The sequence below is a fragment of the Azospirillum sp. SYSU D00513 genome (assembly GCF_017356015.1).
GTDB lineage: Bacteria > Pseudomonadota > Alphaproteobacteria > Azospirillales > Azospirillaceae > Azospirillum.
Genome location: NZ_JAFIQV010000037.1, coordinates 1 through 56,978, shown reverse-complemented (window position 1 = coordinate 56,978; position 56,978 = coordinate 1). Strand labels below are relative to the sequence as shown.

The window sequence follows — 56,978 nt, the reverse complement described above, 5'->3', positions numbered from 1 at the left end:
TCGACCAGATGCGGAGCGGTTCGGCTTTCTCCTCGATCTCCCGGATCAAGGTCTTCTCCCAAGGCTGGGCCGTAGGAAACGCGGACATCGGATAGGCCGTTTCGTCGCCTCGGTTCACCGCGCGATCCATTCGACGACGTTTTCCCTTTGGACCGAAAAACTCGAAGCGGACCCACTTCAAGGTCACACCAACCCGCCGCTTCTCGATCTTGAACCCGTATCGACCACGCTGCGACAGCGGCAGGTTTGCCTTGGAGTATTCGTATTCGGCCATGAACTCAGCATGGACAGCGATGGATGCTTCCCAGAGGCGGTCTTGTTCCAGCTCAAGCACCGCTCGGATCATCTCCTCGGACGTCATGCCGCTAGCCGAAGCCTGTTTAAGCATCGATTTTAGATCCACCGAATAACCCCCCCTCTGTGTCAATATCTACCTGATGACACACACCCTCCTCCTGTGTGTCAATACGGGATTTCAAGGTGCTAAACGCAAAAACATATTCCCTCTGTGTCAAACAACTGTTTGGCACAGAGGGGGGTGCCATGGGTCAACACTGCGAGTGACCCTGACCGCGAATGCCTAACCATCAAGATAAACGCCCTCTGTGTCAAACAACTGTTTGACACAGAGGGGGGTGCCATGGGTCAACAGCAGGTATCCGGGTCTGGCTCATTTGAATGATAGAAACAGGGAGCCCTCTGTGTCAAACAGTTGTTTGACACAGAGGGGGGCGCTCTGTGACAAATGGAACGGCTGTGCCCAGCGCCGTACCACGGTACCGACGTAAGGCTATAAAAACTCCCGAGCCAGGCTCCAGACGATTGAAATCAGTATTCTGTTCCCCCTCTGTGACAAACAGTTGTTTGACACAGAGGGGGGTGCCATGGGTCAACAGCACGGCAGTGAGACTTCCCAAGATCCGCCTTCCTTCAGCTATGGAGGGAGGGAGGGTCAGTCACAGCGGATTGCGGCCACGATTACCGCGGGCCACGCTCCGGATTTGCGTCGTTTCGCCGCTTGTATACCGCCAGTGTGCGCCCAGTGTACGTCCAGTCGACTTTGTATGGATTTCCTCAAGAATTGCGCCCTAATCGACCGCGCTTGTGTACGCCCAGTGTTCGTCCAGTGGCATTCCTGCAGAATGATGCGGGTGGAGTGAACTTATCTCCGGCGCGGTGACCGGGCTGATCCGCCTAGGCTTGCGCATCAGGTCCAGCTTGAACCACGGACCGCAGCAAGAGGATTGGCCCTGCCATGTTCGTCATCGGCCTGGATATCGGATACAGCAACCTGAAGCTCGCCTTTGGTGACGTAGACGAGGGCGGCACCGCGCGCCCGACCGTCACCCGTGTCCTGCCAGGCGGTGCCGGCCGCCTCTCGGACCTTCCCATCCGCCTCGGCAAGGGTGAAGGCGATGCGGATGCCATTGTCGTGAACGTGAATGGGGAGAAGTGGGTGGCCGGTGTCGATCAGGCCCGGCTGGAGACCTCCATGCGCGAGCTGCACGCCGACTATCCCGCCTCCGACGCCTACCGGGCTCTGTTCCATGCGGCCCTGTTGCTGGGCGGCAAGGATAAGGTCGATCACCTCATCACCGGCCTGCCGGTCAGCCAGTTCCTCGACCAGCCCTTCCGCGAGAGCCTGAAGACGCGGCTCACGGGCGAGCACCAGGTCACGGCAGGCCGGAGCATCACGGTGGAGAACGTGCTGGTGGTTCCCCAGCCCTTCGGCGCGTATCTGGATTTGGTGAACAGCTACGAGGATGCCGAGGCGCTCATGGAGTCCCGGATCATGGTCATCGATCCCGGCTTCTTCTCGGTGGACTGGATCGCCATCGAGGAGGGTGAGATCCGCAAGGCCAGCTCCGGCACCTCCAAGCGCGCCATGTCAGTTCTGATCGAGACCATGAACGGACTCATCCAAGAGGAGCATGGCGGCAGCGCCGGCGTGGATCGCCTCGAGCAAGCGGTCCGGCAAGGCAAGACCTCGGTTCCGGTGTTCGGGCAGTCGGTCGAGCTGACGGGCTACATGGAGAAAGCCAGCCAGCGGGTCGCGGTCGAGGCCTTGAAGGAGATGAAGCAGCAGCTCCGGTCCAACGATCGCGCCGTGGACATCGTGCTGATCGTTGGCGGTGGCGCCAAGGCTTACGAAACAGCGTCCCGAGAGGTGTTCCCCAAGAGCAAAATCGTGCTGCCCGACACACCCGTACTAGCGAATGCCCGCGGCTTCTGGAGCGCGGTCGCGGCATGAAGGTTTTGACCTTTGTAACTGCCGCCTATCCAACCCTGCTCGCAGAGTTGGACCGGACACCTACACGGGATCGAGCGGAACGGATACGCGTGCTGGCCCAGCTCGGTCTGGCCTATGAACGCCAGGTGCAATCAGGCGCCTTCCTTGGTGCACAGGCGGGCGCGGTCCCTGCCATGGCGTTGACTCCGCCCCCGCCTCCACCTCCGTCGGCCGAGGAGAAACGGAAGAAGCTCCGGTCCAAGGGGCTGGCCAGCCTCATGGGAACGGAGTGATCGTTGGTCTGTGTCTGACGAGGCTCCTGCCGCTGCGGCGTCTTTCCACCTCTCTGGTTAGGAAACGCTGCGGCAGGAGCCACTAGGCGGACGGAGAGAACCGCTGAATGCCCTGAAAGGCTCCCGGATGACCCTGGCATCCGGCGGATCTAGCTCTGGTCCATACGGCTTTAAGCCTGCGAGTTCAGAAAACCGGTACGCCCGCTGTCCAGAATGGACAGACGCTTGGACGGTCGCCGCTGCCCAGCACATGGAGACAGAGCATGAGAGAACCTGCTACGCCGCAACATAGGATCAGCATCACAGGGCTCGTACTGAGCGGCGTTTACGTCGCCGCGTCATTGGCCTGCATCGCCCTCGGGCTGTCGGCGGGAGATCCGAAGGCCACCTTCGTCATGCTCCAGCTCCCAATCGCCCTGCAGATGAGCGCGATGCACGATCTCGGTATGACGAGGGCGCTGGAGACCCTCGACTGGTTCACCGCCTATGCGATGATCGGTGGAGGCACCGTAGTGCTCCTGTACGGTGCGGGCGCGCTCACCGGCCAGACGGTCCGATACGTCCTGGGACGGGTCGATTGAGCCTGCCTGCAAGGTGAGCGGTGTCCCTGCAGTCCGCACCCCCTTCCCAGTGTCTGAACGTCCGCTCGCGCAGATGAGCGCCATTCTGGCGGCAAGATCGACCATCTCAATGTCCTCAGGTGCCAAGTGAGCAAGTGCCGATCCCGTGGAGTAGCGGTATTGCCCAATCCACCTTCTGTCGGCAGTGCGCCATGCAATGACCAGAGCCGGAACCTCGCCTCTGTTCCCGGTCACCTCGAAGCGAACAGGGCGGTCCTGGCCATCAAAGCCGATCTGGTACAGCCAGTGTGTGTTTGAGGCTCGACGGCCCCAGCTGAGAGTTCTGGTAACGGGCAAAGGCGTGTTGGCCGCTTCGAGAGATCCCGGCTCCATGATCGTCTCGCTCGTTTCGCCCGATCCGCTCGCGGCGTGGTCCCTACGTGGACATGGACCCTGCGTTGCCTGACGGAGGGCCAGAGGCGCCGGTTGCCGTCGACGTAAAGGGCGGCGGCTCGGGATCTCGCCTGGACGGGAAGTCCCGGTAGCGGCTGGAGGTACGAACGCTGTCCATTGTTCGGTCGCGGAACAGAACAGCGCCGACAGCCAGCAAACCCGCGCCGAGTGCCACTCCAACGCCGAGCCCGGCCAAGGTAGCCGTTGTGGCGATCGCGCCCGAGACGACGCCCAACGGGTTCATTGGGTTGGGTGGTAGGGGCAGCATGAGCATGGTTCCCTCCCGCAGTGTCTAACGCCTAACAGGACGAGGCTGGGGCGGCCCCATGAGCGCGAGCTCGCATCGACCCAACGGCACGCCCCAACCTAACTGCGCAGGCCTGGTTCAGGTACGGTTGATCGATACGCCGCCGTCGGCCAGGAGCGCAGCTCCGGTAGTGAAGCTAGATGCGCTGGATGCGAGGTAAAGGGCCGAGTGCGCAATCTCCTCCGGCACCGCCCGCCGCTTAAGCGCATGCAGGCCTTCGACAAAAGCGAGCGCTTCGGGTGTCTGAACCCAAGCCGCGGCCAAGGGAGTATCGGTCCCGCCCGGCAGGAGTGCGTTTACACGAATCCCTTTCGGCCCGAACTCAACAGCAAGCGCCTGGGTGAGCCCGATAAGCCCGGCTTTGCTCGCCGCATAGGCCGCCGCCCCGGGCATGCCGGCGGTGTAGCCGACGAAGGACGAGGTGAAGATCACAGAGCCACCGCCCCGCTCCGCCATGGCCGGCAACTGGTACTTCGCGCCCAGAAACGCAGCGGTGAGATTGGTTGCCAGTGTCTCCTCCCAGCCGGCAAGGGAGACGCCCGGTGTCGGTCCCATCTCCCCGTTGGTTCCGGCGTTGTTGAAGGCGATATCGAGGCCTCCGAAGCGATCCACCGCGGTCTCGACGAGGGCGCGTGCAAGGCTCTCCTCACGAATGTCCCCTACAACGGCGACGGCACGGCCGCCAGACTTCTCAATCTCGGAGACCAGGCTGTTCAGCGCCTCAGGACGACGAGCGGTGACAACAACGCTTGCTCCCTCTGTCGCAAACAGCCTTGCCGTGGCATAGCCGATCCCGGAACTGGCTCCCGTTATGATCGCTGTCTTGTTCTTCAGTGCGGACATGGCTGCGGTCCTCCGGACAGGTTTTTGTGTCCGGCATGGTTCCCCAAGCCGTGGCCGCTCTGCGACCCGGTTCTTGCTACCGTAGGATTGAGTTAACTGGTGTAAGCCAACACCACTCCCAGCGCCGCCCAGCGCTGATGAGACGTGCAAACGAGACGAGGTGTCGAACAGGCACGCAAACCGTCCCCGATTGCTTGCGCAAATCGCGGGTGTTGTAAGCTCAGATCATCAGAATAGATCGTTCGAGCCGACACACGACTGCGGCCGCTGAATAAGTGCGGTGTTGAGCGTACGGACGACAGGATTGGACCGGCCGAACCACGCTATCCAGTCAAACGGATAGACAAAGTGTCCAGCGGAAGTGCTCTTCGATCCATTCGGGACGGCGTGATCGGAAACGGTCGGGGCACAGCCCGCGCCGGGTACGTCACACATGCTTTGGACTGCCAGGGGTTGCCTCGGCCATCACCCCAGGAAGCAGTACCGTCCACAGCTCGCCAGTTCAGCGGCGCCACTAGGCTGGAACATCGCGAGGCAATCGGGACAGAGGTTGGATTATGGTCGGCTGCTGAGCAGCGTGTCACCGTGTTCCAGGACCCAGGATGTGCGTTGCCAAGCATCCGGTGACCAAATAGCGGCGACGACCGGGCGCTTGTAAGGTACCGTGTGGCCGCGGGTAGCTCCGGTGAGCGGGGTGTTGTAACGATGGGCTGATGCCCGACCTCAAAAGCACGCGCTGGGTTCCGGATCTGACGACGCTGAACACTGCATCGTGAGACAGCAAGCCGTGAAAAGCCGAACCGCTGGCGGCTAGGATGTCGTGTAGATCCGCCGGCAATCATTTGACGAGCAAAGTTGGATGCGCTTTTGGCAGCGACTATTGCCGGCGCGTCAACCGGTTCGATGCCAACTGCGGCATTGGCTGGGTTTAGCGCAGCCACCACGCGCTGCGTAAAGCTTTCGCCTTGAACGTTATCGTTGGCTGGGCGTGCGAACCCAACAGCTTGACTGACTTCGGAAGCCGTCGATGCCTCTGCCGCCGTCTCGGTGTTCAAATCCGCAGCCACGGTACCGACAGTGCCCGGTGTGAATTCGATGTTTGTTGAGATTACAGCGTCAACAGGCTCCGCTTCAGCAGTCGGATCTTCGACGGGTTCGGTCGAAGAGGTATCCAAATCAACAGATGCGCAACATCCAGCGACATTGTCCTCAGCGACCTGGTTCAAATCAGCGGTTTCTCGTTGCGTGAGAGCCTTGGTCCTGCGGTTCTTGGTCCCACCCTGACCAGTGCAGAACGGACAGAAGGGCTTCAGCAACTGGCCCTCAACAACAAGGAAATGCTGACCGCAACCGCACAAATGCATTTTTGCGGACTCCATGCGCATTTCACGGGCAAGGATCAACGCGTCATTGATATCGAGGCAGGTGTTCGGGGAAACATCATACTCGGTGCGAACAATGAGATAAGCATCGAAGGCCCTGATCAGCGCGGCGACATCATACGTGGTTTCGGTGTCCACTGCTGCTTCGTTACGGTACAGGCTCATAAGCAGCGATGCCTCACGAACATCTTTGCGAGTACGAACGATGCCGGTGGGTTCGGGAAGAAGACCAGACGGAGGAGAGCACCCGTCGTGGAGGTCTTTGTAAAGCTTCCTCACTGTTGCCTTCGAATATCCCGTGATGGAAGCGACAACCGTAGAACGACCGCGACGACGGATAAGGTTGACCATCAGTTCGAAGGTCTCGCATTCCTTCAACTTCTCACGGACAATCGCCTCAACCATGATCCACTCTCCCCTGACCATCGGCCCGGCCGATGCCAAATACTTGATGTTGGTGATGACGCTCTTTTCCGGAAGCGGGCGGTCCTATCCGGCCCTCAATTCCATAGAGAGGCGACGGATAGGCCGTCTCGCCCCGAGAGGCGTTTCAATTTCTGGTAAACTTTGAGGACCCGGCGTCCGTACTTTCGCGCGACGGGCTCGTTCTCGACCTGCCATGCGTTGTATCGACCGATACCCCACTCAAGATCGCCGGGTTTGGAGGCGATCCCTTCGCGAAGGATGCTCGCTCCCAGTCTCAGGTTCGTTGCAGGATCGAGCAGGTCGGAAAGATTGGTGACGCGGTGTGCGTGGGCAGACACATAGATCTGCATCATGCCGACCGCAGTACGCTTGCGCTCCGCGACAGGCAGCGAAGCCAAACGCTGCTCGGCCTCAGTACGGTTGCGCCCATAGAAATTGCCACTTGGCGAGTTCAATGCGAATGGCCACGGACGGGCATACCGTTGTTCGAATTTGCCGCTCTCGACCAGGGCGACGGAAAAGAGCAGATAAGGGTCGATCCCCTGCCCCACTGCCGCCGTCTCCCAGGCCGTCCCAGCAAGATCCAGGGACCAAGCCTCACCTGGTTGAAGCGAAGCTGCCGCTAAGCTGGTCGCCACCACAGCCTTCGCGAAGCAACGCTTGGCAACCGAGAAGGGGGAGCGGTCGCCCTGGTATAAAATCCGGAAGTGGGTCATGGCGGCCGCGCCTTGCTGTAGTGAACTTGTCTTGCGGATGGGTATACCCCTTAGGAAGCTAACCGATCAAGCATAAAAAACCAAAAGAGGTAGAAAAAAACCGGTCGCAAAGGCGATACGACAACAAAAAAGCCGCCCTGCATTGCAGAAGGGCAGCCTAAGCCTATAAAATCAGGGATCTTTCTCTGATGGATACTTTTGGACGACTTTCTAACTGGGTCGTTAAAACGCAGCCTGCGGATCACCTGAGCAAATAGCTCAAATTTGTCCTAGCCAAAAAATGCCACAATCCCCTCCTAAAATAAAGAACGTATTTCTGCATCAATAGGCCGCAAAACTGCATAAACTAAAATTTTATGGATAGGGATAAGAATTCGTTTGTGGCATCGTGGCGCTGCGGCTGAATGGGGGTTGGGGAGCCATCGTGAGCGACTTGGAATTCGATTGGAACGACCTCCGCTACCTGCTGGCGGTCATAAGAACCGGGAGCTTTCGGGGCGCCGGCGGGGTACTTGGAAAGGATCAGGCGACGGTAAGCCGTCGCATCGTTACGTTGGAAAAAGACCTGGGACGTCCATTGCTGGAGCGATCCAGCGGCCCGGGCGCGAACGTACGCATTCTGGATGAGGCCGCGGACCTCCTGGACATCCTCGTTCAGATCGAGACGCAAACCCAGAAGGTCCAAGCCTGGGCATCTGACGCTGACAACGCCAACCCAGTTCGCATCCGAGCAAACGACTTGCTCATCTCCACCCTCCTCACTCCAATTGTAAACTCGCACCGCATGGGGCCTTTCAAGCGGTCCATCGACCGTATCGCTAGGATTGACCTCAGTGATGTGGAACTGCTGTCTGAGGAGAGCGGGGAGAAGGACGATATTCTCCTCCAGCTCGTACCATCAGCAAGCGTTCCGAAGGGCGCTGATGAGCTGGTGAGAAAGCTGGCGAGTATCCGTTTCGTGCCGCTTATGACCGACCAGTACGCTGCTCGCCACGGTGAGCCACGCAAGTTCGAGGATCTTGCCGATTATCGTTTGGCCACGCTCACTATATATGAGCGTCTGGACCTACCCACCGCCATGGGACCATGGAACCAGCTGGCCAGGGTGAATAAGACGAAGCTGTTTCGCTCCCCGTCGGTGAGCTCGATCGAACGCGTGGTTGCGGCCGGCGAGGCTATTGCCTTGTTACCATCCTACATGCCGTCCTTCCTCGAAACGCTGCGACCCGTGAAATGCGCCAGCCCTGTAATGGCAGCAGACCTATGGGGTGTTTCGACGAAGGAGGCGCAGGCTCGATCGAAGGTTCGGGCTGTCTATGAAGCGATCTCCGACGCACTCCGGCTGGCAGACTGGGGCTCCAGTCCTACACCGACCAGCGGCCGGTGAACGATCTACTCGCTGGTCAGGAATGGACTTGGCTACGGTAAGTGCGACTGGACGTTCACTGGCCGTACACTGGCGGTACACAGGGCTCGGCTGCGGTATGAATCGACGGGGCAAGTGCGACTGGCCGTACACTGGCGGTACACAGCGGAGATTGGGCCTTGAAATGGCCGAAGCAGGACTCGTTCTCACATCCTCGCAACCTAGGATGACGTTCCTGCGCTGCTGATAAGCAGACCAGAGCGGCAGAGTGGCTTTGTTCAAGGAGGGCGGTGCTGCGAGGTGGTGCGCCGATGCAGACGCGCCAGCACAGTACCCGCCCGATCTGCAGGCAGCGTTTTGCAGAGAAAAAACGGGTGACGGGGAATGTGCTCGAAATGTCAATGCCGTCGGGCTCATCGAGCTTTGAGCCCGACGGCGTAAGCTAGGTAAATCAATCAGAAAATGTCGAGGTTCTGGCGCTGTTCACCGCTGAGTTTGGGTTCATCATCTGATACTCGGCGCTGCTCGGCTCGAAATGCATCTTATGCATCATGTCAAGAGGCACGAAGACATCGGTCGGATGTGCATCCACATACGTCCTTACTTCTTTGTTCAGTGCCCAGCTAATTGCCTCTTTCAAGAGACGAAAGCAGATCAGCAACGCTGCAACCATGCCTCCAGCCATGCCGAGGGCCCCGAGCAGCGCTACAAACATGAAGCCGATGTCCATAATAGAAATCTCGTTCAGCGGGCCTAACTTTCCGTCATGGTACGACACCTTTATCGGAATGCAACAGCTGGCAAGATCCGTATCTGACATAGCGTGGCGAAAAGCGTCAGATCACGACACGCGTGAGACCGTCCCTGGTCCGGATCTGACAAAGATATGACTGTCTTACCCCAACACCCGCATACGAAAGCGGCTCGGTCACGAACGTGACCGAGCCGTTGTTGATCGATATGGCCTATTAATTAGGAGCTGACCTTTGGCTTAAAGGGCCGGGATGACTGCCACTGGAACCTGCGGGCTCCTGGTCCGGTTGAGGATCTGTATCGGGTACGGTGCTCGTGCCTTGCGCCCTCATGGACGGCTTTGCTGTTGGAGCGTTTACTGGCGCGGAAAGATTCGGAGAGGTCGGTTGGAGTGCGGGGCTTGATGGCGTTCCGCCCCAAAGCGAGCTTGGCTCGACCGGCGTTACCTCATTTGTGACAGCGTCCCTATGTGCCTGCACGTGAGCAGCCAAAGGAGCTGCAAGCCGAGCGTGCTCCGCTTCATTCTCCAGCTTATAATTATCTGACCGTTCTTTTATCTCCTGATTGGATGGTTTTGAGGCCTGCGCGTTTGCTGCAAGCCCCTGTTCGACGTTGCTTTGGACCTGAGGAGCTGAAGGAACGCTTATATTTCCCGTCGAGTTAGTCACCCGGCTCTGAACGGCTCCCGTCGGCTCCAATTCGTTAGCAGTTCTCTCTTGAACTCCGCGGTTAGACGCAGACATACCTGCAACACTGCTGCCGTTCGGGGCGGATTGTTCCAGACCGCGTGCTTGGCTAAGTACTTTGTCTAAATCGTCGTGCCGTTCGGACCGCTCCTGCGAGTCTCGAGTGCTTGCATTCGGGTTCTGACCGTCCAGTGTAACAAGCGCGGCGTAGGCCCACGCCTTGTTCGTATCACCTCCAAACGCTTTAGCGATGTCGGGGCGTTGAACCATAAAGCTGTTGACCGCACCAAGCATCCCGGGACGGCGCTCGATTGCTGCGTACAACGTGGACATAGCGCCGGATTCAGCCACCCGTGTAGCGGCTTGGGCTCCATCCATGACCTGAGCGGTGCCGCTTCCCCGAGACAGAGATGACTGTTGAGCATACTTCTCCTGATAGGCTATTGCTTCGTCCGCTTGCTGATCCAGTTTGCTGCCGGTCTCAACACTCACACCCTTAGCAAAGCTAGTCTCATAGTTGTTGCTGATTTCCTTCATTGCAGAGGTTTTGAACGCGCTCTGGAAGGCTTGATCGGAGCCAATTGAGTTTCGAATGTCACTTTCGACGGCGGCAGCCGTGCTGTTGTTCCAGAGGCCTGTCAGGCTTCCGCTTCCCCCCAACTCGGCCTTGGCGCCAGTCCCGCCAACATCAGTCGGCGTGGCAGCGGGTCCCGATCCTTTCGGAGCCTTCCCAAACCGTTTCAGACTATAGTTCGCGCCAAGAGCGGCACTTGCGACGGCGTTTGCCATTAGCTGCAAGTCTTCTTTATCCGTAATGTTATGCTTCTCTGCCAAGCCTTGTACTCGCTGCATCACCATTTGGTGCACCTCAGACTGTTCGGCTCCGGTGCCCGCTTTGAACATGCTCATTTGCCCGCCGCGCTGACCCTGTGACAGGCTGTTTGTGACGGCTTGAGAGAGGGACTCTGAGAATCGCTTGGACGATGATTGCGAAGATTCCCAGGCGGAGGTTTCGGCATCGGATCTGCTGCTGTTGAATGAGAAACTCTGGAGCATACCAGCGGCGCCGGTCGCTCCAACGCCGCGGGTCGGATCGTGCGACAACTGGGCCGTTTTCATGATCATCGGAGATGCATTAACCCGGTCCGGCGCAATCCGCTTCTCGTCGACATGATCGCCACCCTGGAGACGACCAGCCAGATGAGTTGCCGTCACCGACGACCCGTAGATCAGCATAAGGGTCAGTGCCGGCGTGGAACTCGCCAACATCTGAGCCGTGGAGAGCCACCGCTGGATCTCGTTACCGGACTGGTACAGGCCTACGATCGACGTCAGGTCCATGCCCGTGGCGGACAGGGTGGCCAGCTTTCCAGCCAGGATGAAGTGAGCGTAGAAGTTGGTGATCGCCAGCACGGGCATCCAGAGCTGGATCCAGATCAGCATCAGGATGTACTTGCCTGCGACCGCCAGGCCCATCGGCCCGAGGACGATCAGGAACCCCATAAGTGGCGTCACGGCGTAGACGAAGCCTTCCAGAAAGGTCAGCATCGGGTGGACGATAGATTGGAAGAGCGAGGCTTCTGCCATCCACGACATCTCCCTCTGCTTCATTGCGTCCCGGATGGCGGAGGCATAATTGAAGTCCATGTCGTCTTCAGCGCGGAACGACATGCCTTCATTGAAAATGGGTTCAAGAACCGACGAGAGGATGAGATCGTTTTGGTCGATCGCCAGACCCAATCCGTCGAGCGCATCCTGGACCTTGATCGTGACGGCAGCCTCGTTGGCAGCGACGCCGAGCACGCGCGATAGGATGATGGTTTTGAAGGCGGGCAAGAATGTTGTGAGGGTATAGGTGTTCAGCTTGATATAAGCGCCGGCGCACGACAGCGTTTCAGGGGTCGGCGATACCTGAATCATCGTCGTGAAATTGACGTCTGAAAACTCTAGAGCCGCGAGAACGCTCGGGTTATTAACAATGCTGTTGAGAGTCTTTCCAGAAGCGTCCAGAGTTACTTTGGTGCTCGTGCATTCGCGGACATAGTTGGTCCAAGACTGCCAGAAGTTGCCTCCGCCAATGTTGTTGGCAGCCCCTAAGCTCGACATGTTCAGGGAATTGTAGCGGATAGCCTTTACCGTCTCCATCCCACTGCCAAAGCCCTGTGTCGTCATGGCGGGGCTAGAGAACCCGGTCTCAAAGGATGAGGTGATCTGGTAGCCGATCTCCGAGATCAGCGATCCGGAGGCCGCCACGCCGAGGGGTACGTTGTCGACGACATGCGTCTGTCCGGTATAGGCATCCTCAATGATGACCGTTTCTCCGGAGCCGAACACGACTTGGAAGACGATCCAAGCCGCCAATGCCTTCTGCCATTCGATCTTTTGTGCTCCTGCAAAGACCGATTGAATGAAGATATAAAGAACGCCCAGAAAGAGGCCAATCTGGGCAACGGCACCAAACTCGCCGGTTCCGACGATCATTGCGACGGCGTTCAGGATTTCCGCAAGAAACCCGGCGTCACCGATCGAGTGAATTGTCCAATCCATGATCTTAGTTCCGTGCAGAGCTGTTAACGATGGCCAGCCTGGCTTTGCGCGCCACGCTCATCAGGTTCGTGTAGTACTGTATGACTTCGGTTCGGCTGCCCATCTCGGTCCGGAAGCGGATCTTCTCGGCCTCAATCTGGCGCTTCGCTTCCGAAACCTTCGTTTGGACATCCTTGGCGTAGGTGTCGTCGCTGGTTCCGACAGTAGCGGCGACAGAGGTTGCCAGCCCGTCGATCACGACTTCTGCAAGCTCAAGAGCAAGGTGCGGGGCTGCAGCGCGGGCGAACTCCGTAGCGACCTCCTCGCCGTGCTTGGATAGCTGAATAACCATGGACGCCAAGCCGTCCTTACGGGGGCTGAGGAAGGCTGCGTCCGCGGCGGTCAGCGGGCCAGCCTGCCGCGCAAGCTTCTGAATGATCCCAACCTGCCCACTGTTCCCGATCAGGCGCTCAAGCACGAGATGCCGGAAGCCTTTCACATCGTTCAGGTTCTTCTCACCGAGTTTCTTACACTCGTCCTCATCGTATCCGTCCTGGCACCCCATGATAGTGATGTTGCCACCGTCCATTAGGTCGCGGATGGTAACGCGGTTTGTGTTGAGGGGGACGGCTTCGGGCGCCATTTCTGCAGCGTTGTCCTTCGTCGGCTTGTCCTCACCGACGATCACGGTGCCAGTGATGTTCATGGCGATTTCGAGCAGCTCGTTGTCGCCGTAGGCAAACCAGCCGCTCACCCCGTTCCGCTTCATTGCCCTCCACACGAGGTTGCCGCGGATCTTCTCATTGACCTTGCCAGGCGCCACTTCGGTCGCATTGGTGTTCGGGGTCTTACCGTTCGAGCTGGTCCAGCTGGTGAAGATATCGCCCACACCCTCCATAGAGCCAATCACGCTCGCCTTGGACTTTCCCTTCAGATCAAACGAGCTGGTCACATCGTTGACCAAGCCCTGGGCGAGCTGGCAGGAGTTGCCGAAATACTGGTTCAGCTCCTGAACCTTCTTCTGCATCATTTCGATGGTCTGGGCCACGTCCGGCGCCATCGTGCTGAGCGCCAGGTGGAAGGCATAGCCTGCAGCGTTCGCCGCCACCCCGCGCATAAGCTGCACGAACTGGTCGGCGTTGATGAAGCTGAAGGACCCGCCGAACAGGTCGATGCCACCGCACCCGGCCTCGAAGGACGGAGGCACGACTGAGATCAGGTTCTCATTGATGATGCGGTTGCGGGCTGAGACGGAGCCGCCGGAGAACACACCGCGCCTCTGGGTTTCCCATACCCCGGGTGCCGTGACGTTGCTCATGGAGTTGAACAGGCTGTCCATCTCGTTTTTGAGGCCACCGGCGTGCGACGGCTGGGCCATGCCGACCACCAGTCCCAAAGCGCAGGATCCGGCGAGGAGGCTGGACCGAAGAAAGCGATGCAGTGATGTCACGGGCTAGTTCCTCACCTTGGACCGGAGATAATCGACGAGGGCGTTGGGGTCAGTGATGCCGGCCGCCTCGGGGTCCAGCTTGGCTGGCAGCTGCTGGACGACATCGACGGGACGGGTGCGATCGAAGCTCTTCTCGTCGATCCAGCCCGCAGTGACGGCGCCGAGCAGGATGCGACGGCGCAGGTCCTCCATGGACAGGACACCGTTAGCCAGCGCCACGAAGCCGTCGGGAGCCTTGACCAGGAACATGGTCGGCGTGCGCTCGACCTTGAGCTTCGAGGCTTGGCCGGTGTCAGGCCGCCAATCCGGGAAGTGCCCACCTGGAAGGGGCTTCCCATCCAGGGAGATGGCGACGACCTCGAAGCCGTAGTTCCGCGCCATCGCCTCGAGCACGGGTGCCTGGCGGTCGCAGTACTGGCAGTCGGAGCGGTAGAAGAAGAAGATCCCGGCGGTCTGGGCGATGGCTTTGAGCTGCTCGTCCGTGGCGGCGCCGGCGACCTGGTTCTGAAGGTTCGCGCCGTAGGTCGCGGTCGGACGGCGGCCGACTTCGTCGAGCATGGGATCACCCATGACGACGCGTTGCTGCATGTCGGTGAAGGCCTGCGCCTTATCGACTGCGATTTTCTGGAGATAGAAGTAAGCGCGCACATTCTCGGCGGTGGGCTCGTCCAGTGCCCGGTCCCGGAATTTCGGAAGGTTCTGGCGCATCCACTCGGCCGTCCCAAAAGGCGGCGGCTCCGGCTGCGCGGGGGCTGCCGGAGGCGTCATCATGGCGACGGGTGTTGGGGCGGGTTCCGGAGGTGCCGGCGGGGGCTCCTCCTTCTTGGGCGGCGGAGGCTCGGGTTCAGGCTCTGGCTCGGGCTCGACCTCGTACCAGAACCAACCTCGTTCACTGTCGCCGAAGAAGGCGGATGGGAAGACCCCCTGCTGTTGGGCGGACGCAGGCATCGCCATCGACCCAGCCAGGAGAGCGGCCGTCAGGGACTGACACAGGAGTTTGCGCGAGTTCATCATGGGGATAGGGTACGAAGAGAGGGGATGTCACCGCGCCGTGGAAAGACGACGCCTATGGCGATCATTCTGACGGTTTTTTCCATTTGGCGGCTTAGGATGGGGCAAGCGCCCGATGTCCGTAATGGCCACCGGGCGCTTGCTTAGGCGTTTAGCTGCACTTTCCCGTTCCGCACGCGAGACAACGCTCGCACCCGTTGTCTCTAATGCAGGACATCTCTCCGCAGCTGGCGCAGCGTGTGGCCCCCGCGAGAGTGGAGGCCTTGCTCCTAGCTGCCTTTGCTGGCTCCTCCGCGGATTGGGAGGAGTGGCACTTGCAGCCAGGTTCGCAGGACGCCGTGCTTTCCAAGGAGAGGATGTAGGTTTCGAGCGTGTGAGCGATGAGGCTCACGAGTCCCCTGAACATCCTTCCCCCAACCCATGCCACGTCCGTTCCTGACACGGACTTCAGCTTGGCGAGAGCGCCAAGTGGGTCCGCGTCGAAGCGCAGGATGTGGCTGAGCAGCTTTGCCATGGCCGTCGCGAGTTCGCTTTCTGCCAGGCTGTCGGTCGATACGAACACCTCGACCGCTCGCAGCCGCCCAGACGGTTCCTGAAAGCGCGATACGTTCAGGTAGAAGGTCTGGTCGTTGAACCGAACCTTCAGCCTCTTGCTCTCCAGCTCGTCCGGCAGCTTTGTGGTGATGGACGGTGCCGGCGGGATCACCTCGGCCACAGCGGGCGTCGGCTCTTCCTTCTTCTCCGTCGGCATCACCTGGAGGACGCTCCCCGTAACCGGGTTGGGCCGGTACGTGGTGCATCCTTTGCAGCCAGTCGCGAACGCAAGGTCGTAGACGTCCTTGAAGGCCTCGAAGCTGGTGTCCTCAGGGAGGTTCACCGTCTTCGAGATCGAGGAGTCGACGTACCGTTGGCACACCGCCTGGGTCAGCACGTGATCGCGTGCTGTTAGTGTCTGCGCGTCCACGAAAAAGGACGGCAGCTTTTCCAGCGTGTCCGGCGCGGCAGGATCGAGACCGTGCAGGTCGCAGTACAGGACATATCCGGCGTCGTAGACCTCTTCCGGGACAACGTCTTCGCCAACCCGTCGGTTGCGGATGTACCGGAACGCAAAGACCGGTTCAATTCCGCTGCTCAGGTTCCCGACATACAGGCCGGTGGTGCCGGTGGGTGCTTCCGACAGAAGGACACCGTTGCGGATACCATGGAGGGCGATGCCCTCACGGATGTCCTCTGGCAGGCGCTTGACGAATGGGCGGGATAGGAACTCTTCCGCCTGGAACATGGGAAACGGCCCACGCTCCTTCGCCAGGTTCACGCTCGCCCGATAGACCGCATCTCGATGGGCCCGTTTGATCCGGGCGAGCATCTTCAGTGCGTCCTTCGAGCCATAGCGCAGGCCCAGCATCATCAAGCAGTTCGCGACGCCCGGCGTACCGATGCCAATGCGACGCTTGTTTTGCGCTTCCTGCCGCTGTTCGGGCCAAGGGAACGGGCTCCGGTCAATAACGTTGTCCAGAACACGAACCATCAACCCGGCCGCCTCAGACATGGCGTCAAAGTCAAATGATGCCTGAGGCGTAAAGGCGTTCCTCACAAATATAGGGAGCCAGTTCTGCCCAAGAACGCATGCACCGTTCTCGGGTAACATTTGCTCTCCGCATGGGTTGGCGGAGATAATGCTCTCGATGTACGAGAGATTGTTAAGCCTGTTGACGCGATCAATGAAGATCACGCCCGGTTCGGCATAGGCGTAGGTTGCCCGTAGGATGCGATCCCAGAGATCCCGCGCCTTGACCCGCTTGTAGACGTACCAGGGCTGGCCGTCCCGGGTTTGCACCTCGACGATGCTTGCCTCGTTGAAGGGCCGGACCGGGTGTCCCAGGTCGAAGTCGGCGTCCGCGTTGATGGCCGCCATGAAAGCGTCCGTGACAAGGACCGAGAGATTGAGCCCTCGGAGCTGCCCAGGGACGCGTTTGGCGTCGATGAAGTCGAAAATGTCCGGGTGATCGGCGCGGAGGGTGCCCATCTGGGCGCCGCGACGCTCACCCGCACTCTCGACCGTCTTGCCGGCCTGGTCGAAGACCAGCGCGAAGCTGATCACGCCCGAGGCCGGTGTTCCGGTGCCTGCCACATACGCGCCCTTGGGACGGATCGGACTGAAGTCCGTACCCATCCCGCCGCCGCGCTGCAGCGTCACGCTCATCCGGAGCAGTCCGTCGCCCATGATTCCGACCATGGAATCCTCGAGGCGACGGTTCACGAAGCAATTAATCCAGGTGACCTGGCGCTCTGACCCAGCGCCAGCCAAAATGCGGCCAGCGGGGAGGAGTTCGAACGAGTTCATGCGCTCCAGGACCGGATCGTAGAACTCATCAGCCCGGGGATCGCCGTCGAGGACAGCGGATACCACACGGCGGTGGATGTCCTGCGTGGAGTGCTCGCCCGGCTGGGCGTACTTTCCAAGCTGAATCTCCGTTGAAATCCGCTGCCGGCGAAAGGCGGGGAGCCAAATCTGGCGCGGCAGAGCGGTGTCGAGCATGTCCATGGTGAACCTCATATCTTCGGGGGATAGAGGCGCGTCATGGCCCAATGGGGCACAGACGCGCCCCGTTGGGGATGGTTTTGGCTCAGATCAGCGGGTGGTGTCTTTCGGGATCAGGGCGCCCGTGGAGGGCTCCAGGCCGAAATGCATCGCCAGCTCGCGGATCGGTTGGTTGGCACAGGTGACTTCAACGTCGGTGTGCTTGATCAGGCAGGAGAACCAGAAGCTGTCTGCCGAGACGTTCAGGCAGTCGCATTCGGTTCGTTCCTCCTGGTCGGAACGTTCGTCGTCGGTTGGCTCTCCGTCCTCGCCGTCCTCGGCCAGGCAGTCATCCTGGTCGGGGTCGGACGGATCGGTTTTGAGCCACCGGGGCGAGTAGTCGAACTTCTCGACCTTGTGCAGATTGTGCGCCGTCACGACCGCAGCCAACTTGAGGATCTCCGCGGCCTTGGCAGCGTCGATCTCGAAGGCGGCAACTGCCGGGATGCTAGCGTGCTCGTTGGAACCGCTGCATTCGGCAAGATAGGTCTTAGGTGCGTTCACGGTGTGCGCCTTTCTGAATGATGGGGGCACACCTTTCCCGGCGGGGCCGGTGGTGCCCCAAGGGGTTGTTGGATTGCGCAGGAGGCGGTTAGCCCGCGAGCCTGCGCTGGTTACGCTGGAACTGGTCTGCAAGAGAGCGGCCAAGCTCCAACGCTTGTGCATACTCCCTAGCCGCCGGACCAGCTTCGGATGCCGTGATGATGATCCCCAAGTCGCCGATTGGCACAATCTTGTGCGCCCCAGTGACATCGAGGCCGATCACGCGACCTTCCGTGTCGAAGTCCAGCACGACGCCGGCCTGGATCTCCTCCGACCCGTCATAGGCGGTGGAGTCCTCGAAACGGATGTACATGCCATCCACTTCCGCATCGTAACTGACCTTCATGCTCGCCTCCTTGGACCGTTGCGTTGCAAGCGATCCGGAAATGCGTTTGCCTGGCATTCCCGACCAAAGCGCATTCAGCGTGAACAGCCATGCTGGAGGGAGTTCCCTGCCAGCACGGCCGTGTGTCACGCCAAGCCCGGATGGGCCATGCGCATGATGCGAGAGATGCTCTCTTTAGCGTCCTCGCGCTTGGTCCGGGGACCGATCCACGGACGCTTGTTTCCGGACGGCCGGACGATCACCCGATAGCAGCCACCAAGCCGTGCGGTTTGGCGGAGGAGCTGGATGATATCACCGTTTTCGAGCTCGCGCTCGGCCACCACGACGTCGGATGGCAGCTTCTTTGTCAGCTTGAGGCCGTATTCTTCGAATGCGAAGTGGGCGAGCAGGCCAACGGTCTTTTGCAGCTTCAACATGGTGCACCTCTGTTTGAAGGCGCAGCACCCCCTCGGGGCGACCTGCGCCCCGGTTGGGGAAAGCTGTTCAACGGTGCCGGAATCCGGGCCGCTGGTTCGAGAGGCAGACGCCTCTCGGTCGGTGATCAGGAGATGGAGCGGAAGTGATCGATCCAGGCACTCAGCGCGGTAAAGCTGAGGCCCTGGACGTTGTACTCCGAGCCAGTGGCCGTCATTGCGACAACGCGGCCATCCTCCTCCTCACGCACGGCTTGGACGGGGGATGTGGTGACCAAGCTTCCCGGTTCAAACCGAGGATGGTTGGCAACCGTGCCCACGAGCCGAAGCCCACGTGTATCCTGAACGTCGATGTCGATCATGGTCTCCTTCCGTCTGGAAAGGACAGACCACTCCCCCTGCAGGGGACGTGGTCCCCTGAGTGGGTTTGGCGATGGGTCTCGGTGAGATCCCTATCGCGGGTGCTGCCGCGCGATGGCGACTAGCTTCAACGCTATTTTTGGACCCTAGCTAGGCCAGCTTTAGCACCTCATGGCACCGCAGCTCACTTTAATCAGTGGCATCAAGCACACAGATCGAAAGTGGGCATAGGCTACACAAGTCGGCGAAGGGTGAAAAGGGGAAAACTGAAGGCTGCGCCGTCGAATGCTCGCAACGAAGCCGCGTGAGGCGTAAATCACTATCCGACGCCGAACGCTCCGTCCACGTTCCCGCGTCACGCATCAGCGCCCCCGAAGGACGCTGCAACCGCGTTATGCAGAGCCTGTTGCAACAATATTATCGCGGTCGGGATCGTACTGGCATGCGGGACAGTAGGTAAATCTTGCCTATCGTCTAGGAAAATTCTGTATGCCACATCCTCTCGACTCCATGTCTGCCATCGCTTGTGTCGGAGTGAGCGGTGTTGGGCAATGCGAGCGAGCATCACTGTTATCAAGCAGGCCACGCCAACTCTTGATGAGAATCATTATCAGCGAGAGGCGGTATAGAAAACTGAAGAATCCTCTTCCCTGAACTTTTGGATAGGGTATAAAGGCGGCGCGACCTGCGTCGGTGGGTTGTGGAAGCGCAATGCTCTTGTGACTGGTATCGACCGGTGTTCCGGCATGTCCTGAAATGCCGCGGATGGTCGGGCTGAGTCGCTGATGCAGACAGCGCTTTTGACGAAGTATCGGGTGTATAACCTTCACTGGCCACGTGGCCGCTGGAACTGGATAGAAAATGCAGCTTCTTCTCGCGGATGACCATGGCATTCTCCGGGATATGATGAAGATGCTCTTTCAAACGAAAGAGCCCAGTTGGGATGTTTTGACTGCCAGCACGCTTGAAGAAGCCCAGAGTATCGCCGCGAAGCATAGCGAAATTGAAATCATCATTCTCGATTTGTTGATGCCTGGGATGAATGGCGTCGAGGGTATCAGTAAAATTCGTGACGTCCGTCCATCTGCTCGCGTCATTCTCATGACTGGAGCGGAAGCGAGCTTAAAATTAGTGTCCGATGCGTTTGAGGCTGGAGCGTCCGGCTTTATCCCAAAGTCGGCTGGAGCGCCAAGCATTATGGCCGCTGTTAGCTTGGTCGTCGCTGGGGAACGATATATTCCCGCCGAATTGCTCCTAGCTGCGTCGGCTCCATCCATTCAGAGTTCTTCGGCAGGCGCCACCAAGCCGGCGAGCGCTTCTTCTCAGGCAGAGTTGAAGCTCGACACGAAGGCGGGCGCTTTGGACGCTCAAGCGTCGCACCAGAAGCCGGTGAGCGTTGCTCCACCGCCGGCTCCTGTGTCGCCGCAAGCTGGGACCAACCAGCGCACCGTCATTGCGAGTGGCAAGAAACCGACAAAGAAATCCATGATGGTGCGAGGGAATTTCCCTGGCCGAAACGATGTGCAGTTGCTCCCTCGTGATGTTGAAATGATCGACTACATCATGGCGGGGTATGCAAACAATTTCATTGCGAAGAAGATCGATAAGGCTGAGGTTACGGTCAAATATCACATGCGCCAGCTTTGCGAAAAACTAGGTGTTTCGAACAAAGCCGAAGCCAAGACGCTCATCGAGCAAAGCGAATTCTGGCGGTTCAGGCAGAGCGTCACTCAATGAAGTAAAGTGCCCATGCGGTGCGTTGCCGTATGGGCGCATACCCGACACTCTATTTTCGAGCATCGACTCAGGTGTGGCTAAGCAGGCCGTGGTCCGCGGAGGAGCGCTCTGTCAGTTGGAGCAATTCGCTTACGGTTTCGATCCGGGCGAAGAGGTGCTCTGGTGAAGCTGCCTCTGGGCTAGCATGCTCCAGATCCTTTGCGGCCTCGAACAGAGCGTGTGCACCGAACATACGCGCAGTGCTCTTCACGGTGTGGGCCAGCCGCTCGATCTCCCGTGTGTCGGTTGCTTGGTTGATGAGCGCTACTTGTCCCCTCGCCTCTTCGAAGAAGCCGCCCAGAAGCGCCGCAAAGTTCTCTCGGCCGTAGTTCTGGACAAGGGCGGTGAGCGCAAAACCATCCAGGTACGAGTGGTCCGGTGAGACCATTGGCTCCCAGCTGTGCAAGGTCTCTATCACGCTCTCGATGGCGAAAGGCTCTGTCATCACCGCGGTTACCCCGGCTGCCTGATGCCGGGCCACCTCACTTGCCTCGCTTTTCGACAGCAGGGCCATGAATGGCACATTGCCCAATGGAAGCGGCAGACGACGAACACTCGCCACGAGCGGAACCATATCCATCTCACCGGAGCGTAGATCCGCGACGATAGCTGCGGTTTTGGGCTCTTCCGAAGTGCGGATCAAGGCCTCGGGCTCCACCACGACAGCCTCGTACCCATGCTGAATGAGCTGCGACCGGAGATCCTCCAACTGTCCCTTATTGCTGCCAATGAGGAGGAGCCGGTTCGTGACAGGGGCTTTCGACGTGCTGGTCGGCATTGCGGGCACCGCGATTAAGGTCAGGACAGGCTCGGCCCGTGGCCGAGGAAAAAGGAACCTATCCCAGGAAGGCATTGGTTTCCACCCCGATAACAATAGTGGAAAATCACCCAAACAGGTCTGGTTCGGCGCCAGGCTCGACGAGATCGGAGCATCCCACTCCGATCAGACGGAACTCCCGCCCATCGCATTCCCGCTCCAGCAACGGCATAACCATATCGACGATCTGTTCGGCCGAGCGCGTTGCGGGATCGACCCGGCGGGACCGGGTGAGCAGCTGGAAATCCGCGGTTTTCAGCTTCAGGGTCACGGATCGGCCAAGCACCCATTCTCTGGACATACGCTGCTCGACCCGAACAGCGAGCCGGCGTGCTTCGGCCGCCAGCGTTGCAAAGTCGGCGGTCGGCCAATCCAGGGTGTCTTCGGCACTGACCGACTTGCTGGGCGATTCCGGCTCCACCCGCCGGTCATCCCGCCCATGCGCATAGCGGAACAGGGTTCGGCCCATCGCTCCGTAGCGGCGAACCAGGGTTATCTCCTCAAGCTCCATGATGTCGGCAACTGTGCGGATGCCGTCGTCGTGCAGGCGGCGCTCCATTGCGGGCCCAACGCCCCACAGGATGGTTGGCCGCTTCGGAGCCAGGAAGGCCAGAGCCTCAGCGCGGCCGATCACGGCCATCCCGCGTGGCTTGTCCAGATCCGACGAGACCTTGGCGAGGAACTTATTGTAGCTGAGTCCGATGCTGGCTGTAATCGACAGCTCGGTCTCGAAACGCCGGGTGATCTCGACCATCGCCTGCGCCGGCGAGATATGGAGCTGCTGGCGGACGTCGTTCAGGTCCACGTAGGCCTCGTCCAAGGACAACGGCTCCACGAGCGGCGTGTAGGCCCGCATGATCTCACGCGCTCGATAGCCGACCTCCTTGTACTTCGCCATGTCCGGCGGAATCACGACGGCTTCCGGGCACCGGGCGAGCGCCTCGTGCGTCGGCATGGCCGAGCGGACACCAGACATGCGGGCGATGTAGCAGCAGGACGCCACAACACCTCGTGCCCCGCCACCAACGATCACTGGCTTGTCGACCAGCTCCGGCCGGTCACGCTTCTCGACGGACGGATAGAACGAGTCGAAGTCCAGATGCCCTATGTTCAGGGCGTGCAGCTCGGGGTGCGACTTGACACGCCGGCTGCCGCACTTTGGACAGCGCTGAACCGTGGAGGAGTAGCCCGCGGCACAATCCCGGCACACGGAACCGCCGCCCGATGGCAGAGCCATGTCAGACACGGACAGGGGAGTGCTTTCCATGCCGCTCATGTGGTGCCCTTCCTCCCGACAGTCCAACATAGCCGCCATTCCCCTCGCCCGCTGGCCAGCGCGTTTGCTGGCGTAGCCTGCTGCTGACCGATGTTCTTGGTTTGTGCTATTCTCGCCGAGAACCGCACCGAGGAGCAAGCATGCTGCGCGTCACCGTCACCCGGGAAAGCTCTACCTCCAGCGTCGCCATCGCCGAGGTCGTGATCGGCAAGTTCGCAGGCTCCGAACAGCGCGGCGGCTACGCTGCCCGCGTTTACGAGCCCGCCAGCCCGTTTTCCGAAGGCGTGGATGCGTGCTTCACCGTCCGAGGCCATGAGCGCTTCCAGCCCGCCTTCGCGCTCGTGGCGTCGGTTCTGCGGGCATGGCATGACGGCCAGGTGGAGCAGGTCAGCGATGGCATGCGGCAGATGCTGAGCAACGCTTCCGCGCTCCGTCAGACACAGACCAGCGGCGCTCGCACCATGTCAGACACGGACAGGGGAGTGGTGACGCACCAGGGTACTCATGCTGGAATGGACGATGACTCCCTCCTCGCCCTGCAGGCAGCCGTTCAGAGCCTCTCCCACGCTGGTAACGGGCGGGTACCCAGTGCGGCGGCAATCCAAGCCGCCACTGCCCTCCTCACCGGCGACAGCGTAGCCCTACAGGCTCTGGCGACCGCGGTGAACGCCGTGGCAGCTCCAGGAGGTCGCTGAGCATGACGCTTCGGGTTCGTGTCCTATCCAGGGAGCAGATCCTCGCCGGCGGCGCTGAGGGCGCGGACGGGATCATCAGCGTTCGGGGCACTGGCACCGTGCGAGGCCAGGCGGAACTGGATCTCGCTTTAACCCAGGCCGTGATGGGCGAGGTTGGCGCCGTGCTGCCCCTACGCTTCGATGATATCGGGATCGCAGAGTATGGACCGCAGCGTGGCCCGACCGATGAACACGTCGCCGAGGCGCTCGCATTCGTCCGAGCGCTCCGGGACCGGCAGGCAGACGCGCTCTTGTGCATCCACTGTGAGATGGGCCGATCGAGATCCAGCGCCCTTGGGCTGATGGCTCTGGCAGAGGATCTGGGGCCGGGACAGGAAGCTGAGGCCGTTGCCGCCCTGTCCAGAATGGACATGGAGGAGATCATGATCCCCAACCCGCTGCTGGTACGGCTGGCCGATGACCAGCTCTGGCGCTACGGAGCCTTGGAGGCGGCACTGGCCGAGGCGAGCCCCCGCTATGCCCAGGTTCGGGAACACTGGCGGGTGGTCGGTGCCGATCCCGAGGCCGCTTGGAAGGAGAGCCTTGCCAAGCGGCGCAAACGGAAGAAGGACGACACGCTCGATCCTGTCTGGGACTAACTAGCGGAGGGCATCGATACTTCCTAGGCGCTCGCCCGCCTGCGCTCAGCAAGAACCACCCGGACCGTGGCGACGATAGTTCCGTCCTTGTCGGCGTCGTCGAGCTTCTGTGCGATCGCCTCAATGTCTTTCGGCGGTAGGGTGCGCCGAACCATTCGCACCGTCTGGGACAAGGCTCGCTCGGCTCCACGGCAGCGCGTTCCGAAATCTTCCAAAGCAATGAAGCTACGGCGACGGGCGAGGATATCACGACCCACACTGGCTTGGGCGGCAATCGCGGAAGCTGCGGTTAGGGCGGATTTAGCGTCACTGTACTCTACGATGGCCGCGATCAGCTGATGGCGCGCTTGGGCAACGGCGTCGGAAGTCATTCGGCTTTGCCTCCGTGGTTCCTGCAAATGCACTGTCCCTTGCTGCCCGGCTTCGTAGAGCGCCGATAGCTCCGCCACTTACATGCTATTGTAGTGACACAAGGGCGGGAAAGAAGGGCCGCAGCTTTTCAGTGCGGCCCAAGTCTAGGGAGGAAACGCAACCTTGCGTGCCCTCATTAAGCCTGGGCAGGATTAACCAATGATGAACGCCAGGCCATTACCTACCATCTACTACTTATGCGCTTAAGATGCTTTGTTGGACGTTGGGGAGGTCAGAGCCGTCCATTCCGGAAAAGGACCGTCCGGATGATGGTCAACGCACTGTCGTCACTCTCTTTCCCATCATGCCGCAGGGCGATAGCCTCGATAGCTTCTGGCGTCAGCACGCGACGGGCGGCCAGTGCCGTCTGCCGTAAGCTACGTTCCGATTGTGCTCTTTGCTGGCCGATTTCCCTGAGTTGCTGGAACGCCTCCCGGCGGGAAAGGGAAGCCTGCTTCAGACTGATGGAACTGGCGTGCCCCGAGGCTTCTTCCAACAAGAAGCGAACGTTGCGGTAGGTGAGAATTGATGCTTCAACGGCGTTGGTCGCCTCCGAGATCGTGCTGTACACCATGGTCGAGAGCTGCCCTGTGGGTGCCTGGGTCCATGATCATAGGCTTTGGCAAGCATGCCTTCCAGTCGGCGCAGTTCGCCCTGTCCGGCCAACTCGCATGCGTTGCGGGTGTGCTCCTTAGACCCTGGCGTTCCAGCACCCTCCCCGTTCAGGAGAATGGGTTGTCGACGGTGTCTGACCCTTCCGGCTCAACGGGCGGCACCTGGTTGGGCAGATCCTTGTCAGCTTCCAGTTCGCGGACCACGCTGTCCAGAATGGACCTGAGGGCACGGGCGTTCCTGAGCCCGGCCTTGTCCCTGGTCAGGTCCAGCTCTCCGAACACAGAGACGCGGTCGGTGTGGTTCTCGATGCTCATCTCGCCGATCGTCACCGCCTCACTCTCATTGGCGAAGGGCTTGATCGTCGGGGTCTTGCTCATGATGTGATCCTATCGCAGCAGCTGCTTGAGAGTGTCGGTCCAGGTCCCCTCGCCTTCCGGGGCTTGGTCGGCTGTCTTACTACGCCGTTGGCCCGGCAGGCGTGGTGCCGGCAGCGCCATGGGGCTTGCCTTCACCGAGGCCGGGAGCGTCGGAAACGGATCGACGCCGCTCCGCCGTTCCAGCTCGGCAACGGAGATCACCTCCCAGCGGTCCGTGTCTTCGTTCTGGGTGACGTAAGCCGCCGCTTCCTTGCGCTTCGGATCGTAGATCGCCTTGAACAGGTGGGTCGGCACGAACACCCTGCCCTTCAGCCGCTGCAAGCGCTCGCCCTGGAATATGGCGCCGGTGACGACGTAGACCTCGCCGCGCTTGCGGGCCAGGTCCCGAGCGACACCCTCAATCCCAGCCCACAGGCCGCGGTTCAGCGCCGCATTCTGCGGGACGATGTTGGCCAGTGAGAAGGTCTCTTGCTGGGCCGCCTGGTCGACGGCAGAGGCTGCTGGAACGAGGTGCCCTCGGTCCATTCCTGACCGGACGTAATCATCCAGCCGCGCCCGCTCCTCAGCTGGGAGCCGCGTCTCTTCATAGAAGTTGCCCTTGCGCGGGGTATCGGCCGCTGCCTTCAGCCCGTCCCTGGTGATCCGCTCCGCTGCATAGAGAGGGGTGCGGGTAAGGCCGGAATGAAGCACGGCGAAACCTCGGAAGCAGACCTCACGAGTTCGCGGTGCCAGCTTGGTGTTGGTCAGGTCGGGTGCCTGCCCACCGGCGAAATTCTCGGGGCATGCGGTTGCGCCAGCCAGCACGGGTGTTGGCAATGTTAGGAGGACCACGAGGGTCGCGGCGAGGCGGTTCATCATGGGGCCGTATCAGACGGTATCGACCTTATGAGGCGCAAGCCATTTGCCGCTCCGCGGCGTTCCTTAGGTTCGCGCCTTCGATGAGGTAGGGGTTTGCGCAATCATATTCGAACGACCTCGCCCGAGGAAGGGCGCCTAGCGTGCTTGGGCCGTTGGAGATCCCGCCTGGTGAACACCCCCCCTCGTCTGATCGAGCGTAAATGCCGGTGGTATGCTGAAAACAACGTTCGTTGAGTTTCAATAAGTTAGTACGGATCATGATACTAAACGCGAGGAACACTGCCGCGACTGAGTGCTCAAATGGCACAAAATGCTGGCTGCCGGGAGGGGCTTGCCGGGCAGCGCCGCCCAGGCTAAGCTCTGTGTCCGATAACCCGGATTCTCGGACAGACGGCGAGCAGGGAAAGGGCGGGCGTTGGACGGGACGGACACAGACGTGTTGGTGGGCGGGGAACTCGTGCCGATCGCGACGGATGAGGGCTCCGGAGCCCCTCTTCCGGTCCTGCACATCGAGGAGATCGAACGGGCTCAGGGCTACGCCGACGCCTCCCGCGCCGCGAGCACGCGCCGCGCCTACGCCAGCGACTGGCGCCTCTTCACCGCCTGGTGCGCGGAGCGGGCCATCGATCCCCTGCCCGCTGACCCGCGGTTGGTCGCCGTGTTCCTGTCCGCGGAAGCGGCAGCCGGCAAATCCTCCCGCACTCTCGGCCGCCGCCTCGCCGCCATCGGCTACCATCACCGGCGCGCCGGGCACCCGCCTCCGCAAAAGGCACCAGGTGGTGTGGCGCTGCTGGAGGTGATGGGCGGCATCAAGCGCGAGCACGGCGCACCGCCCGGCCGCAAAGCCGCCGCCGACGCCGACGTGCTGCGCGACCTTCTCCGCGCCATAGAAGGTGAGGACCTGCGCGCCGTCCGCGACCGCGCCCTGCTGGCCATCGGCATGGCCGGGGCGTTGCGTCGGTCGGAGATTGTCGCCTTGCGCGTTGAGCATGTCGCCCGTGTCCCGGAAGGCCTACGCGTCACCATTGCCCGCTCCAAGACGGATCAAGAGGCGGAGGGAGCCGTTCTGGCAATCCCGGATGGCCGAAGGCTGAGGCCAGTTGGGCTGCTCGAAGCTTGGATCACGGTCTCCGGTATCACCGAAGGGTTTCTGTTCCGCCGCATCGACCGGGCCGGGAGGGTGACCGCTGATCCGATGAGCGACCGGGCCGTGGCACGGGTGGTGAAGGCCCGGGCGGAGGCCGCTGGCTACGATCCTGCCGACTTTGCCGGGCACTCCTTACGAGCCGGTTTCCTCACCGCCGCCGCCCGCGCCGGCGCCTCCATCTTCAAAATGCAGGAGGTGAGCCGACACAAAAGCGTAGATGTCTTGTCCGGCTACGTGCGTGACGCTGAGTTGTTCCACGATCACGCAGGTGATGGGTTCCTATGATGGGAAGCAGAAGAACTCGAATGTTGCGTAAGGCGCTACGGAGGAGTGTATGACGCCTCAATGCTTGCGAGGTTACGATCGCTACCACCGTGTGATGCGACGGCTTGCGGCGCAGGATGGCGTGCCGGGCCTGAGTAGCATTTTCATTGAATCAGAATGTCATACCGCCGCGTTTACCTCGCTCGACCTCATAGGCCGTCCAAGTTGTCGGACGATATTTGGCGCGAGGGAACTGGTCGCGATGAACAGCGTAGTTTTCAAAAGGCAACGGTCGTTGAGGGAAGGGCAGCAAGGAAATCCGACCCTTGCCCCTTTGCTCATTGACCGGCACTCAGTACAAGCTACCTGCGTCAGACGATTGCCGATTGCTCGCAATTCTAATCTTCCTAGAGAAGGTGCGTATCAATGATTGGAGGAAGCACACCATCGGAGCAGTACCTTAGTAAGCTTTGTGAAAAATCGTTTCTGTCTTTATGGAGCTATTCGAACCCATATACGGACAGAGGCATCAAAAATGGCGTAGGAGAAGGAAAGGAACTCTGCGACCTTTTGGTAGTTTTCGGAAACAATGTTATAATATTTTCAGATAAATCGTGTTCTATGAAAAATACAGGCAGCTTAAGCGTTGACTGGAACCGTTGGTATCGAAGATCTATACACAAATCGGTTGACCAGATATATGGCGCCGAACGATGGATGATCGAGTTTCCTGATCGCATTTTTCTGGACAAGAAAGCATCCGTCCCTTTTCCGTTCGACCTCAGGAGCATAAATAACATCCGGTTTCACCGAGTAGCCGTCGCTTTGGGTGCCGCCGATCGGGCTCGGTCAGAGCTTGGAGGAGGTAGTGGTAGTTTGAGGCTCACTAATATTTCCGACTCGGATATGGCTAACGATGCCGATTTTGTGAAAGCATTTGCTTTTAATGGATCAAATCCTAAAGGGTTCGTGCATGTTTTTGATGACATCACGCTCGATATTCTTCTGTCGGAGTTGAACACTATAAGTGATTTCTGCAGCTACCTTTCTGAGAAGGAGGATTTCTTTGCATCGAATTTCGTCGCAGCCGCAAAGGAGGAGGATCTCCTTGCAATATACCTTATGAGCAAGAACTCACTTCGGCAGCACTACTCTCGAGCTGATAATGAACTGAAAGAAGCACACATCATTTTTGATGGGCTGTGGAATAGATTTAGCTCATCCCAAAAGTACACAGGCAAGAAGAGCGCTAACTTAATTAGCTATCGTTGGGACTCCCTAATAGAAACTTTCAGTAAGGTTGTCATAGATCACGCAAAAAGAACTGGTGCTCGTTACGGGGAGTACGAGGAAGGGCTCCGTTTGATGGCATCTTTATCCCGGCTTGAGCGTAGGATGGTATCGGGATATATCGAGGCAAAACTCTCCGTGAGAACACCTTCGGGTTTTCATCCAGGAGCATACGGATTTCCGGATAACGCTGGTCTAGTATTCGTCTTTGCATTCTGCGAGGGGCCGCAACCAATAGATCCTCAAACTTACATAAAGGCACGGCGAGTGCTTCTCGCGAAATATGCCGCCGTTGTCAGATACAGGCAACCAAGCACCAAAAAGGTTCTAGGCCTCATACTGCAATCAACAGGGAGAGGAGCTGAACTAGGGCTTTACACTTTTGAGAATTGGAACGAGAGCAACGAGAAGCAAGCGAGGAAAGACATTAGGGAGCTAGGGATTGATTTATGGTCACGCAACGTTTTCGAGTCCGATTACCCTGGTGAATATGCCAATGTTCCAAAAACAAAGGCGGCCCAACGACGTCTGAAGAAGAGAAACAGGAGAAAAAAGTAGAAGCGCGGTCGGGTTTGCCGCCGTTGCGGGATTTTGCACCTTCGAGATTATAGCGCGTTCAAGATTAGTCGGTAGATTAGCCCAGGACCGAATGCATTCGCGGAGCCTTCGGATCGGCTGCATGCCAGTTTAACAAGCTGAGATGCTCATGCCAGTTCATTGGCTTAGGGTGCCCCAGTCGGACAGAACATCCCGACGCACTTGAATGTTATCGGAAATCTCGAGCCGCCGGGAACACGGGTGGTGCAACCTCTGCACTCTCGGCTGGATCGTCCATTCTGACGAGTGCAGCGCTCAGGTGCGACAGGTTCACCAGCCGGTCGGCAACGACATGGATCACCTCGCCTTCCTTCTGAACGCGTCCCCAAACGCCCATTATGGACGCCCCGAGTACGATCCGGCGCTGCTTCTCAAATACGGATGACCAAATCACGACGTTGGAATGCCAGGTCTCATCCTCGATGGTGACAAAGACCACGCCACTTGCGGTCCCGGGCCGCTGCCGTACAAGGGTGAGTCCAGCAATCCCAACACGGGCACCGTCCGCTAGGCCCTCCAGCGCGCGTGCCGGGCTGTACCCCTGCTCCCGCAGCTTTGGCCGGAGCAGCTGCAGCGGGTGTGAGCGCAGCGTCAGGGACACCGCCTTGTAGTCCTCAACGATGGCTTCACCCAGGCGCACCGACGGCAGCATCACGTCGGGCTCATCGCCCCGCTCGACCGGGCCGCGGTTGTCTCCAGGCAGACGGCGGGCATCGGCGACCGCGAAGAGGGGCAGTGGTGCCGCGCCGAGGGCACGGATCTGCCACAGAGCCTCACGGCGGCCGAGGCCGATCGACAGCCATGCATCAGCGTTGGCGAGCCGTTCCAGCGCCGCCACACCCAAACGCGCCCGGTCCCAGACCTCCTGGACAGTGCGATAGCCGGTCCCTCTAGCGGCAACGAGGCGAATGGCATCGACCTCGCGGAGTCCCCGGATCAGCCGCATCCCAAGCCGCACGGACGGTCCCATGCGCCCGTGTTCCAGGATGCAGTCCCATTCCGAGTGGTTCACGTCCACCGCGCGGACATCAACCCCATGCTCCCGTGCATCCCGGACGATCTGCGCCGGCGCATAAAAGCCCATGGGCTGGCTGTTCAGCAGCGCCGCGCAGAACACAGCCGGGTAGTGGCACTTGAGCCAGGAAGAGGCGTAAGCGAGCAGAGCGAAGCTCGCAGAGTGGCTCTCGGGGAAGCCATAGGAGCCGAAGCCAATGATCTGCTTGTAGCAGCGCTCAGCGAACTCCCGGTCGTAGCCTCGTGCGAGCATGCCTGTGACCATGCGGTCCTGGTAGGCGGCCAGCCGGTCGGCACTGCGCTTGGCGCCCATGGCACGGCGCAGTTGATCGGCTTCCTCCGCCGTGAAGCCAGCGCACACCATGGCAAGGCGCATCGCCTGCTCCTGGAAGAGCGGCACGCCCAGCGTCTTGCCCAGCACCCGCTTCAACTCCGGGGTCGGGAGGTCCGGCTTCTCCAGCCCCTGCCGGCGGCGGATGTAGGGGTGGACCATGTCGCCTTGGATTGGCCCGGGCCGGACGATCGCCACCTGGATGACGATGTCGTAGAAGGTCGCAGGCTTCAGCCGGGGCAGCATCGCCATCTGGGCCCGGCTCTCGATCTGGAAGACACCGAGCGTGTCCGCCCGCTGGATCATGCGGTAGGTCTGCGGGTCCTCTGACGGCACGTCGGGGAGGCTGAACGGTCGGCCGAGCTGCGCTGACAGCAGGTCAAAGCCCTTGCGCAGGCAGCTCAGCATACCGAGCGCCAGCACATCGATCTTCAGGATGCCGAGATCGTCCAGGTCGTTCTTGTCCCACTCGATCACGGTGCGGTCCGGCATGGCGGCGTTCTCGACCGGGACCACCTCATCCAGGCGACCACGGGTGAGCACGAAGCCGCCGGGATGCTGACTGCGGTGCCGGGGGAACCCGACCAGGTCCTGGGCCAGCTGCATGGCTCGGGCGATGGTCGGCTCTGTGGGGTCGATGCCCGCTTCCTGGATCCGCTTCTCGTCCAGTTCCTCGCTGCCCCAGGCCCAGATAGCCTTGGACAAGGCGTCCACCGTATCGCCCGACAGCCCCATCACCTTGCCGACCTCGCGGATGGCCAGCTTGGACTGGAAGGTGACGTTGATACCGGTCAGCCCGGCCCGTGAGCGGCTGTAGGTGCGGTAGAGGTACTGGATCACCTCCTCCCGCCGCTCGTGCTCGAAGTCCACATCGATGTCGGGCGGCTCGTTGCGGGCAGCGGAGACGAAGCGCTCGAAGAGGAGATCGTGCTTGGTCGGATCGACGGCAGTGATGGAGAGCGCGTAGCAGACGGCCGAGTTAGCGGCCGAGCCTCGCCCCTGGCACAGGATGCCCTGTCTGCGGGCGAACTGGACCACGTCATGCACCGTCAGGAAGTAGGGCGCGTAGCCAAGCTGGTCGATCAGCTGCAGCTCACGCTCCAGCAGCTCATGGACGTTCGGCGGCACGCCCATCGGCCAGCGCTCTGCGGCTCCTGTCCATGTACGACGGACGAGTTCCTCCTGCGGCGTGACACCGGGCGGCACGGGGTCGGTCGGGTATTCGTACCGCAGCTCCTCGAGGGAGAAGGTGCACCGTGAGGCAAGCTCTACCGTCCGCTCCACCGCATCCGGGCGGGAGGCGAACAACTGCAGCATCGTCTTCGGTGCCTTCAGGTGCCGTTCCGCATTGGGGAAGAGCTTGCGTCCCGCCCTGGCCAGGATGGTCTTCTCGCGGATGCAGGTCAGCACATCCTGCAGGCACGCCCGGTGCCGGGCATGGTAGTGGACATCGTTGGTGGCGATGAGAGGCACGTCCAGTCCATCCGCGACGGCGGCAAGGCGCTCCAGCCGCTTCTGGTCCCCAGCGGCTTGCAGCAGGTTCACAGCCGCGTAGATGTGGCCTGGGAAGTCGCTGGCGAGCCGCTGGAGGCTTTCGGCGTAGCCGTGCAGCCGGACAGTGGTCAGACGTCCCTCAGGCGGCAGCAGAACCAGGATCTGGCCCGCGCCGTGTGTGAGGAGGTCCTGGTAGCCGACGGTGCACTCGCCCTTTACGCTCCGGCGCCGTCCGTCCGTCAGCATCCGACAGAGCCGCCCATAGGCAACCCGGTCCGTCGGGTAGGCGAGCAGGCTTGGTGCGTCGGTGAGATCCAACCGGCAGCCGATCACGGCCCGCAGCCCCGCCTGCTTGGCAGCCACATGCAGCCGCACCACGCCGCCCAGCGTGTTGCGATCCGCAATGCCGATCTCCCGGTAGCCCAGCGCGGCGGCGGCCAGGACGTATTCGTCCGGGTGCGAAGCTCCCCGGAGGAACGAAAAGTTGGTCGTGAGCTGAAGCTCGACGTAGCTCATGCGAACAGGCCGTGCATGAACCAGCCGTCCAGATCCGTCCCCCGCCGGCGAAAGACCCAGAAGCGCTTCCCGCCGATTTCCTGGATCCGGTAATAGTCGCGGACCGCATCAGGATCGCGCCGCCACCATTCGGAGCGAATTCGCTCCGGCCCCTCATGCAGACCCACATGGTAGCGCCGTCCGCGCCAGTAGAAGGCCTCAGGCACGCCAACAGGGATGCCATCGGTGTTGATGGGCTCGGGAGGGCTGAGCAGCAGCACAGGCCGTTCACCGTCCGTCTGCCAGTTCTCCTCGCCGGCATCCTCCTCGACCGGACGCAGGCTGAAGGTCCGTTCGGGAACGTGCGCCGAGAGAGAGGCGAAGCGCAGGGCAGCGCGGTTCCCCGCTCGTGTTCGGAGCCGGTCAATCAACTCCGTCCGCGTAAGATCCGCTCCATTGCCACCGGCCTCCACCTGTTCCGCTGCCAGGCGGTTCGTCTCGGTGGCTTCCAGCGTCATCACCTCGACGCCAAATCCCGGTTCGATCTGGTCCAGCCGCTCCCGGAACAGGCGCAGCAGGTGCCGCGGATCACGGGATGGCTTGCTGGTTCCGATCGCCAGCGGTTGGGTGGCTCCGTCCACACGGTACAGGGTCAGGGTCAGCGCCCGGACACCCTGCCCGGCCTCTCCCAACCGCTCGCACAGTTCGGCCAGTAGGCGGCCTGTTGCCAGCTCGAAGTCTTCCCGGCGGCTGATCGGTTCCGCCAGCGCGAGGCGCGTCGACCAGCTCGGAGGCGTGACCAGCGGCGTGACGGGATCGGGGACAGCGCCCGTAAGCCGGTCCAGACGGTCGACCAGCTCCTGCCCGAACCGGGCGGCTAACGGTGCTCTCGGCAGCCGCACCAGATCACCGATGATCCGGAGCCCGACACGGCCCAGATTGGCCGCTTGCGCCATGGGGATGCGCAAGGCCTCGACCGGCAACCGGTTCAGCTCCTCCTGTGTCTGTTCTGGACCGAGCATCGGCCTGCTCCGGCCCGGACGGTAGCGGGACCATGCCCAGGCCGCCGCTGGGGTCGGAGCCGTCCCGAGGCGGTAGCCAACACTCGCCCTGTCCAGACGTGACGAGAGATCGGTCAGCAGGGCGCCATCGCCGCCCCAGAGGTGCCCGCAGCCGGTGATGTCGAGGATCAGCCCGTCCGGCCCGTCCAGCGCCACGCGCGGAGACCAGCGCCGGCACCAGTCGGCCAAGCGCAACAGCCCCTCCGCATCAGCCTCCGGATCAGCGTCGCCGATGAGGACATGTGGGACGAGGGCTCTGGCTTCAGCCACGGTGATGCCGGGCACGAGGCCCTCGCCACCGGCCAGCGTGTTGACGCCGGTGATCCGCACACCGCCCTGCCCGGCCGCGGCGAGTGCGACGGGGCCATTGGCCTTGTCAGGATGTGACTTGCACCAGCGGTCGGTTGGCCATGTCGGCAACCAGACCGAGACGTAATTCCTCATCGTCCCACTCCAGCAACCACGATCCAGGCGTTCCACTGCGACAGCGCAGCAACGAGACGGCCCATCGTGGCGGTCCGACACCGCCGCCGTCGTAGCGACCGGGCGCCGATGTGACGCGCCAGCGGGTCGCAGAGAGGGACGGTGGCGGGTTGGAGGATGCGGGTGGAAGGAGGAGCAGGAGGGTGCCGCCGGTCTCGGAGGCGAGCTGCAGCCGTCTGCCCTGGACAGGAGTGGCGATGACGCCCTCCCCGACCACAGCAGCAAAGGCCTGGCAGCGAGCGGCCTCTTCGAGCGCCCAGAGGCTTTCCTTCCCGCCTGGAATGCTCAGCACCAGTTGGTGGGGCTGGAGGCCAAATTGGCTCAGCCCTCCGGCGCTTAGCTGGCCGAACGATTCGGGGGCTCGGAGCCAAAAAACGGGCCGGTCCATTCTTCCCAGGAGAGCGGCAATCAGCCCGATACGGGCCATATCGTCCACGTCGCCGATCACCTCGTGGACAGCGCCAGAGCGCAGGCCATGGTCCGGCAGGTGACGGTCGATGGCGGGAATGCCGAAGGTCAGACGCCCGCCGTTGCCACTGGCTTCCGAGCGCTCGATGGCTCTAATCTGCTGTCGCAGGGCAGCGATGGTGCTGAGGTCGTTCACCGTGCCCTCCTTAGGCATTTGTTCCCGTTACGTTCTGATATGTCCTAACGCCTTCGGGAGTCAATAGCTGCTCATTTCAACGCATGGTGGCTGCGGCGTGCGGCGGGCTACCTTGGCCTTGGCAATTCGCTTCTCACGCTGCAGTGGGGTTAAAGGCGAGTATCTGTAAGGCAGATCAAGCTCTCGCGCCGTTCAAGTGCTAAGCTTGCGATGACAGATCAGGCGCAACGCGCGCTTGCACGGAGCCAGTAGCGCTGCTTCAAACCTGCTGGACGGAGGCAGGAACGATGTCACAGCACTTAGGCGGATGCGCCTAACTTGCCCTGCCTCCGAACAGGAATGCTCTGTCGGGAGTAGAGACAAAGAGCGCGTCAGAGACTCCGGCCGATCTTTCCCAATTGCAGAACCGTCAAGGAACAACCACTGTCATCTTACTGCCACGTCGGCAGACAACGGAGTTGAGAAATGCTTGGCGACAAGAAGCCCCTGAGGCTGAAGCAGTGGGCTTGGTTACAGACCGGCAAGGACCGCCGCCTGATCGGCTGGGACACTGACGCTTCGGCGTGGGTGATTTCTTCCAAGATCGCAGCAGTACCCCCGAGCAGTGCAAGTGCTGCCCCCTCTTGGGCCACTACCGCTGACCACCGGGAGGTTCAACTCTCCGACCCCGCCCGAGGCCTACTGGATGAGATGCTGGAGGCAATCGACCGGATGCGGGCCGAGCACCCCTACTTCAAACTTCTCACTACAGCTCCGGTCAGCTTGCACCTGTGGCGCCCGGCGTCCGTTCTGGACGGCGGTACAGCCCGTCGCTCGGCCTGACGCCTGTCGTAAAACCGCCCCCTGCCCCAACAGCAAGAAAAAGCTCCTGCGCCCTTGAACGGAGGCAGGAGCTGATAAAGTTTTCGATGGGTGGAAGCACGACACCACTATAGTGCCGCACCCCATCAACGCATTCGTCAAATCAACGTTGCGTCTTGAGTCTAATGTTTCTGATCCAGAGGCATCATCCACTTGCATGCTTCAGGCCGCTAACAGGCCGCCGTGGGGCTGGGGCTCCTTGTGACTCTGGCCATAGCTCAATACACCGCCGAGTTACCTCGCCACTACTTATGAGCAGTGGGCACTCTGTCGTGCGCCCGTGCTACCGTGAATGTAATGAAATTGGGGAGGGCTTATGACTACTCACGACCCTAAGCATCGCGTTGTCACGCTGTATGCTGATGCAGCTAGTCAGCGGCGCATCCTGAAGAATTTGCGAACGCAACGTTTTAGTTTGCCTGAGAGCGCGTCTGCACATGTCAGAGCATTACTCGACAAGAGAATTGATACCGTAGCATTAGAATTGGCTAAAAACTTCAGCGCCGCCAATGAAACGATCTTGTCGAGTCATCACGCATCCAATCCGTTAAACTCGCCTACAACACTGGTCAGGTCAAACCGGAGATAATGTAAGTGCTGGAGTCATGACATCAGGCTATCCACCAGGGTGAAAGCTATGGCTTGTTCCATTCTCCGAGGGTTGCGAGCAATGCCTGAAGTTTCGTAGCTGCTCGACTGCCCTCCCTTGTCCGTTCTGGACATGACCTCGTCCCCTCATGGGCCGGAGATCCGGCAGCGCACGCCATGCGTGACAGCTTGAACGATTAGGAGTGCTTCTGTGACGATCCAAGCTTTGCCAGGCCTGGGTCGTTAGCAGGCGGCTTGGCTCCGACATCGTTGAGCCAATCGGCCATGGAGGCGGCCTCCTCGTGTGGCAAGCCGCGCGCCAGGATCACCATTTCCATCCGGCTGCGCCAACGCACGGCGTCGTAGACGATCCAGCCGTCTCCAAACGCATCCAGACAAACGTCGAAGGGTTCTCTCATGACGGCACCTTAGCCCCGCCAATCTGCCAACGCTTGCGGTCGTTGTGGTTAGGATGCCACTTCAGGACGCCGATTTGACCCGCCACTCGCCGGCGCATCCACAACACCGCTCATCCCCTTGTGTCACCGCGGCGCTTACGTTACTCGAAAAGGGCGCAACCCCGCATACCTGCTGGGTTTCAGAGCGAACAGGGGACAGAGAATGACCAAGGCAGAACTCATTGATGCGATCGCCGCAAAGCTGGGCGGCAGCAAGGCCGACGCTGGCAAGGCACTCGATGCCGTGCTGGACAGCCTGCAGGAGGCCATCGTCAAGGGCGAGACCGTGAAGCTTCCCGGCTTCGGTCAGTTCGAGGTGTCCGAGCGCGGTGAGCGTACCGGCCGCAACCCGGCCACCGGCGCTGAGATCAAGATTGCCGCCTCCAAGTCAGCCAAGTTTTCCGCTGGTAAGGCGCTTAAAGATGCCCTGAACGGTAAGGTGGCTTGAACGGGATTGCCGCCGTGCCTTAGGCGCGCGCGGCTGTCCGAAACAGAAGCTAGACTCTCCAGATGCCTAATTTTGCTGCCGGAAAGCCTATATATGAAACTCACCCAACTCTCTTACCCGGTGCCGGACTACCCTATTGAAGGAAAAAAGATACCTTTCTCTCAGTTGAAACGATCACAGCCTCCGACAGTAGATCAACTCGGCAAAACACTTCCATCGCAAGAAGATCGGCAGCTTTGGTTTGAGGCCCAGATTCGACTTATGGCAGCCGACCTCGGCGGGAATAGAGTGCCTTGGGCATTTCGATTTGCAGATGGGAAGGAGTTTCAACTCGACAAAGGATGCGTTGGTATGGCCATCGCTAACGGTGTGCTTCGTCTGCCGCAGAGCGGTCAGCCAATCGAATTCCTTGAACTGGTATCGACGCGCCAGGAGGGACAGTCAGCGGATCGGGCCATAAGGGCACATAGAGCATTTCCCGCAGCCCCGCTTTTATCAGATGAGGGGAGTCGCGCGCGAGTAATCGCGAGGGGAATTGTCCCAGACCACGTGCGAGCGGCTGCCACCTTCATCGACGAAAAGCCAATTGAGGTTGTAAAGGAATACGCTGGAACGAGTTCGTGGGCTAAGGACGCGTTTCTGGTCGTTGGCACACGACGGTACCCGGCGAAGATCATCGGCGTTATCGCTAAGCGTATGGCAACGGGAGAGGTTTTGGACACCGGCTTCGCGAACACCCGCGCCTTTCTCCGGGCGTTGGCCAGCATTGGGTTCGACGAAGTTGTCCGCGAGAATAACGCAGAGGTGGTGGATGCGGAAACGCAAGCCGAGCGGGATGGCCATTTTGATCCCTCTGATAGTGCGGATGCAAGGGAAAGGGCGCTGCGGTCCATCGTTCAGAGGCGCGGCCGTACGACGTTCCGCAACGCACTGCTGAGAGCCTACGGCGGTTGCTGTGCGGTAACCGGGTGCGACTTGCCCGATGCACTGGAGGCCGCACACATTGCTCCGTACCTGGGGGGCCATACTGATGACGTGAGCAACGGTCTGTTGCTACGAGCCGACATCCACACGTTGTTCGATTTGCACCTGATCGCCTTCGATCCCGATACCCGTCAAGTGCGCGTCTCTGCCACAATTGCTGGCGGCTTCTTTGCTGACAAATTGAAAAAGTTGCGATTGCGTTTTCCCAAAGATCGGAGGTGCAACCCCAACATCGAGGCGCTAAGGAAGCGACTTGTTGAACTTAAGTAGAGCCTCTCCCAAAAAAAAACCGACCTGAACCTGTGCGGACCAATTTGCTATCGAGAAAACCCTACCTTGACGGACGTGACCGACATCGCGCTCACTTTATAGCAAACTTAGCCCGTTGCACGGTGTCTAAATCAAAAGGTCAGCCGGTTGATAGCCCCTCGGCAGATCAGCGCGCCAGCGAGAAGCGCGTTGGACAGATGCAGGCGGTCTAGGGCGGTAATACCTATCTTTGACGGCCCGCTCAGGAACCGTGCTTCCGCGGCAAACAGATTTCTGGGCTCCGCCTTCCGAAGCTGATCCGTCAATGATGACGCGGCGCTCAGGATGTGCTCCAAACCGACATCTCCAGCGTTCGTGTTTCCTACCGCCAGGGATAGGCACAGGCATCGGGTTGCCTCCTCGATGCTGTGTGTCAGCATGCCGTCGCCCCTGGACGGCATTGCCGGTCGATCGTCAAACCGCCAACGCTCAGACAGTGCCTCCAGCGTCGATGCAGGAGCTGCGGCGAGTTGCTCCAGATAGGCGAGCACGGCCCGCTCAACCGGGTTGAAGTCGGGAGTAGCGCCCAGGCCTTTCCCGTCGGTGAGGAAGGTAGCTGACGACACTGTGGTGAGACTCACTGATAAGAGGCTGAAACGCTGCGAGGGAGACGACCATAGCGCCATCCCCGTAGCTCAGGCGTGACAACGGCGCTGCTACCGGTAACCTCCAGCGTTAGCGAGGAGGCGCCAACCGCCCCAGGTCCAACTCCCCTTTCGCACCCCAGCCCTCGGCACCGGGTTTCACTTCAGGTCGAAACGACTCGTACATCCGGAACGCCTGCCGAGCAAGGTCGGTTGGAGGAAGGGAGTTGGCCAGCTCGGTCATGGCGTGTCTCACGTCCTCCAGGTCATCGCCGAACTTGCCGGCCAGGTAGAGTTCGACGCTGGCCGGCGGCACCGGCTTGCCTTGGTGGAGTGCGCGTAGCCCGTCCTTGGTGTACACGGCTGGGATAGACCGGCCCATGAGGTCGAGATGGATCTCCTCGCCATGCTGGAGCGCCTTGCGCTTCTCGCTGACGGTATCCGGTGTGGGTTCATAGATCCCAAGCCGAACCCCCTTGGCATGGGCGGTGATGCCGGACAGCGCCTTGCCCACGCTTAGAGCCTCGTCCCACTCCAATCCGAGGCGCTGCGCCACGATGGCCGCCCAAAGGGTCAGCACAGGGGCACGGTTCACTTGGATTGTGCGATGGGGGCTTGCCATTGGCTCTGCTCGACGATGGTCCTGCAGCGGGAACGATCCGATCACCGCTGCAGTTCCGGCGAGGATTGATTCCACCAGCTGTACTGGAGAGAGCCATCCTGCTCTCTGTTTGACAGGGAGCAGACGCGCCGATATCCGTCGACTAACAACCCTTGCACCCACCCCGCTCCATGGTACTGCTGTGCTTGATCCGATGCCTCAATCCAGTTCCTTATTCCCCTACGAGCGGGAGGGCGGCTGGCAGCTCCCGGTCCCCCCTGGACAAGGGAAACCATTGGAGCAGCGCTTCTGCGGCCCGGAGCACGTTTCGGCAATCATCCCCGTAAAAGACGACCCTGACGGCCTGGCCCGAACCTTGGCTTGCCTGTGCCGAATGGTGCCGATCTCCCGGCCAAAAGCAGTCATCGTCGTCGACGACGGCTCCAACGATGGCGGAGAAGGCTCCAGAGCGGTACTGGAACGCGTCGACAGCGGCCTGTTCGATCTCCAGCTGGAAACCTTGCCAGTTAACCGTGGACCAGCGGCAGCGCGTAACGCCGGAGCGGCTCGCTCTTTGTCCGATTGGCTGTGGTTCCTGGATGCCGGTGTCAGCCCGTCCCTGGGCTATCTCCAGTTCATCACGTCCGCCGGCAGCAACCCGGCTGTGGCCTGGACCGGTCCCGTCGAGGCCGAAGATACAGGCCCTTACAGCGCCTACTACCGGGCGCAGCGCGTCCTATCTCCGCCTGTGGATGACCGGCGCATGCTGACTTCTGTGGTCACGACATCCGTCGTCGTGGCGCGCACCGCGTTCTTTGCGATCGACGGGTTCGACGAGCGGTTCCAGCGGCCTGCCTGGGAGGACATCGACTTTGGGCTCCGCCTGCGTGCGCATGGGCGAATCAACTGGCTTTCGAGCCTGATTGTCCGGCATGCCTTCCAAGAGAGCGAGTCTGACTTCCGGGCGCGTTTCGAGCGCTATGGCGCCGGAATGTGGGTGTTCGGCGACAAATGGAACTGCGATATGGAGCCCTGGCCGGTGACAGCTCGCACCGATGATCCCTTCCATCACGAGCTTGCCAAGGTGCAGTACGAGGCGACATTCAAGGGGTGGGCCCGGAACCAAGCACAGCAAGGTCCGCGGGGAGCAGGCTATGAGCCAAAGTAACGAAAGTCCCCCAAGCGCTCTGTCCGATCTGCACTTCACTCCGAAAGAACGCGACTTGATCCGCATGGAGTTTATGCCGCGCTGGAACAGCGCCCGCTCGATCCACGACGGCATCGTGGTAAAGCGTTGGGTGACTGGCCCCAACAAGAGCAAACCGAAGCCCTCAGCGACAGTCCCGTCGATGCTCGACCGCGGGCTTCTGTCCATGACGGACGACGGGAGACACTGGCTTCAGGCGAACTTCACGGACGCAGGGTTTGCTGCACTGAAGAGAATGGCCGCTGACAAGCGTGCGCTGCCACCGGATTTGTATCAGCACCTCATTGATGAGATCACCGCTCAAGGAGATGGCCCCTGACAAGGGGAGGCTATGAGCAAGGCCCACTTCCAGGCCCATAATCGGGATAGGGGGCGATCCTAGTGGATCGCACCCCTCCCACACCACCCGGCATGCGGGTCCGCACCGGGCGGTTCGAGGAGTTGAGGTTTCCCATGTCCGGTGGTGCCTGTCGCGTGCGGTCGGCTTCGTCGCTGCCCAGATCAGACGAGGCTTCACCTCGCCCTACGCTGGGCCGCCCCGCTGGCGCGGGCATCTGACGCATGGCCTCCCACATCGACGGGGGTCGGGCACTCCTCCTCGTTCGGCCCTTCGGTCGCGGCCAGGCCGCTCCCTACTATGGCCTCTGCTGACTTCTCGCTCCGGTTCGGTGCCATTCCTGGCCATTCCCCCGTCGCCCTTTCAGGCGCAAGGCGAGATCTCCCCAGGTAAGAACGCTCTCCGTCACCGCACGACCGCCGAATTTACGCCGCTTCCCCTTGATCACGAGAGCTTCGCGGATCGTTGCCCGCTCGCCCTGGTCGGCAGCGGCCTCATATCCGGTACTTGTTCATCGGCCCGCGGCTTCGATCCACGCTTCCTCCCCACGGTCGGTCACCCTTCCGCAGTTGCGCTTCACTTCGCTCGCCGTGATCAGCTTACGATGGGACTTCCACCCACAAGAGAACGCCCATGCTGGGCGCACCAACAAAAAGGGAGGCCCACCGAGCCTCCCTCAAGCACCTTGATACCAGCTCGCGATCAGGCGGCTTCGGCCTTCCGGCGGCCGCGCTTGGCCGGAGCAGCAACAGCTTCGGGTGCGGCCTCTTCCTTCTTCCGACCCAGGCCGATCTGCTTGGCGAACTCGCTGCGGCGCGCGGCGTAGTTCGGCGCGACCATCGGGTAATCCGGCGGCAGCCCCCACTTCGTCCGGTACTCGTCCGGGGTCATGTCATAGGTCGAGCGAAGATAGCGCTTGAGCATCTTCAGCTTCTTGCCGTCTTCCAGGCAGACGATATAGTCCGGCGTAACCGACTTACGGATCGAGACAGCTGGCTCCGCCTTCACCACTTCAGCCTCTGCCGGCTTGCCCAGACCAGTTAAAGCGGAGTGAATGGCCTTGATGATCTCGGGGACTTCCGCGATCTGGACTCGATTTCCGGACAGGTAAGCAGCGGCGATAGCCGAGGTCATCGTGGTGATGTCAGCAACTTGCTGGGCCATAGGAACTTTGCCTCTCGGTTGTGAGTTAAACAACGTATTTGGATCTACTGAAGGCTGAAATCGGGAGCGCGCCACACAATGTCAACCGCTGTGTATAGGGCAAAGAAACATTTGGCAAGTCAGATTCCCAACGCATGGGCTGCCAGTTCCCTCCCACAGGCAACTGACTTCCGGTGTCGCGATTGGCTCGATCGTTGCTCATCGCCGGGCTCGATAGCTGAAGGAAGAGCCTAGATTACAAGGCGCGTTTCGGGGCTATGGAGGAATGTTCGCCGCCCCGGCCTGTACCGAAGGCGGCAGATGCCGTCTGTCAGTTGTGGACGGCGGGTTGGAGCACGGGTGAAAAGGCGCTATCGGTGTTGGCCAATCGCATGATGCGCGCTTCATTGGGAAACGCAGCGGCTTGGGTCGTCGTCTCGATGTTCACTCAGCAACAGGCCAGAGCCTCGGGTGCCGACCGATCAGATCGCGAGTTCCGAGGCCACAATGGCAGGCCGTGCCTTCTCAGGCGAACGAGGCTTAGGCTCGCTGGGCAGATCATCAGCAGGAGGCCGCCTATCCCCTGAGCGATCACTATCCCTGTTGCCGCTCGCCTTCTCTGCCGTTTGCAGCACAAGCAGGTCCGAGGCAGAGCCGAAGTTCCACAAAGCGCGAATCAGGGACATAAGAAAGCTTCCCATCGAAGGTACTCGTTCGGCCGTTTATGCTCACGTATGTTATCTCCTGTCTATCATTAAGATTCTATGAGCTTGCTCCCATTAGAACAGTGCCTTGCTATCGACCCTGGCCAGCCGGTCAACTCGAAGCGCTTCTTTAGTGCTCGCGCATATTAGCCGCCCAGCTCTAAAACTTTACCGGCGCACCCGCCGAGATAAATAGACGCCCGGTACAGGAAACGACAGGAGGGGACTATCCCGCACAGCATTCCGCTGTCGCGTGGTTAACCTCAGTTATCCGGCTAGATCACTCGACCCGGCCAAAGACCTATCAACTACTCCTATCCCGGAACCAAAAGTACGTTACTTCAGTTTACCACTTGTGGACGGTTGAGCAGACACACGGCTCACGGCATCACCGTTCTTTTGTCTCAGAAGGTGCGCCGCATAAGCGATTTATTAATTGCTTCTCCCGATAATCGCTCTGGGAGAGCAACGGCGGGGAGTGTGTGTGGTGTGGTCCGTACGGTCCGGCAGAATCCTTTCTACTGCGGTCGGTTTCGCAGCTCTGCTGATGAGCAGCGCCATTCAGGCGCAGACCGCCAGCCCTGCCCTGCCCGCGACCCACTTACGCATCGTCGGCGGGCTTGCCGACGTGAGCCAGTACATCAACCTCGAAAAGCCCTTCTGGAGTGAGCGCATCAGCCAGCTCAGCGGAGGGCAGATCACAGCGGAGATCTCCGCCTACGACCGGAGCGGCATCCGCGCTCAGGACATGCTGCGCCTTCTCGAGCTTGGCGTTGTGCCCTTCGGCACCATACCAATCAGCGGTGCGGCGGACACCCCCGAGTTGGCTGTGGTGGACCTGCCTCTGGTCAGTCCGGATATCGCATCGCTGAAGCGGCTGGTGAACGCCTACCGCCCCTATTTGCAAGAGTATCTGAAAACCCAGCACGACATCGAACTGCTCGGCGTCTACACCTATCCTGCCCAGGTGCTCTTCTGCCGCAAGCCGTTCGGCAAGCTGGCCGATCTGCGCGGTCGCCGGGTCCGCACCGCCGGTGTCGCCCAGGCGGAGCTCGTGGAAGCGCTTGGAGCCACTCCGGTCGTCATTCCCTTTGCTGAAGTGGTTTCGGCCGTTCAGACGGACGTGGTTGATTGCGTGATCACCGGCACGATCTCGGGCAACAGCAACGGTCTGTCACAGGTCACCACGCACATCCACAGCATGGCGGTGAGCTGGGGAGTGTCGCTGTTCGCGGCCAACGGAAGCCGCTGGAGCGCCCTGCAGCCGGAGGTGCGCCCGTTCCTGCGCCGGAGCATCGCGGCTCTGGAGGAACAGATCTGGAAGGACGCCGACCAGAAGACCCACGAAGGCTTCGCCTGCAATACCGGGCAGGGTGAGTGCCTGTCCGGGAAGAAGGGCAGCATGACCCTCGTGCCCCAGGCGCCCGAGGACGTCATGCAGCAGCGGGACCTCATCGCACGCACCGTGCTTCCGGCGTGGGTTGGGCGTTGCGGCACGTCCTGTGCCGATGCCTGGAACTCGACCATTGGGCCCTTGCTCGCGATCCCAGCGCCCACGACATTGGATTGAACCCCATGCGCCGGTTGCCCCAAGCTCCCACCCTTATCCTGGCTGCCGCACTTGGCCTCGTCGCCGTACAGGCTGTGGCCACATGGCAGATCATCGAACGGGATCGGATTGACGAGGAAGAGAGCGCGGGACAACTGGTCCAGCGCTCGCTGGCGGTGGCCGAGGCCAACTTCAACCGCGGCATACTTCAAGTCGACGCCATGCTGGCGGGCATCAACAAGCTCGTTCCGATCCCGTCGGAAGGGCGTCCGGTGGCCCCAACCAACCAGGCGCTCTATGCCCTGGCGGACCAGAGCTTGCTGACGCGTGACCTGTTCATTCTGGCGGAGCAGGGCAAGGTCCGTGCTGCGCGTCGACAAGCCACCATCCAGCGCCCTCCGCAGTTGCCGGAGAGCTTCAACCCTGACCGTCTGGAGCATGGCACCCTTCGCATCGAGGGTCCGATCCGCAACCGGTCCACGGGGGAATGGTCTTTGTATGTCGGGCGGCGGGTGCCCAACGCACAAGGTGAGGGATTGACCGCCGTCGCCGAACTGCCCTTGGAGAACCTGACCCGCCTCATGGTCCCCGGTTCTGCCGGCGCCGGCTTCCGCGTCCTGGTGCAGCGCGACGATGGTCAGCTCCTCATGAGCGTTCCACATGCCCAGTGGCATATCGGCAAGCCCCTGCTCCGCGCCGCTCAACGGTTGCCCGTGGAACGCAAATGGGCTCACAGCGCCGATCCGATGGACGACAGTCTTGTCATCGCGGCCGCAGCTCCGACGCTGTACCAGGGCATCACCGTGACCGCCGAGATCGAAAAGCAGGATGCGTTGGCGGTCTGGCGTAATCGCGTCATGGTCACGGTGGCGATCTCCGGCACGCTCGCTCTGGTTCTCCTGGGTGGTGCCGTAACGGGTGCCCTTTACATCCGAGCCCGTGACCGAGCCGCCGCCGAGACCCGGCGGTCAAAGCATCTGCTCGACCAGGCGCTGAACTCCATGAGCGAGGGCTTTGTCCTTTGGGATGCTGATCGCCGGCTCGTCCTGGCAAACCCGCGCTATTATGACATGTTCCCACACCTCCGCGGCATCATCGAACCTGGACGCGTGTTCGATGCGTTGGTCACGCAAGCGGCTGTCGGCATGCTGCCGGAGGGTTCCGAGGAGGAGCGAGCGGCCTGGGTTGCGCACCGGAAGGCGGTGCATGAGCAGCTGAAGACCTTCGAGCAGGAAACGGTCGAGGGCACCGTCGTTGAATGCACCCAGGCACGCACACCGGATGGCTACGTCGTCTCCGTCTATCGCGATGTGACCCTGCGGCGGCGGGTGGAAGCCCGGCTGGAGGAAGCCAAAGAGGCGGCCGAACGGGCGCACCGGCTGAAGAGCGAATTCCTGGCCAACATGAGCCATGAGCTGCGCACCCCGCTGACCGCCATCATCGGCTTTGCCCAGGTGCTTGAGGCGTCCGATCCCACGAGGGATAAGGCCATGGCTCTCGAATACGCCCGCGACATTCGGGCCGGCGGTGAGAACCTCCTGTCCATCATCGACGCCGTCCTCATCATGTCCAAGCTGGAATCCCGGACCATGGGGATCCGAGAGGACAGCTTCGATCTCGGCCAGTCCGTTCGTGACTGGGCGCGGAGCCTGTCGGAGCAAGCCTTGGCCGCGGATCTCACTCTGGAGATCGCCTGTGGACAGGAGTTCTTCCCCTGCCGAGGTGACAGGCACCTCCTGAAGCAGGCGGTGCTGAACATTCTGACGAACGCGCTCAAGTTCAGCCTGCCCGGAGGCCGGATCATGGTGGAGGTCCGGCGGGCTGATGGGGGCTACGAGATCGTTGTTGCCGACACGGGCATCGGGATCGCCGCCGACAAGCTTCCTCATGTCTTCGATGCGTTCTACCAAGTCGAGAGCGCCGCGACCCGCTGCTACGGCGGCACGGGCCTCGGCTTGTCCATCAGCTTGGCGATCGTCACCCTGCACGAAGGCGCTGTGGTTCTGCAGAGCGAGCCTGGAAAGGGCACGACTGCTCGCATCAGGCTGCCGGCGCAACGAAGCACGGCACCGAGCCGCGAGAGCAGCCGGAACCTTGCCCTGATGCGCTCGGCGCCACAAAGCTAACGACAGCGGAGCTGTTCAGTCGCTTGCCTGAAGTTGGTTGGCAAGGGCCAGCAGCAGCCCTGGCATGTTGATGGGCTTGCTGGCGAAGTCGTTCATGCCCGCTTCCCGGCAGGCTTGATCGACGTCCTCGTGGGCATTCGCCGTGAGCGCAATGATCGGCGTGCATCCAGCGTCTCCGGGCAACGCACGGATGAGCCGCGTGGCCTCGATCCCGCCCATGATGGGCATGTGTAGATCCATCAGCACAGCGGCGAAGCTGCCAGAGCGCACCGCATCGACCGCCGCTTGTCCGTTATCGACGAATGTCGGCTGGTATCCCGCCTTGGGCAAAGAGAGCTTGAGTAAGTTCTGGATCATGGGGCTGTCTTCCGCGATCAGCAGACGCGGGTTCGCATCAGGCTTTCCCTCAATCGGTTCCAGGGGGCCAGCGGAAGCGGGGGTCGCTTCCTGCGCCGGCGGCCGCACTTCGTCTCGTAGGTTCACCAGTGCCTGCCGGAGCGAGGCGAAGCGTATCGGCTTTGCGAGGTCGGTGTCCTTCGACGCATCACCTTCCACCTGAGCAAGTCCCGTTCCGACCCAGATCCGAGGGACACCGGCAGGCAGCGCCTGCTCTATGGCTTGCGCATCGTCCCGATCGGCATCGAGTACGGCGAGTGCGGGAGACGGCGACGGTGATGGCATAGCCGTCGAGTTGCGGACTACCGTATAGCCAAGCCGCTCCAACTTCACCGCCATCGCCTCAGCTTCCGCATCCGAGCGCATCGCCAGCAACGCGACCTCTCGGTTGGTCTCCGGACGGGACAGGACGGCTCCTGAATCACTGGTTCCAATCGGGAGTTCGAACCAGAAGGTCGATCCGACGCCCGGTGTGCTGTCGACGCCGATCCGGCCGCCCATGAGCGTGACCAGCTCCTTGCAGATCGATAGGCCCAGGCCAGACCCGGCAATGCGCCGTTCCTCGTCCTGATCGAGCTGGCGGAAGGGCTGGAACAGTGTTTGGATCTCCTCCTCGCGGAGGCCTGGTCCTGTGTCCGATACAGCAATGCGGACTTGGAACGGTGTGTCGGGAGAGGGCGATACCCGGACGATCACACCGCCATCGTCCGTCACCTTGATGGCGTTGCTCACCAGGTTCAGCAGAACCTGTCGGACTCGATGACCGTCTGCGACAATGTGGCTGGGCGCACCAAAGGCGAACACGGATTCAAGCCAGAGCTTCTTCCTGAGCACGCTCGCCGTCTGAAGGTCCAGCACCGCTTCGACGGTCTCCTCCAGCGCGACCTCCGAGTTTCGCAGTTGGACCGCCGTTCCTTCCAGCCGGGTATAGTCGAGGATATCGCGGACCATACCAAGGAGCCTATGGGAGGATTCGAGCACCGCATTGGCGTACCGCCGTCCGAGCGGCGAAAGATCGGCTGCGGTGAGCAGCTCGGCCATCCCAATGATGCCGGTCAGCGGCGTTTTGATCTCGTGGCTCAGTGTGGCGAGGAAGGCGCTCTTGGCCCGGTTCTCGGCTTCGACCCTATCCCGCGTTTCCTTGTAGGCCTCGGCGTATTCCTCCGCCTTGCGCCTGGTCGATTCAGCCCGTCCGGATTGGACTAGCAGCAGGATGAGCAACGCGCCGATCGGAAGAACGAGGGCGCCCGCTGTCCACAGAACCTGGTTGAGGCGATCGACAAGCTCCGCCCGCTTCTCGGAAAAGCGTTCAAGGGTGATAGCGTGGGACTGTACAACGAAGTCCTGCATACGCTGTGTCAGCGCCGACGCGCTCTGCCGGAGCGGCTCGGACGAGGCTGGCTCGCTCAGATTCTGAACCACCGCATCCCACTGCCGGATTTCCGTGTCCAACCCGTTGAGAGCTTCGAGAAGGTTGAGGTCACGTTCGAAGATCAACCAGCCATCATGGCGAGCAATCTCCAAGCGGCTGAGAAGGATCTCATACCGAACCTGAACTGGTTCCTCGTTGATCCTGGCATTGGCGAAATCGTTCAACAGGTCTTTGAAGCGGTAGAACTCGACCTGCACCTGATGCAGCGACCATTGGGTGTTTTCGATGCGGGCACCGTTTTGAACGGAGATCTCAGTGTAGACACGCTGAACAAGAAGACCTGTAACCACAACCAGGGTCATTCCTGTCGCAACAACCGCTCCATAAACATACTTGGTTGGCAACGCGGTCAACCGGGAGAGAGCACGGCTTATCGTTCGGGGAACAATCTTCACGGAATATCACTCAAGCGTTATGGATTTGACCTGCCAGACACTGCGCGAATGGAAGATTTCGCTCTTCAGCTCAGGGTATCTGCCGAAGTCGTAGATCACGAAGATCGGCCCTTTGTCACGGATCAGCATCGGCTCGCCATTACGGCGCGTTGCCAGAAGCGGACCGTACTTTGCGATGTCGGATGCGGGGATCTCGGCCTTATAGTCGTTCAGCGCTTCGACCTTCATCGCCCGACCGGTTGCGTTGACGTGCTCAGCGAGCCGCGACAGAGGCACGCCGGTGTAAGCGACGGGCTCGGCGTTCCAGGGCGTTACGGTGCTTACGGTTCTCGTGCCGAGGGCTTCCAACGCTTCCAGAGTGAACTCGAACCGTGTACCAGCGGCGTTCTTGCTGTCCTGTACGGTCAGGATCGGATTTGCGCCGGCGGTTGCTGCAGGGGCGTAGGCAGCCGCACCGACGGCAAGCATCGCCGACACCGCAGCAGCAACGAGAACTCGCATCAGACACTCTCCATGCAGGCACGTTGGGCGATTTCCCCTGGAACCTAACTAACTCTGCACCATCCCGATTAATTTTCCGTATTCTTCGGAGGTAAAGGAGGAATCAGGTCGCGACGGACTACGCCGGATGTGGGGGATTCCGCGAGGGATAGTCTCAGCTAAGCTCCCTCGTTTCGAACGGCGAGGCGCCCATGCTTGCTCTGCTGGAGATCTCTCTTCGGTGCGACAACCCGGAACGGAACGTGGCGCGCTCCTATCACGTGGCCGCCGGTTACGACATGTTCGGGATGTGGTCCATCATCGTGCGGAATGGCCGTGCTGGAACCACCGGAGCAACGCGGCACTATAGCGTCACAGGGCTTGCCGAAGCTCGCCAGATCGTCCTGCGAAGCCTGAGAAGGCGGCTTTCAGCGCCCCAGAGGGTCGGCGCCCCTTATAGGGTGGTGAGCCTCTTTCACACCTCCGACGTCGATCCCGACCTCTGGATCCCTGCTGAGTTCCGCGCCGTGTCCATTCCTGACAGGAGTGCGGGAGCAGCCCTCCCGCCTGTCCATTCTGGACAGGGGAGACGGAAGCGTACCAGGATCAGGGCGACGGACGACACCTCAACACTGCGCCTCTTCTGAGCCAACGCACTTAGGCTCGGACACCTGCAACGCCGCTGACACTCGCCGCGGTGGCCAGCTGAGCCGGTGTAACGGTCGCCTCAAAAAACTTAGCCTCGGTCAGATCAGCGCCCGTAAAGTCCACATCGGTGAGGTTGGCGAAGGACAGGTCCGCACCCACCAGCGCCGCTCCCTTGAGCACCGCTCCCGACAGGTTCGTGTTCCGCAGCCGTGCTCCGGACAGGTCGGCAGGCTTCCGGCGGCCTTCGTCGATGAGAAGGTCCCGGAAGTTCGCCCCAGTGAGGTTTGCGCCGTTCAGCTTCGCACCACGCAGGTTCACGCCTCGGAGATCCGCTCCCACAAGGTCGCACATCCGGAGATCCGCTCCCTCCAGGTTCGCCGCCTGCAGCATGGCTCCGGTCATCTCCACGCCATAAAGCATCGTCCCAGCGGCCTGCATCATTGTCAGCATGGCCCCTTCCAGCGATGGCCCGTTGCGCAGATCACAGCCACGCAGGTCCAGCAACTCTCCCTCGGCTCCGTTGGTCTCCAGAAAGCGGCGGTGATCGTAGAGCATGTGCTCGATGAGCCTCGACATCTCGTGCACCCGGGTGCCGCGAGGCCGGTCGGTAAGAACGTCCTCCATGTTTGCGCCATCGAGTTTGGCGTCATTGAGCTTCGCGCCATAGAGCACCGCGCCCCTCAGGCAAGCGCCCCGCAGATCGGCCGCCGCGAAGTCGACGTTCTCCAGGTTCGCGCCGGTGAAGTTAGCGCCCTTCACGTTGGTGCGGATCAGCTTCGCGCCGCGCAAGATGGCGTCGGTGAAGTCGGTCTTGGTCGCCATCGTCCCGGACAGGCGGGCGTTCGTAAGGTTCGCGCCGGACAGGTCAGCGCCGGTGGACAGCGATGGCTTCAAGCTGATGTCGATCATCCGCAGGTTTCCATCCCGGTCCTGTTCGGCCAGTACGCTTTCCCGCAGATCGGCCTCGAACAGGTTCGCGCCAATGAGGATCGCTCCGCGCAAGCAGGCACCGCGCAGGTCCGTCCTCATCAGACTCGCACGCTCCAGATTGGCCTTCTGGAGATCGCAGGAGGCCATGGTCGCCCCGTCCAGCCGCGTTTTGGTGAGGTTCGCCCCAACCAGGGAAGAGCCGAAGAAATCGGCATAGGAAAGGTCGAAGCCAGAGAAATTCAGACCGGACATGTCGAAGGAGGACAGGTTTGCCCGCCGTCCACCGGGGCGTGCGATGCGGAACTTCTGATGATTCTGAACAATAGCTTCCAGCCGCTCCTGGGTCATGCGAGCGAGGGGTTGCGAGAAATCGCTGCTCATAGAAACTCTTCCTTGCGTTACGACGTTGGCGCGCTAGACCCAGTGCGGTATCAGTCAACTATCAGAAAGGCAGATCAAGCACAAGCGCAGTAAGCAGCCGTGTCCTGCACAGTTCTTGACGGTTATGCAAACTGATCACAGCCAGTGCACTTCCAAGGTCGATGGGTTTGCTTTCAGGTTCGACGCTGTAGCATTTTTTGAGCTTGCCTGACGTCGGCGCAGTGTTTCCGCGAGGCTTGGAGACAGAACCTCGGCAACGGCCAGCGTTGCTTGCCAACGCGCGGCCCACGATGCCTCCTCAGCGGGCATGCGCCCAAGCACATCATCCGCTTGCCGCTGAACGGCCGCGAGGATGCTGTTCCTGGCTGTCTTTGCTGCCGCCCGGCACTGCAAGCCATCCGCCACGTCGCCGATCGCGCAGACCAATGTAGCTGCGCAAACCGCAGCGGTGACCGCCTCGCCGCCGGTACTCTCCGGGCTCATGCCGAACATAGGGCCGCATGCCAACCCGCTCAGCGCCTCCAGCAGGTTGGCTGCCGGCCTGCCCACAAAGCGCTTCCGAACCGCTTCGAGATGTTCACGGGGCCTTCCACGCGGGTCCAAGAAGCCCACACTGTCGATGCGCTTTAGGGACCGCGAGAGCAGGAACAGATCATCGCCGGCCTTCAGGCGAGCGGTATGCCGGTTCTGGGAGGACCGGACGTCCGTAATGGACTGGGCGGTTCGGTCAGCCTGCATCTCGACGGAGCCGACCAGGTCCTCGACATAGGCAAGCATCTCGGCGCTGCACCTGGTATCCCGTGGCGATTGCCCGCCGGTTTCCAGAATGACTCTGCGCCGAAGGATCTCCAGCAGCGGGCTGGGATGTTCTAGCGCACGCCCGAGCAGCACGAAGAAGGCCGCAGCGGGTGAGCGCCCCAGGTGCCCTGGCGGCACGTCCGCCAGAAGCACCGGAAGCGCTTGGCCAACGGCGAACATCGCCTGGTCCATGTCGATCGACTCTCTCCAGCTCTGCTTGGCCGCTGCCGTCTGAAGCAGACGCGCCACGTCGAGGAGCGTGCCACCCGCCCGGTGTTGCGCCTCTAAGGCCAGCCAGAGGCTTTCCAGCACGGGATATGTTCGGGGACCCACAGCCCCTTCCCCAGCCACCCCTCCGAGCCTGAGGATCTCCAGCATGACCGCTTCTACGGCCGCTGGCTGTCGGATGACCTCTCCAAGGATGTCACGTAGGGCCAGCTGGGCGGCTGATGCGGTGAGCAGCACCACTTCCGGATCAGGGACGCCTTGTGCCGCCGTCACCGCCGCTGCGTACCTGTTGCAGAGATCCGAAATCCGCTCCGGCGCCGTCCGATACGCCAGCGCCCAAATCGCCCGCAACATGCTTCGCGGAACCGACCAGGGGCGGGCATCGTCATTGTTCGCGAACAGCAACTCTGCCGGCGCAAACGCGAGCCGCGAGACGGTTTGCAGTCGTGGTCCGCAGCGTGGCGGGATGCGACGGCCGAGAATGTTCAGCAGCCGATCCAGCGGACCGCTTCGCACGCTCATCGCTTTCCAGCCGAGTACCCGACGCACCTCCAGCTCCCGGACGATCCTGGCCAAAGTGGTGTTGTCCAGATCCGACAGGAGAGACAGCGCCTCGGTGAGCCCGTCCCCGTCATCATCGAGCGCATGAGACGTGCTTAAGGTCGCATTCTTTAGGCGGGACATGGCGATGCTCCGCGTTGGTCAACCGAGGCTCCTGACGGGGCCGGTGCTGTGACAGGCGCTCTGTGTCGAGTCCCGACCGGCGCTGCCCTATGTCCGTTCTGGACGGAAGGCACGCTTCTTCGCGCTCCTCGACAGCCCGAAGCAACAGCGTCGGTCTCTGGGAATGCGTCGACAGGGGATAAGAACATTAGGCGCATCGCGCGGCATCCGATCCGGCAGGCAGAACGCTCCTGACTACCTCGATCCCGCCGTGCTTCGCGCTGCAGATAGATGCGCTGAAAGTGAACTTTTCAACGGCGCGGCGCACAGGCCGAGGCCGCTAGGGTCAGGGCCAGTTCAGACCAACACCAACACTGGAATCCCCGCCATGACCGTGAAGAAGATCCTGTTCGCCGCCCCCATCGCTCTCGCCCTGTCAGGCTTCGGACCCGCCATCGCGGCAGACGATGCCGTGCTCATGACGCTGCTGAACCGGATTCAGGCGCTGAGCGAAGAGAACACGCGCCTGACGATCGACAACCAGCGCCTCTCGATGGGTGTGGCTCCCCGCGACAATGCCGTGCAGGCGCGTCCGGCCAGCCCGACCATTCCCAAGCTCCTGACGCCCGAGCAGGCGACGGCGCAAAAGGCGGCGGCCAACCAGACCATCAACCTGCCCGTTCCCACTCAGCAGCAGCCCAGCACTCCGGGCATCGCGCTCCAAGGCAACGCGGTGCAGCTCGCCAGCGGTCCGTCGCCGAGCGCCGACATGGACCCCAAGCAGTTCGATGCGCTCATGCGCGAGTGGGTCAAGACCAACGCGGGCTACATCTTCGCCAGCGTTAACACCCACCTCGCCGAGCAGCAGCAGGCCAACCAGCCAAAGGTGGCCGACTTCGCCGCCCGTGCGTCGGAGCTGTTCGAGAAGGACGCAGTGACGGCGGGCGCCGAGGGTGCCAACGCCAAGGTCCGCATGGTGGTCTTCGCTGACTACAACTGCCGCTACTGCAAGGAGATGCAGCCGGTGGTCGACAGGCTCATCAGCAAGAACCCGGAGCTGCAGGTGGTCTACCGTGACCTGCCGATCCTCTCCCCGACCTCGCGCCTCGCGGCTCAGGCTGGCCGGGCGGCCGAGCGGCAGGGCAAGTATGCCGAGTTCCACAAGGAGCTCTACCGCCTGACTCAGATCGACGAGAAGTCCATTCTGGACCTGGGAGCCAAGCTGAACCTGGATGTGGAGAAGCTGAAGGCCGACATGACCTCGCCCGAGATCGCCTCCCTGGTCACCAACGACCTGAACCTCGGCGAGAGCCTGAAGATCCAGGGCACCCCGTTCTTCTACATCGAGGGGGCCGAGCGCACTTACCCTGGCGCCGCTCCGGAAGGTGCTCTGCAGGACGCCATCACCAAGCTGCGCAACAAGAAGGCCTAATTGCAGGCAAGGGGCCTCCGCCAAGCGGAGGTCCCAACCTCGTTATGAGGCACCATCATGAGCGAACTAGGCCAAGGCTTGATCGTCGTTGTTATCGCGATCCTAGTTGTTGTCTTGCTTAAAGACCTATTGTCTAACGCGACATCATCAAAAAAGAACGGTGCGCTATACTCATCAAAGCCGCTTCTCTCGGATTGGGAAAGAAAGTCGCTGGAAGAGTTACGCGTTGCCGTTCCTAACGATTGGCACATATGCCCCCAAGTGCGTGTTGCCGATCTGCTGACCATAAACACAAAGTCGTACTCGGAGCGCTTATCAGCGCTGAACAGGGTTGCGAAGTATAGCGTGGATTTTGTCATCCTCGACCCGCATCGAAACGCCATCTGCGTTATCGAACTGGATGACTACTCCCACAAAGAGAGTAAGCGGCGAGCACGAGACGCGACTGTGAACCGGGCACTGGATGAAGCAGGCATTCGCCTTGTCCGCGTCAGACCAGCAAAACGTCACGACTGGTCGAAGATTTTGAGAGATGCACTCGGGTATGACCCGCTGCAGCCGAATATCGCCTCCACAGACCTCGCGCTGAACGCCATACGGAATGCCCCGCTCAGTGCAGGCACTCAGTTGGTTTATCTTCATTCTAAGGACTGATCCCATGCCATTGCGCATCCGAGGCACGAAGCGCGCCCGCCTGACCTTCGTGGCCCTCCTGCTTCTCACCCTCCTGCTCGCCGCTCCGTTTGCCGCTGTCACAGTGCAGAGCCTGTTGCTCGTCGTCCAGGGCGGGGACAAACAGCTCGATGGCGTCTTCGGCCTTGTGCTGGTCGGGCTTCCCTTTGCCGGGTGGACGTTCCGGTTTTTTGGCCGTTGGCTGTTTGCCGCGGATAGCATCGCCAAAGCCGCGAAAGCCAAGATCATCACGCCGAGCATCATCGAGGCGGGAACCCTCATCTCGCCGGCGGAAGCGAACCTTTACGGCCTGGTTCATACATTGGCCAAGAAGGCGGGGCTCCCCGCCGCTCCCAAGCTCGCGATCGTTCCCAACGCGGAGATGAACGCCTTCGCCGTCGGTCGGCCATCGAATTACCTGATCGGCGTCAACGTGGGAGCCGTGAACGCTCTCTCCCAGGATGAACTCGCTGCGGTTCTGGGGCACGAGGTTGCCCATGTCGTCATGGGCGATTCCTCGACCAAGGCGCTCGCCTACGCGATTCAAGACTCCTTGGCGACCTTCTTCCTGCGGCCGCTTCTGAAGCTGCACGGTGTAATCCGTGCGCTCCCCATCGTGCTTGGAGCAATGGTGCTCACCTTCCTGATCGCCCTTGGGAGCGACGAAACGAAGATCGCCGCTATCCTTGGCGCCATCCTGTTGCTCCCGCAGATCGCCCTCACCGTGATGCTGCTGTGCCAAGCGCTGATCGCCCTGCACAGCCGGTGGCGGGAGTTCCACGCCGATGCCGCCGGAGCCTCACTGGTCTCAACCGAGGCGATGATCTCGGCCCTGACAAGGATCGCCAACGACCCGACCGGCCGCCTCGCGATCAAGAACCCGCTCCACGTCCCGGCTGCGGCCGCGTTCGGAATCAAGGACGCTTACGTGCTGGGAGGGATCTCGCGCCGCCTGTTCGCCTCTCATCCGGCGACTGAGGCCCGGATTAAGGCTCTATCGAAGGCGCTCTGACCTTCCGGACGCGAACAACGCCCTGCCTCACACCCCTAGACCCCATGTCCCTGCCGAGGTGAGGGTGGCTCGTCTCACGTTATGTCGAAATCGAGGATTGCGCTGGGTGGGCCGGCGCCGAGCC

At 61.1% G+C, this 56,978-nt stretch carries 48 protein-coding genes (1 of these 48 running past the window's edge); 18 read left to right on the top strand and 30 right to left on the bottom strand.

Annotation, left to right across the window (positions count from 1 at the left end):
* On the bottom strand, window positions 1-361 hold the 5' portion of the coding sequence (gene mobI, locus JUB11_RS23865) for a conjugative transfer protein MobI(A/C) (RefSeq protein WP_207461288.1). Its footprint begins 110 nt before the window's first position; 361 of the gene's 471 nt are visible here — the first part of the coding sequence; its start codon is at window positions 359-361; its stop codon lies off the left edge, out of view.
* Window positions 362-1,255: 894 nt separating this feature from the next.
* Between mobI and JUB11_RS23860 the strand changes: the two genes are divergently transcribed.
* Both JUB11_RS23860 and JUB11_RS23855 read left to right on the top strand, forming a co-directional pair.
* Window positions 1,256-2,251, top strand: coding sequence for a ParM/StbA family protein (locus JUB11_RS23860; RefSeq protein ID WP_207461287.1), 996 nt, complete (start codon window positions 1,256-1,258; stop codon window positions 2,249-2,251).
* Between the two features lie 535 nt (window positions 2,252-2,786).
* Window positions 2,787-3,104: a hypothetical protein gene (locus JUB11_RS23855; protein WP_207461286.1), complete on the top strand. Its 318-nt coding sequence runs from the start codon at window positions 2,787-2,789 to the stop codon at window positions 3,102-3,104.
* A gap of 817 nt (window positions 3,105-3,921) precedes the next feature.
* Here JUB11_RS23855 and JUB11_RS23850 read toward each other — a convergent pair.
* The 3 genes from JUB11_RS23850 to JUB11_RS23840 all read right to left on the bottom strand — a co-directional run bounded on the left by JUB11_RS23850 (window position 3,922) and on the right by JUB11_RS23840 (window position 7,210).
* A complete protein-coding gene (locus JUB11_RS23850) occupies window positions 3,922-4,686 on the bottom strand; it encodes an SDR family oxidoreductase (protein WP_207461285.1) in 765 nt (254 codons plus the stop codon).
* A 323-nt stretch (window positions 4,687-5,009) separates the two neighbouring features.
* Window positions 5,010-6,473, bottom strand: coding sequence for a FlhC family transcriptional regulator (locus JUB11_RS23845; RefSeq protein ID WP_207461284.1), 1,464 nt, complete (start codon window positions 6,471-6,473; stop codon window positions 5,010-5,012).
* A gap of 95 nt (window positions 6,474-6,568) precedes the next feature.
* On the bottom strand, window positions 6,569-7,210 hold the full coding sequence (locus JUB11_RS23840; RefSeq protein WP_207461283.1) for a transglycosylase SLT domain-containing protein: 642 nt from the start codon (window positions 7,208-7,210) through the stop codon (window positions 6,569-6,571).
* A 424-nt stretch (window positions 7,211-7,634) separates the two neighbouring features.
* On the opposite strand from JUB11_RS23840, the gene JUB11_RS23835 reads away from it, so the two are divergent.
* Window positions 7,635-8,597, top strand: coding sequence for a LysR family transcriptional regulator (locus JUB11_RS23835; protein WP_207461282.1), 963 nt, complete (start codon window positions 7,635-7,637; stop codon window positions 8,595-8,597).
* Window positions 8,598-9,027: 430 nt separating this feature from the next.
* Here JUB11_RS23835 and JUB11_RS23830 read toward each other — a convergent pair whose 3' ends face one another.
* The 9 genes from JUB11_RS23830 to JUB11_RS23790 all read right to left on the bottom strand — a co-directional run bounded on the left by JUB11_RS23830 (window position 9,028) and on the right by JUB11_RS23790 (window position 19,247).
* A complete protein-coding gene (locus tag JUB11_RS23830; protein WP_207461281.1) occupies window positions 9,028-9,306 on the bottom strand; it encodes a hypothetical protein in 279 nt (92 codons plus the stop codon).
* Window positions 9,307-9,544: 238 nt separating this feature from the next.
* Window positions 9,545-12,562, bottom strand: a complete 3,018-nt coding sequence (locus tag JUB11_RS23825) for a conjugal transfer protein TraG N-terminal domain-containing protein (protein WP_207461280.1) — start codon at window positions 12,560-12,562, stop codon at window positions 9,545-9,547.
* A 4-nt stretch (window positions 12,563-12,566) separates the two neighbouring features.
* Window positions 12,567-13,991: a conjugal transfer protein TraH gene (locus tag JUB11_RS23820; RefSeq protein WP_207461279.1), complete on the bottom strand. Its 1,425-nt coding sequence runs from the start codon at window positions 13,989-13,991 to the stop codon at window positions 12,567-12,569.
* 3 nt (window positions 13,992-13,994) lie between these two features.
* Window positions 13,995-15,002 carry a conjugal transfer protein TraF gene (gene traF / locus JUB11_RS23815; RefSeq protein WP_282189155.1) on the bottom strand — a complete coding sequence of 336 codons (1,008 nt, stop codon included), beginning with the start codon at window positions 15,000-15,002 and terminating at the stop codon, window positions 13,995-13,997.
* Between the two features lie 151 nt (window positions 15,003-15,153).
* Complete coding sequence (locus JUB11_RS23810) at window positions 15,154-17,547, bottom strand: adenosylcobalamin-dependent ribonucleoside-diphosphate reductase (RefSeq protein ID WP_207461277.1); 2,394 nt, start codon at window positions 17,545-17,547, stop codon at window positions 15,154-15,156.
* Window positions 17,548-17,634: 87 nt separating this feature from the next.
* The gene (locus JUB11_RS23805) at window positions 17,635-18,087 is read right to left on the bottom strand and encodes a hypothetical protein (RefSeq protein WP_207461276.1); all 453 of its coding nucleotides are present in this window, start codon (window positions 18,085-18,087) and stop codon (window positions 17,635-17,637) included.
* Window positions 18,088-18,175: 88 nt separating this feature from the next.
* Complete coding sequence (locus JUB11_RS23800) at window positions 18,176-18,472, bottom strand: DUF2283 domain-containing protein (RefSeq protein WP_207461275.1); 297 nt, start codon at window positions 18,470-18,472, stop codon at window positions 18,176-18,178.
* Between the two features lie 125 nt (window positions 18,473-18,597).
* Window positions 18,598-18,888: a hypothetical protein gene (locus tag JUB11_RS23795; protein ID WP_207461274.1), complete on the bottom strand. Its 291-nt coding sequence runs from the start codon at window positions 18,886-18,888 to the stop codon at window positions 18,598-18,600.
* A gap of 125 nt (window positions 18,889-19,013) precedes the next feature.
* Entirely contained in the window at window positions 19,014-19,247 is a 234-nt protein-coding gene (locus tag JUB11_RS23790) for a hypothetical protein (protein ID WP_207461273.1), read from the bottom strand.
* An 859-nt stretch (window positions 19,248-20,106) separates the two neighbouring features.
* On the opposite strand from JUB11_RS23790, the gene JUB11_RS23785 reads away from it, so the two are divergent.
* On the top strand, window positions 20,107-20,982 hold the full coding sequence (locus tag JUB11_RS23785) for a response regulator transcription factor (RefSeq protein ID WP_207461272.1): 876 nt from the start codon (window positions 20,107-20,109) through the stop codon (window positions 20,980-20,982).
* Between the two features lie 67 nt (window positions 20,983-21,049).
* Here JUB11_RS23785 and JUB11_RS23780 read toward each other — a convergent pair whose 3' ends face one another.
* Window positions 21,050-21,799: an Hpt domain-containing protein gene (locus tag JUB11_RS23780; RefSeq protein WP_207461271.1), complete on the bottom strand. Its 750-nt coding sequence runs from the start codon at window positions 21,797-21,799 to the stop codon at window positions 21,050-21,052.
* A 106-nt stretch (window positions 21,800-21,905) separates the two neighbouring features.
* A complete protein-coding gene (locus JUB11_RS23775) occupies window positions 21,906-23,114 on the bottom strand; it encodes a DNA polymerase IV (protein WP_247887281.1) in 1,209 nt (402 codons plus the stop codon).
* A gap of 140 nt (window positions 23,115-23,254) precedes the next feature.
* Between JUB11_RS23775 and JUB11_RS23770 the strand changes: the two genes are divergently transcribed.
* Both JUB11_RS23770 and JUB11_RS23765 read left to right on the top strand, forming a co-directional pair.
* Window positions 23,255-23,809, top strand: coding sequence for a hypothetical protein (locus tag JUB11_RS23770; RefSeq protein ID WP_207461270.1), 555 nt, complete (start codon window positions 23,255-23,257; stop codon window positions 23,807-23,809).
* 2 nt (window positions 23,810-23,811) lie between these two features.
* The gene (locus JUB11_RS23765; protein WP_207461269.1) at window positions 23,812-24,447 is read left to right on the top strand and encodes a hypothetical protein; all 636 of its coding nucleotides are present in this window, start codon (window positions 23,812-23,814) and stop codon (window positions 24,445-24,447) included.
* A 23-nt stretch (window positions 24,448-24,470) separates the two neighbouring features.
* Here the strand turns inward: JUB11_RS23765 and JUB11_RS23760 are convergent, their stop codons facing one another.
* From JUB11_RS23760 to JUB11_RS23745, 4 genes are all read right to left on the bottom strand, one after another.
* Window positions 24,471-24,818 (bottom strand): hypothetical protein, encoded by a 348-nt coding sequence (locus JUB11_RS23760; protein ID WP_207461268.1) that lies wholly within the window; start codon window positions 24,816-24,818, stop codon window positions 24,471-24,473.
* 272 nt (window positions 24,819-25,090) lie between these two features.
* Window positions 25,091-25,432 carry a hypothetical protein gene (locus tag JUB11_RS23755; protein WP_207461267.1) on the bottom strand — a complete coding sequence of 114 codons (342 nt, stop codon included), beginning with the start codon at window positions 25,430-25,432 and terminating at the stop codon, window positions 25,091-25,093.
* Window positions 25,433-25,580: 148 nt separating this feature from the next.
* Window positions 25,581-25,850, bottom strand: a complete 270-nt coding sequence (locus tag JUB11_RS23750) for a hypothetical protein (protein WP_207461266.1) — start codon at window positions 25,848-25,850, stop codon at window positions 25,581-25,583.
* Between the two features lie 9 nt (window positions 25,851-25,859).
* Window positions 25,860-26,708 carry a DNA/RNA non-specific endonuclease gene (locus JUB11_RS23745; RefSeq protein WP_207461265.1) on the bottom strand — a complete coding sequence of 283 codons (849 nt, stop codon included), beginning with the start codon at window positions 26,706-26,708 and terminating at the stop codon, window positions 25,860-25,862.
* 415 nt (window positions 26,709-27,123) lie between these two features.
* Between JUB11_RS23745 and JUB11_RS23740 the strand changes: the two genes are divergently transcribed.
* Both JUB11_RS23740 and JUB11_RS23735 read left to right on the top strand, forming a co-directional pair.
* On the top strand, window positions 27,124-28,140 hold the full coding sequence (locus tag JUB11_RS23740) for a site-specific integrase (RefSeq protein ID WP_207461264.1): 1,017 nt from the start codon (window positions 27,124-27,126) through the stop codon (window positions 28,138-28,140).
* Between the two features lie 405 nt (window positions 28,141-28,545).
* A complete protein-coding gene (locus JUB11_RS23735) occupies window positions 28,546-29,967 on the top strand; it encodes a hypothetical protein (RefSeq protein WP_207461263.1) in 1,422 nt (473 codons plus the stop codon).
* A 208-nt stretch (window positions 29,968-30,175) separates the two neighbouring features.
* On the opposite strand, the gene JUB11_RS23730 is transcribed toward JUB11_RS23735, so the two are convergent.
* Genes JUB11_RS23730 through JUB11_RS23720 form a run of 3 tightly spaced genes read right to left on the bottom strand, consistent with a single transcriptional unit; the run spans window position 30,176 to window position 35,488 of the window.
* The gene (locus JUB11_RS23730; RefSeq protein WP_207461262.1) at window positions 30,176-33,361 is read right to left on the bottom strand and encodes an error-prone DNA polymerase; all 3,186 of its coding nucleotides are present in this window, start codon (window positions 33,359-33,361) and stop codon (window positions 30,176-30,178) included.
* The gene (locus JUB11_RS23725; protein ID WP_207461261.1) at window positions 33,358-34,845 is read right to left on the bottom strand and encodes a DNA polymerase Y family protein; all 1,488 of its coding nucleotides are present in this window, start codon (window positions 34,843-34,845) and stop codon (window positions 33,358-33,360) included. The genes JUB11_RS23730 and JUB11_RS23725 overlap by 4 nt, the downstream gene beginning before the upstream one ends.
* Entirely contained in the window at window positions 34,778-35,488 is a 711-nt protein-coding gene (locus JUB11_RS23720) for a hypothetical protein (protein WP_207461260.1), read from the bottom strand. The genes JUB11_RS23725 and JUB11_RS23720 overlap by 68 nt, the downstream gene beginning before the upstream one ends.
* Window positions 35,489-35,953: 465 nt before the next feature.
* Here JUB11_RS23720 and JUB11_RS23715 point away from each other — a divergent pair, with 465 nt between their 5' ends.
* Entirely contained in the window at window positions 35,954-36,310 is a 357-nt protein-coding gene (locus JUB11_RS23715; protein WP_207461259.1) for a hypothetical protein, read from the top strand.
* A gap of 824 nt (window positions 36,311-37,134) precedes the next feature.
* On the opposite strand, the gene JUB11_RS23710 is transcribed toward JUB11_RS23715, so the two are convergent.
* Complete coding sequence (locus tag JUB11_RS23710) at window positions 37,135-37,356, bottom strand: hypothetical protein (RefSeq protein WP_207461258.1); 222 nt, start codon at window positions 37,354-37,356, stop codon at window positions 37,135-37,137.
* 172 nt (window positions 37,357-37,528) lie between these two features.
* Here JUB11_RS23710 and JUB11_RS23705 point away from each other — a divergent pair, with 172 nt between their 5' ends.
* Window positions 37,529-37,843 carry an HU family DNA-binding protein gene (locus tag JUB11_RS23705; RefSeq protein ID WP_282189154.1) on the top strand — a complete coding sequence of 105 codons (315 nt, stop codon included), beginning with the start codon at window positions 37,529-37,531 and terminating at the stop codon, window positions 37,841-37,843.
* 93 nt (window positions 37,844-37,936) lie between these two features.
* On the top strand, window positions 37,937-39,097 hold the full coding sequence (locus JUB11_RS23700; RefSeq protein WP_207461256.1) for an HNH endonuclease: 1,161 nt from the start codon (window positions 37,937-37,939) through the stop codon (window positions 39,095-39,097).
* A gap of 131 nt (window positions 39,098-39,228) precedes the next feature.
* Here the strand turns inward: JUB11_RS23700 and JUB11_RS23695 are convergent, their stop codons facing one another.
* Together JUB11_RS23695 and JUB11_RS23690 are read right to left on the bottom strand one after the other, a co-directional pair.
* Window positions 39,229-39,627: a hypothetical protein gene (locus JUB11_RS23695; protein ID WP_207461255.1), complete on the bottom strand. Its 399-nt coding sequence runs from the start codon at window positions 39,625-39,627 to the stop codon at window positions 39,229-39,231.
* A gap of 184 nt (window positions 39,628-39,811) precedes the next feature.
* Window positions 39,812-40,234, bottom strand: a complete 423-nt coding sequence (locus JUB11_RS23690; RefSeq protein WP_207461254.1) for a hypothetical protein — start codon at window positions 40,232-40,234, stop codon at window positions 39,812-39,814.
* A gap of 382 nt (window positions 40,235-40,616) precedes the next feature.
* Here JUB11_RS23690 and JUB11_RS23685 point away from each other — a divergent pair, with 382 nt between their 5' ends.
* Together JUB11_RS23685 and JUB11_RS23680 are read left to right on the top strand one after the other, a co-directional pair.
* On the top strand, window positions 40,617-41,489 hold the full coding sequence (locus JUB11_RS23685) for a glycosyltransferase (RefSeq protein WP_207461253.1): 873 nt from the start codon (window positions 40,617-40,619) through the stop codon (window positions 41,487-41,489).
* Complete coding sequence (locus JUB11_RS23680) at window positions 41,476-41,847, top strand: hypothetical protein (protein WP_207461252.1); 372 nt, start codon at window positions 41,476-41,478, stop codon at window positions 41,845-41,847. Before JUB11_RS23685 ends, JUB11_RS23680 begins: the two co-directional genes overlap by 14 nt.
* Before the next feature lie 720 nt (window positions 41,848-42,567).
* On the opposite strand, the gene JUB11_RS23675 is transcribed toward JUB11_RS23680, so the two are convergent.
* Complete coding sequence (locus JUB11_RS23675; protein WP_207461251.1) at window positions 42,568-43,029, bottom strand: MucR family transcriptional regulator; 462 nt, start codon at window positions 43,027-43,029, stop codon at window positions 42,568-42,570.
* Between the two features lie 1,230 nt (window positions 43,030-44,259).
* On the opposite strand from JUB11_RS23675, the gene JUB11_RS23670 reads away from it, so the two are divergent.
* Window positions 44,260-45,282, top strand: coding sequence for a TRAP transporter substrate-binding protein (locus tag JUB11_RS23670; RefSeq protein ID WP_207461250.1), 1,023 nt, complete (start codon window positions 44,260-44,262; stop codon window positions 45,280-45,282).
* Between the two features lie 5 nt (window positions 45,283-45,287).
* On the top strand, window positions 45,288-47,387 hold the full coding sequence (locus tag JUB11_RS23665) for an ATP-binding protein (RefSeq protein WP_207461249.1): 2,100 nt from the start codon (window positions 45,288-45,290) through the stop codon (window positions 47,385-47,387).
* A gap of 15 nt (window positions 47,388-47,402) precedes the next feature.
* Here JUB11_RS23665 and JUB11_RS23660 read toward each other — a convergent pair whose 3' ends face one another.
* From JUB11_RS23660 to JUB11_RS23645, 4 genes are all read right to left on the bottom strand, one after another.
* Window positions 47,403-49,517, bottom strand: coding sequence for an ATP-binding protein (locus tag JUB11_RS23660; protein WP_207461248.1), 2,115 nt, complete (start codon window positions 49,515-49,517; stop codon window positions 47,403-47,405).
* A gap of 99 nt (window positions 49,518-49,616) precedes the next feature.
* On the bottom strand, window positions 49,617-50,111 hold the full coding sequence (locus tag JUB11_RS23655; RefSeq protein WP_207461247.1) for a hypothetical protein: 495 nt from the start codon (window positions 50,109-50,111) through the stop codon (window positions 49,617-49,619).
* 636 nt (window positions 50,112-50,747) lie between these two features.
* Entirely contained in the window at window positions 50,748-52,049 is a 1,302-nt protein-coding gene (locus tag JUB11_RS23650) for a pentapeptide repeat-containing protein (protein WP_207461246.1), read from the bottom strand.
* Window positions 52,050-52,184: 135 nt separating this feature from the next.
* On the bottom strand, window positions 52,185-53,759 hold the full coding sequence (locus JUB11_RS23645) for a hypothetical protein (RefSeq protein ID WP_207461245.1): 1,575 nt from the start codon (window positions 53,757-53,759) through the stop codon (window positions 52,185-52,187).
* Window positions 53,760-54,126: 367 nt separating this feature from the next.
* Between JUB11_RS23645 and JUB11_RS23640 the strand changes: the two genes are divergently transcribed.
* From JUB11_RS23640 to JUB11_RS23630, 3 genes are read left to right on the top strand one after another with little or no spacing between them, the layout of a single operon-like run.
* Entirely contained in the window at window positions 54,127-55,170 is a 1,044-nt protein-coding gene (locus JUB11_RS23640; RefSeq protein ID WP_207461244.1) for a DsbA family protein, read from the top strand.
* Between the two features lie 57 nt (window positions 55,171-55,227).
* Window positions 55,228-55,824 carry a DUF2726 domain-containing protein gene (locus tag JUB11_RS23635; RefSeq protein WP_207461243.1) on the top strand — a complete coding sequence of 199 codons (597 nt, stop codon included), beginning with the start codon at window positions 55,228-55,230 and terminating at the stop codon, window positions 55,822-55,824.
* A 4-nt stretch (window positions 55,825-55,828) separates the two neighbouring features.
* A complete protein-coding gene (locus JUB11_RS23630; RefSeq protein WP_207461242.1) occupies window positions 55,829-56,854 on the top strand; it encodes a M48 family metalloprotease in 1,026 nt (341 codons plus the stop codon).
* Window positions 56,855-56,978: the final 124 nt, after the last annotated feature.

What these genes read in the sequence shown, in the direction of transcription:
- JUB11_RS23860 (WP_207461287.1), top strand. Translation starts at nt 1,256, where the DNA reads ATGTTCGTCATCGGCCTGGATATCGGATACAGCAACCTGAAGCTCGCC.
- JUB11_RS23855 (WP_207461286.1), top strand. Translation starts at nt 2,787, where the DNA reads ATGAGAGAACCTGCTACGCCGCAACATAGGATCAGCATCACAGGGCTC.
- JUB11_RS23850 (WP_207461285.1), bottom strand. Translation starts at nt 4,686, where the DNA reads ATGTCCGCACTGAAGAACAAGACAGCGATCATAACGGGAGCCAGTTCC.
- JUB11_RS23845 (WP_207461284.1), bottom strand. Translation starts at nt 6,473, where the DNA reads ATGGTTGAGGCGATTGTCCGTGAGAAGTTGAAGGAATGCGAGACCTTC.
- JUB11_RS23840 (WP_207461283.1), bottom strand. Translation starts at nt 7,210, where the DNA reads ATGACCCACTTCCGGATTTTATACCAGGGCGACCGCTCCCCCTTCTCG.
- JUB11_RS23830 (WP_207461281.1), bottom strand. Translation starts at nt 9,306, where the DNA reads ATGGACATCGGCTTCATGTTTGTAGCGCTGCTCGGGGCCCTCGGCATG.
- JUB11_RS23825 (WP_207461280.1), bottom strand. Translation starts at nt 12,562, where the DNA reads ATGGATTGGACAATTCACTCGATCGGTGACGCCGGGTTTCTTGCGGAA.
- traF (WP_282189155.1), bottom strand. Translation starts at nt 15,002, where the DNA reads ATGAACTCGCGCAAACTCCTGTGTCAGTCCCTGACGGCCGCTCTCCTG.
- JUB11_RS23810 (WP_207461277.1), bottom strand. Translation starts at nt 17,547, where the DNA reads ATGGACATGCTCGACACCGCTCTGCCGCGCCAGATTTGGCTCCCCGCC.
- JUB11_RS23800 (WP_207461275.1), bottom strand. Translation starts at nt 18,472, where the DNA reads ATGAAGGTCAGTTACGATGCGGAAGTGGATGGCATGTACATCCGTTTC.
- JUB11_RS23795 (WP_207461274.1), bottom strand. Translation starts at nt 18,888, where the DNA reads ATGTTGAAGCTGCAAAAGACCGTTGGCCTGCTCGCCCACTTCGCATTC.
- JUB11_RS23790 (WP_207461273.1), bottom strand. Translation starts at nt 19,247, where the DNA reads ATGATCGACATCGACGTTCAGGATACACGTGGGCTTCGGCTCGTGGGC.
- JUB11_RS23785 (WP_207461272.1), top strand. Translation starts at nt 20,107, where the DNA reads ATGCAGCTTCTTCTCGCGGATGACCATGGCATTCTCCGGGATATGATG.
- JUB11_RS23780 (WP_207461271.1), bottom strand. Translation starts at nt 21,799, where the DNA reads ATGCCGACCAGCACGTCGAAAGCCCCTGTCACGAACCGGCTCCTCCTC.
- JUB11_RS23775 (WP_247887281.1), bottom strand. Translation starts at nt 23,114, where the DNA reads ATGAGCGGCATGGAAAGCACTCCCCTGTCCGTGTCTGACATGGCTCTG.
- JUB11_RS23770 (WP_207461270.1), top strand. Translation starts at nt 23,255, where the DNA reads ATGCTGCGCGTCACCGTCACCCGGGAAAGCTCTACCTCCAGCGTCGCC.
- JUB11_RS23765 (WP_207461269.1), top strand. Translation starts at nt 23,812, where the DNA reads ATGACGCTTCGGGTTCGTGTCCTATCCAGGGAGCAGATCCTCGCCGGC.
- JUB11_RS23760 (WP_207461268.1), bottom strand. Translation starts at nt 24,818, where the DNA reads ATGACTTCCGACGCCGTTGCCCAAGCGCGCCATCAGCTGATCGCGGCC.
- JUB11_RS23755 (WP_207461267.1), bottom strand. Translation starts at nt 25,432, where the DNA reads ATGGTGTACAGCACGATCTCGGAGGCGACCAACGCCGTTGAAGCATCA.
- JUB11_RS23750 (WP_207461266.1), bottom strand. Translation starts at nt 25,850, where the DNA reads ATGAGCAAGACCCCGACGATCAAGCCCTTCGCCAATGAGAGTGAGGCG.
- JUB11_RS23745 (WP_207461265.1), bottom strand. Translation starts at nt 26,708, where the DNA reads ATGATGAACCGCCTCGCCGCGACCCTCGTGGTCCTCCTAACATTGCCA.
- JUB11_RS23735 (WP_207461263.1), top strand. Translation starts at nt 28,546, where the DNA reads ATGATTGGAGGAAGCACACCATCGGAGCAGTACCTTAGTAAGCTTTGT.
- JUB11_RS23730 (WP_207461262.1), bottom strand. Translation starts at nt 33,361, where the DNA reads ATGAGCTACGTCGAGCTTCAGCTCACGACCAACTTTTCGTTCCTCCGG.
- JUB11_RS23725 (WP_207461261.1), bottom strand. Translation starts at nt 34,845, where the DNA reads ATGAGGAATTACGTCTCGGTCTGGTTGCCGACATGGCCAACCGACCGC.
- JUB11_RS23715 (WP_207461259.1), top strand. Translation starts at nt 35,954, where the DNA reads ATGCTTGGCGACAAGAAGCCCCTGAGGCTGAAGCAGTGGGCTTGGTTA.
- JUB11_RS23710 (WP_207461258.1), bottom strand. Translation starts at nt 37,356, where the DNA reads ATGAGAGAACCCTTCGACGTTTGTCTGGATGCGTTTGGAGACGGCTGG.
- JUB11_RS23700 (WP_207461256.1), top strand. Translation starts at nt 37,937, where the DNA reads ATGAAACTCACCCAACTCTCTTACCCGGTGCCGGACTACCCTATTGAA.
- JUB11_RS23680 (WP_207461252.1), top strand. Translation starts at nt 41,476, where the DNA reads ATGAGCCAAAGTAACGAAAGTCCCCCAAGCGCTCTGTCCGATCTGCAC.
- JUB11_RS23675 (WP_207461251.1), bottom strand. Translation starts at nt 43,029, where the DNA reads ATGGCCCAGCAAGTTGCTGACATCACCACGATGACCTCGGCTATCGCC.
- JUB11_RS23670 (WP_207461250.1), top strand. Translation starts at nt 44,260, where the DNA reads ATGAGCAGCGCCATTCAGGCGCAGACCGCCAGCCCTGCCCTGCCCGCG.
- JUB11_RS23665 (WP_207461249.1), top strand. Translation starts at nt 45,288, where the DNA reads ATGCGCCGGTTGCCCCAAGCTCCCACCCTTATCCTGGCTGCCGCACTT.
- JUB11_RS23660 (WP_207461248.1), bottom strand. Translation starts at nt 49,517, where the DNA reads ATGACCCTGGTTGTGGTTACAGGTCTTCTTGTTCAGCGTGTCTACACT.
- JUB11_RS23655 (WP_207461247.1), bottom strand. Translation starts at nt 50,111, where the DNA reads ATGCGAGTTCTCGTTGCTGCTGCGGTGTCGGCGATGCTTGCCGTCGGT.
- JUB11_RS23650 (WP_207461246.1), bottom strand. Translation starts at nt 52,049, where the DNA reads ATGAGCAGCGATTTCTCGCAACCCCTCGCTCGCATGACCCAGGAGCGG.
- JUB11_RS23645 (WP_207461245.1), bottom strand. Translation starts at nt 53,759, where the DNA reads ATGTCCCGCCTAAAGAATGCGACCTTAAGCACGTCTCATGCGCTCGAT.
- JUB11_RS23640 (WP_207461244.1), top strand. Translation starts at nt 54,127, where the DNA reads ATGACCGTGAAGAAGATCCTGTTCGCCGCCCCCATCGCTCTCGCCCTG.
- JUB11_RS23635 (WP_207461243.1), top strand. Translation starts at nt 55,228, where the DNA reads ATGAGCGAACTAGGCCAAGGCTTGATCGTCGTTGTTATCGCGATCCTA.
- JUB11_RS23630 (WP_207461242.1), top strand. Translation starts at nt 55,829, where the DNA reads ATGCCATTGCGCATCCGAGGCACGAAGCGCGCCCGCCTGACCTTCGTG.